The organism is Aeromicrobium sp. YIM 150415 (assembly GCF_016918125.1).
Lineage (GTDB): Bacteria > Actinomycetota > Actinomycetes > Propionibacteriales > Nocardioidaceae > Aeromicrobium > Aeromicrobium piscarium.
On record NZ_JAERWM010000020.1, the window covers coordinates 56498 to 97322 of the forward strand.

26 protein-coding genes (1 of these 26 only partly in view) are annotated in these 40825 nt (G+C 71.2%); 4 read left to right on the forward strand and 22 right to left on the reverse strand.

Features of this window, described 5'->3' with window-relative positions:
- The 16 genes in view from JL108_RS13365 to JL108_RS13440 are tightly spaced (at most 43 nt apart) and all read right to left on the reverse strand, a layout consistent with a single transcriptional unit that may run on beyond the window.
- Positions 1 to 401, reverse strand: partial view of an ABC transporter ATP-binding protein gene (locus JL108_RS13365; RefSeq protein ID WP_205198735.1) — the 5' portion only. The gene continues 1261 nt to the left of window position 1, outside the view; 401 of the gene's 1662 nt are visible here — the first part of the coding sequence; the start codon lies at positions 399 to 401; its stop codon lies beyond the left edge, outside the window.
- Positions 398 to 1918 (reverse strand): ABC transporter ATP-binding protein, encoded by a 1521-nt coding sequence (locus JL108_RS13370; protein WP_205198736.1) that lies wholly within the window; start codon positions 1916 to 1918, stop codon positions 398 to 400. Before JL108_RS13370 ends, JL108_RS13365 begins: the two co-directional genes overlap by 4 nt.
- Positions 1915 to 8955, reverse strand: a complete 7041-nt coding sequence (locus JL108_RS13375) for a non-ribosomal peptide synthetase (protein ID WP_205198737.1) — start codon at positions 8953 to 8955, stop codon at positions 1915 to 1917. Before JL108_RS13375 ends, JL108_RS13370 begins: the two co-directional genes overlap by 4 nt.
- On the reverse strand, positions 8952 to 19454 hold the full coding sequence (locus JL108_RS13380) for a non-ribosomal peptide synthetase (protein WP_205198738.1): 10503 nt from the start codon (positions 19452 to 19454) through the stop codon (positions 8952 to 8954). Before JL108_RS13380 ends, JL108_RS13375 begins: the two co-directional genes overlap by 4 nt.
- Before the next feature lie 5 nt (positions 19455 to 19459).
- Positions 19460 to 20269, reverse strand: coding sequence for a siderophore-interacting protein (locus tag JL108_RS13385; protein ID WP_205198739.1), 810 nt, complete (start codon positions 20267 to 20269; stop codon positions 19460 to 19462).
- The gene (locus tag JL108_RS13390) at positions 20269 to 20487 is read right to left on the reverse strand and encodes an MbtH family protein (protein ID WP_205198740.1); all 219 of its coding nucleotides are present in this window, start codon (positions 20485 to 20487) and stop codon (positions 20269 to 20271) included. Before JL108_RS13390 ends, JL108_RS13385 begins: the two co-directional genes overlap by 1 nt.
- Positions 20484 to 21263: an alpha/beta fold hydrolase gene (locus JL108_RS13395; protein WP_205198741.1), complete on the reverse strand. Its 780-nt coding sequence runs from the start codon at positions 21261 to 21263 to the stop codon at positions 20484 to 20486. Before JL108_RS13395 ends, JL108_RS13390 begins: the two co-directional genes overlap by 4 nt.
- Complete coding sequence (locus tag JL108_RS13400; protein ID WP_205198742.1) at positions 21260 to 21502, reverse strand: phosphopantetheine-binding protein; 243 nt, start codon at positions 21500 to 21502, stop codon at positions 21260 to 21262. Before JL108_RS13400 ends, JL108_RS13395 begins: the two co-directional genes overlap by 4 nt.
- Entirely contained in the window at positions 21495 to 22835 is a 1341-nt protein-coding gene (locus tag JL108_RS13405) for a lysine N(6)-hydroxylase/L-ornithine N(5)-oxygenase family protein (protein ID WP_205198743.1), read from the reverse strand. Before JL108_RS13405 ends, JL108_RS13400 begins: the two co-directional genes overlap by 8 nt.
- Positions 22832 to 24487 carry a (2,3-dihydroxybenzoyl)adenylate synthase gene (locus JL108_RS13410; protein ID WP_205198744.1) on the reverse strand — a complete coding sequence of 552 codons (1656 nt, stop codon included), beginning with the start codon at positions 24485 to 24487 and terminating at the stop codon, positions 22832 to 22834. The genes JL108_RS13405 and JL108_RS13410 overlap by 4 nt, the downstream gene beginning before the upstream one ends.
- Positions 24484 to 25644 (reverse strand): isochorismate synthase MenF, encoded by a 1161-nt coding sequence (locus JL108_RS13415; RefSeq protein WP_205198745.1) that lies wholly within the window; start codon positions 25642 to 25644, stop codon positions 24484 to 24486. Before JL108_RS13415 ends, JL108_RS13410 begins: the two co-directional genes overlap by 4 nt.
- A complete protein-coding gene (locus tag JL108_RS13420; RefSeq protein WP_205198746.1) occupies positions 25641 to 26300 on the reverse strand; it encodes an isochorismatase family protein in 660 nt (219 codons plus the stop codon). Before JL108_RS13420 ends, JL108_RS13415 begins: the two co-directional genes overlap by 4 nt.
- Positions 26301 to 26343: 43 nt before the next feature.
- Positions 26344 to 27342 carry an ABC transporter substrate-binding protein gene (locus tag JL108_RS13425; RefSeq protein ID WP_205198747.1) on the reverse strand — a complete coding sequence of 333 codons (999 nt, stop codon included), beginning with the start codon at positions 27340 to 27342 and terminating at the stop codon, positions 26344 to 26346.
- Positions 27339 to 28196, reverse strand: a complete 858-nt coding sequence (locus tag JL108_RS13430) for an ABC transporter ATP-binding protein (protein ID WP_205198748.1) — start codon at positions 28194 to 28196, stop codon at positions 27339 to 27341. Before JL108_RS13430 ends, JL108_RS13425 begins: the two co-directional genes overlap by 4 nt.
- Positions 28193 to 29251 carry an iron chelate uptake ABC transporter family permease subunit gene (locus JL108_RS13435; RefSeq protein ID WP_205198749.1) on the reverse strand — a complete coding sequence of 353 codons (1059 nt, stop codon included), beginning with the start codon at positions 29249 to 29251 and terminating at the stop codon, positions 28193 to 28195. The genes JL108_RS13430 and JL108_RS13435 overlap by 4 nt, the downstream gene beginning before the upstream one ends.
- The gene (locus tag JL108_RS13440) at positions 29248 to 30345 is read right to left on the reverse strand and encodes an iron ABC transporter permease (RefSeq protein ID WP_205198750.1); all 1098 of its coding nucleotides are present in this window, start codon (positions 30343 to 30345) and stop codon (positions 29248 to 29250) included. The genes JL108_RS13435 and JL108_RS13440 overlap by 4 nt, the downstream gene beginning before the upstream one ends.
- Before the next feature lie 77 nt (positions 30346 to 30422).
- Here JL108_RS13440 and JL108_RS13445 point away from each other — a divergent pair, with 77 nt between their 5' ends.
- Complete coding sequence (locus tag JL108_RS13445) at positions 30423 to 31181, forward strand: AraC family transcriptional regulator (RefSeq protein ID WP_205198751.1); 759 nt, start codon at positions 30423 to 30425, stop codon at positions 31179 to 31181.
- Here the strand turns inward: JL108_RS13445 and JL108_RS13450 are convergent.
- From JL108_RS13450 to JL108_RS13475, 6 genes are all read right to left on the reverse strand, one after another.
- On the reverse strand, positions 31178 to 32686 hold the full coding sequence (locus JL108_RS13450) for a long-chain fatty acid--CoA ligase (protein WP_205198752.1): 1509 nt from the start codon (positions 32684 to 32686) through the stop codon (positions 31178 to 31180). The two genes, JL108_RS13445 and JL108_RS13450, sit on opposite strands and share 4 nt — an antisense overlap.
- Before the next feature lie 4 nt (positions 32687 to 32690).
- On the reverse strand, positions 32691 to 33671 hold the full coding sequence (locus JL108_RS13455; RefSeq protein ID WP_143913484.1) for a phosphotriesterase: 981 nt from the start codon (positions 33669 to 33671) through the stop codon (positions 32691 to 32693).
- A 93-nt stretch (positions 33672 to 33764) separates the two neighbouring features.
- Positions 33765 to 34403: a response regulator transcription factor gene (locus JL108_RS13460; protein WP_205198753.1), complete on the reverse strand. Its 639-nt coding sequence runs from the start codon at positions 34401 to 34403 to the stop codon at positions 33765 to 33767.
- A complete protein-coding gene (locus JL108_RS13465) occupies positions 34400 to 35701 on the reverse strand; it encodes a sensor domain-containing protein (RefSeq protein ID WP_205198754.1) in 1302 nt (433 codons plus the stop codon). Before JL108_RS13465 ends, JL108_RS13460 begins: the two co-directional genes overlap by 4 nt.
- 171 nt (positions 35702 to 35872) lie before the next feature.
- Positions 35873 to 36502: a TetR family transcriptional regulator gene (locus JL108_RS13470; RefSeq protein ID WP_143913478.1), complete on the reverse strand. Its 630-nt coding sequence runs from the start codon at positions 36500 to 36502 to the stop codon at positions 35873 to 35875.
- 393 nt (positions 36503 to 36895) lie between these two features.
- Complete coding sequence (locus JL108_RS13475) at positions 36896 to 37666, reverse strand: IclR family transcriptional regulator (RefSeq protein WP_205198755.1); 771 nt, start codon at positions 37664 to 37666, stop codon at positions 36896 to 36898.
- A gap of 70 nt (positions 37667 to 37736) precedes the next feature.
- On the opposite strand from JL108_RS13475, the gene JL108_RS13480 reads away from it, so the two are divergent.
- From JL108_RS13480 to dmpG, 3 genes are read left to right on the forward strand one after another with little or no spacing between them, the layout of a single operon-like run.
- Positions 37737 to 38543, forward strand: a complete 807-nt coding sequence (locus JL108_RS13480) for a 2-keto-4-pentenoate hydratase (RefSeq protein ID WP_275888669.1) — start codon at positions 37737 to 37739, stop codon at positions 38541 to 38543.
- 8 nt (positions 38544 to 38551) lie between these two features.
- A complete protein-coding gene (locus JL108_RS13485) occupies positions 38552 to 39496 on the forward strand; it encodes an acetaldehyde dehydrogenase (acetylating) (protein WP_205198756.1) in 945 nt (314 codons plus the stop codon).
- Positions 39493 to 40521, forward strand: a complete 1029-nt coding sequence (gene dmpG / locus JL108_RS13490; RefSeq protein WP_205198757.1) for a 4-hydroxy-2-oxovalerate aldolase — start codon at positions 39493 to 39495, stop codon at positions 40519 to 40521. Before JL108_RS13485 ends, dmpG begins: the two co-directional genes overlap by 4 nt.
- The last annotated feature ends 304 nt before the right edge of the window (positions 40522 to 40825 follow it).

Below are 40825 nucleotides of genomic sequence, written 5' to 3' on the forward strand. Positions count from 1 at the left end.
GCGATCTCCGCCGTGCCTCGCTGCACCAGATCGCCCGCGCGGTGACGCTCGATGAACCTCAGCGGGGCGAGCAGCAGCCGCACGATCATCGTGTCACGCAGATCGCGCACGACGTACTCGCCGGCGCGCGCCAGCCACGCCTGCCCGTACCCGGTGGCGACGACCTGGACGACCGCGCAGCCGATCCCCACCGCGGCGAGGACGATCGCCGACCGTGCGTCGTCGCGCAGCGCGGCGTCGGTCACCCGGCCGACCAGCGCAGCGGTCACGATGGCCAGCGCACTGGCGATCATCGCGGCGAACAGGCCGGCGACGAGCACCCGTCCGTGCGGCCGCGCCAGCGCCCAGGTCATCCGCCCGATGGCGTGCCGGCTCGGCCGTTCGCTGAGCTCGCGCGTCATCGCGCCACCGGTGCCAGCTCGACCACCCGATCGGCCGCGCGGAGGACTCCATCGCGGTGCGTGACCACCACGATGATCCGCCCGGCCGCTTCGCGCCGCAGCATCGCGACGACGCGGGACTCCGTCAACACATCGACCGCGGATGTCACGTCATCGAGGAGGAGAACGGGTGGGTCGCCGATCACCGCCCGGGCGAGCGCGAGACGCTGGATCTGACCCCCGGAGAGACCATCGGCTCCGTCGGCGAGGTGATCATCGAGGGTGAGCTCGCCGTCGAGTCCCACATCGGCCAGCACACGCCGCAGGACCTCATCGGGCACGGGATCGCCGAGACCGAGGTTCTCCCGCACGGAACCGATCAGCGCGAGGGGTCGCTGAGGCACGAGCACAGCGCCCGGGCACGTGTCGGCGAGACGACGCAACAGGGTCGACTTGCCGCACCCGGTCGGGCCGCTGATGGCCACGATCTCGCCGCGCCGCGCATACAGGCCGGCCGGCACGTCGATGGCCAGCTCCTCGACGCGCTCGTCCGCGTCGGGCTCCGCGTCGGTCGTCGTCGACCAGACATCGGGCCCGATGACGGCGACCAGCCGATCGGCCGCGACCCGGGCCTCGAGGGTCTGGGCGATCCTCATGAGACCCACCTCGACCGCGACGCCGATCGTGCCCATCCACGTGCTGAAGGCGACGAGGCCGCCCACCGTGAGCCGGCCGTCCAGCACGGCGATCACACCCACCAGCACACCGATAGCCACGGCGATGGTCGGCACCCCGGTTCCCCAGGCCTGCCAGCGCGCGAGCCGATCGGTCGCGGCCACCGCACGCCGGCTCAGCTCCTCCGAGGCCGCTGCGTGCCGTGCCGCCAGCACCGGTCCGCCGCCGATCCCTCGGGAGGTGACCGCCGATCCGATCGCGTGCTGGACGTGGTCCGCGCGCCGGCCATGTGCCGCCGCGACTCTCTCACTCGCCGCTTCGAAACAGCGCGGATGCACGATCCCGACGATCACCAGACACGGCACCGTGGCCAGTGCGACGACCAGCAGCAACGGACTGAGCGAGAACAACCCGGGTACCAGCACCACCACGGTGGTCACGATGACCGACCAGGTCGGCAGACCGTGCACCCATACCCGCACCAGGTCGATATCGCGGCCCGAGCGCAGCATCAGATCACCGGCACCGATGTCCCCCTCGCTCGTTCCCACCACGTGATCGGCGACGACGCGCCGCAACGTCACGCCGGTGCGCCCATCGGCCAGATTGGCCCACCAGTCCCAGCAGCAGACCCCCACCACCTGCACGGCGCTCGCCGCCACGACGGCCAACGCCCACCAGGCGAGGGTGGCCCGGTCATCGGCCACGAGGCCGTCGTCGACAGCGCGTTGCAGGAAGAAGGGCAAGGCGAGGAAGCCCAGCTGACGCACCGCCCCGGCCACGATCGCCAGTGTCAGCGTGCCCGATTGCGCCCGCGCCACCTGCCGCAGGAACCGCCTGCGCTGGCGCCGCTGAGCGGTCATGTCGCCCCCGACAGCCGCCGCGCGACGATCGGGCCGAATCGCGCCCACTGGGCGGGCCGCACCAGCTCGTCGTGGCCCACGGACGCGCGATGCACCTCCACGTCGTCGCCCAGCAGATCGCCCCAGGCGACGAACGGATCTCCGTCCAGGTCCGAGGCGATGAGCAGTGTCGGCACGCTGGTACGCGGTGACACCGATGCGGACATGAGCTCGGAGGCGCTGCGGTGGGCCTCCACGATCGCCTCCACGATCGTGTCGTCGACTCGGTCGCCCAGCGCACCCTGCGAGGCACGGATAGCCGCGAGAGCCTCCACCCGATCCGTCTCCGCGTCGACCGCCGCCACGCTGGTGAGGAAGGCGCTCTGCTCATCGCGCAGTGCCGCGATATCGGCCTCGCCGAGAGCATGCCGATCACCGCCGAGGGGTCCCGGATCGATGAGCCCCAGCAGCTCGACCTCGTCGCCCTCGGAGACGAGCCGGGCGGCGATCTCATGGGCGATATTGCCGCCATAGGAGTAGCCGAGCAGCCGGTACGGGCCGTGAGGCTGCACCGACCGGATCAGGTCGAGGTAGTCGACGGCGAGCTCGCCGATGGTCGCAGCGGCACTCGTGCCACCGGACAGCTCCGGCGCCTGTAGCCCCACGGCTCCGGTGCCGGCGGGCAGGTGCGGAAGCAAGGGAGCGAACTGCCACGCGAAGCCGCCGGCCGGATGGACGCAGAACACGGTGGGATCCGAGCCCGGATCGCGCAACATCAGCAGACGCCCGAGTCCCGCCTCCGCGGCCGGCTCGCGGATCACGGCCGCGAGGGAGGCCGGGGTGGGCGAGACCATGAGCGTGCCCACCCGGACCTCGATCCCGAGCTCGTCGGAGATCGCCGCGACGACCCGCATCGCGGCGAGCGAGTGACCCCCGAGGTCGAAGAAGCCGTCGTCGCGGCTGGTCACCGCGGCACCGAGCACCTCTCCGAAGATCCGGCACAGCTCCGACTCCAGGGCGGTCCGCGGCGGCTCACGGCGCACATCGCCGCTCAGTTCGGGGAGCGCCCGGCGATCAGCCTTGCCATTGGAGGTCAACGGGATCGCGTCGACGGCACCGAGCTGACTCGGCACCGCGTAGGCGGGGAGGACCGCGGCGAGGTGCGCTCCCAGATCCTCGGGGAGCTTCCCGTCCGCCGTCACCACGTGCAGTCGCAGGACGTCGACTCCCGACTGCGTGCGATGCACCGACGCGCAGGCCCGGCGCACGGACCCGTGCTCCTCGGCCACTGCCTCGATCTCCCCGAGCTCGACGCGGAATCCACGGATCTTCAGCTGCGCGTCGTTCCGCCCGCGATACTCGATCCCGCCGTCGTGCCGCCGGGTCACCAGATCTCCCGTCCGGTACAGCCGGGACCCGTCGGCGGCGAACGGATCGGCCACGAATCGCTCCGCCGTCAGCGCCGATGCCCCGAGATAGCCCCGCGCGAGGCCATCGCCGGCCAGGTACAGCTCGCCGGTCCCGCCCGGCGGCACCTCGGCCAGCGACGTGTCGAGCACATACGCCACCGACCGGGCGATGGGCCGACCGAGCGAGGGATGTTCCGACGCGGCGAGGTCCGCGCCGAGGGCGTTGATGGTGAACTCGGTGGGCCCGTACAGGTCGTAGCCGCTGCTGCGCGGATGCTCGCGCAACCGGGTCCACAGCTCAGGCGGCACGGGTTCGCCTCCGAGCAGGACGAGTGCGGGGGCGGGATCGTCGAGCAGGCCCGCGGCCATCAGCTCGCGCCCGTAGGACGGGGTGACGTTGACGACATCGACGCCGATCGCGCGGTAATGCTCTACCAGCCGGGGCACGTCGAGACGCAGGCCCTCGTCGATGACGTGCACCTCGTGTCCGTCCATGAGCCAGAAGAACTCCTCCCACGACATGTCGAAGGAGAACGAGACCGTGTGCGCCACGACGAACCGCTCAGCACCGGCTCGCTCCAGGGCCGGTGCGAAGATCGCCGCCACATGGTTGTCGTGCATCGTCGACAACCCACGATGCGGTACGACGACCGCCTTGGGCTCACCGGTCGACCCGGACGTGTAGATGACATAGGCCGCCTGGTCCGGACGAACCGGAGCAGGCTCTGCCGCCGGTCGGGCGCCTCGCAGCGCCGCGGCGAACTCCGGGTCGGTCGAGACCAGGACCGGAGCGACATGGCCCAGGCCGGTCGTCTCGGCCAGTGACGGAGTGCTGAGCACCAGCTCGGCTCCGGCGCGACCCGCCAAGCGGCGCAGCCGCTCGGGCGGATTGGTCATGTCCAACGGCAGATAGGTGCGCCCGGCGCGGAGGGTCGCGAAGATCGCGATGACGTGGTCGACCGCGCGCGGCAAGGCGAGGGCCACGACGGACTCCGGGCCCGACGTGAGCTCGTCGATGAGCGTGGCCAGGGACGCGACGCGACGCTCCACCTCCCCCAGACTCAGCGAGACCGGTTCGCCCTCCAGGTCACGCCCGACCAGCGCGGTCACGTCCGGGGTCCGTTGCGCCGAGGCCGCGAGCCGCGCGTCCACGCTGGTCCACGGGTGCGAGTCCGGCACCGTCGTCGCCTCGCGGTTGACCCTCTCGATCACCGGGCGCTCCGCCGGGACGTCCACCCGCACCTGCGCGGCGTACTGGGCGGAGCCGAGGGTGTCGAGCGCGCGGAGATAGCGATCGAGCAGCGCCGCAGCCCGCGAGGCGTCGATCAGATCTGGCCGGAAGGCCAGGGCCACCTCGGGCTCTTCGCCGGGATTGACGGTCAGCGCGAGACTGTAGTGCGTGCCGTCGTAGGCCTCGGCCTCCTCGATGCGATGGCGGGCGAAGGTCGCGTCCTGTTCCTCCTCGTCGGCCGGGATATTGCGGAACACGTACAGCGTGTCGAACAGCGCGCTGTGCCCGGCGGCCTGGCCGATCCACCCGAGACCGAGGTGGTGCGCGCCCATCACACCGGCCTGACGACCGAGCTGCTCGCGCAGCTGGTCGGCCACCCGGGCCGCGGGGTCGATGGCGACCCGCACCGGCACGGTGTTCATCAACAGCCCGACCATCCGGTCGACGTGTTCGAGCTCGGCGGGACGGCCGGAGACCGTCGTGCCGAAGACGACATCGTCGCGTCCGGTCACGGACCGCAGCACGTGCGCCCAGGCATAGGACAGCGCGGTGCTGAGCGTGACCCCCGATCCTCGCGCGACGGATCTGAGCGCGTCCGAGGTCGCGGCGTCGAGCGTCGCCGTCACCGAGTCCGAGAGCACCGGCGGCGTCGTCAGCGAACGGGGTTCCACGAGGGTCGGCTCGTCGAGACCGCTGAGCTCGTCGCTCCAGGCGGCCATCGCCTCGTCATGGTCCTGCGCCGCGACCCAGTCCAGATAGTCGGCATAGTCGGCGGTCGGCGGCAGCCCGGCGTCGCTGACCGGCCGCGCCGGATCGGAGACGGCGATGTCGTAGAGCCTCATCAGATCCTCGAGGACGAGGGTCTGGGACCACCCGTCGGTGAGGATGTGGTGGTGCACGAGGCTGATCCGGAAGCGCGCGGGACCGAGCCGGACGAGCACCATCCGGATCAACGGCGGGTCGGACAGGTCGAAGCCCTCGGCCACCTGACGTTCCAGCAGGCCTTCGAGCCGCTCCTCCTGCGTCTGCGCGTCGAGGCCGGAGAGGTCGATCTGTTCCAGTGGCATCGGGCCGGGAGCGAGGATGACGGCGACCGGCCGGTCGAAGCCGTGGTGGGTGAATCCCGCGCGCAGGCTCTGATGGCGGCGTAACAGGGCCTCGCCGGCCGCGGCCAGTGCCTCCGGGTCGACCTCCGTGCCGAGTGTCAGCTGATGCTGGACGATGTACGGGTCGAGCTCGTCGGCCCGGCCGCCCATCTCACGGTGTACGTACAGGCCCTCCTGGAGAGGACCGAGCGGCAGCACCCGCTCCACGGAACCGAAGCTCGCGTCCAGCCGTGAACGTGTCGCGTCATCGACGTCCAGCTCGGTGGCCGGGCGATCCGCGACCGGCGCCGGGTCCGTGGCCATCACGCTGGAGAGCCGCTCGATCGTGCGATGGGCGAAGACCTCGCGCAGGCTCGCATCCCAGCCGCGCTCCCGCAGCCGTCCGATGAGGGCGATGGCCGTGATCGAGTCCAGACCGAGGGTGAACAGGTCGGCCTCGGGATCGACCTGGTCGAGACGCAGGATGTTGGCCGCCACCTCGGCGACGGCCTGCTCGGTCGGGCCGATCGGCTCGCGCCCGCTGCCCGAGGGAGTGTCGAGCAGCCCGGCGAGGGCCGCTCGATCGGCCTTGCCGTTAGCGGTAGTCGGGATCGAGTCCACGACGGTGACACGGCCGGGCTGCATCGCCGCCGGCAGCCGGTCCGCCAGATCGCGGAGGATGCTCTCTGAGGTCGTCTTCCCCGTGGCCCAGGCGACGAGCACGCCGTCGACGACATCGGCCACCGCGGACGTCACCCCCGGTGCCGCGGCGACGGCGTCGGCGATCTCTCCGGTCTCGATCCGGACACCGTGGATCTTGACCTGGTCGTCGGAGCGTCCGACGTAACGGAGCCCTCCGGCAGTCGGCGTGACGAGGTCGCCCGTGCGGTAGAGGCGCTCTCCCGTACCGAGCGGATCGGCCACGAAGCGTTCGGCCGTCAACGCCGGCCGTCCCGCATATCCCCGACCGACCTGCGTACCGCCGAGATAGAGCTCGCCGGTCGCGCCGAGGTCGACCGGACGCAACCACGGATCGAGCACCCGCAGCGTCACCCCGGGGACGGCCGTGCCGATGGGGGCACCCGGGCCATCGGCGGCCTGGACGTGGTCGGCCGCGGTGACATCGATCGCTGCTTCCGCCGGACCGTAGAGATTGTGGATCGCGGACCCGATCGTGTCATGGGCTCGGGCAGCGAGACTGGTCGACAGCGCCTCGCCGCTGCACAGCACGGCTCGCACGGTCGGCCACACCGGGCGGGGAACCAGATCGAGCAGGGCTGCCAGCATCGACGGCACGAAGTGCAGCACGGTGACGCCGTGCTCGCGCACGAGCGCGTCGATCGCCTCGGGATCGCGGTGCTCCCCCGAACGGGCGATGACGCAGGTCGAGCCGGTGACGAGAGGCAGCACGAGCTCCCAGACCGCGACATCGAAGCTCAACGGCGTCTTGTGCAGCACGACGTCGTCGGCGCCGATCCCGTAGCGCTCGGCCATCCAGGTCACCCGGTTCGCGAGCCCGTCGAGGGTGTTGACACATCCCTTGGGACGCCCGGTCGTGCCGGAGGTGAAGACGATATAGGCCGCCTCGGAAGCCGGCCGGGATACCGGCGGCGAGCCGTCGGCCTCGGCGAGGTCGTCGGTGGACAGGATCGTGGAGTGGAGGGACGACGCACGCTCCGCGTGCGCTGAGCAGGTGACGATCACGTCGATACCGGCGTCGTCGATCATGGCGGCGAGCCGGGCATCGGGCTGGTCGGGATCGAGGGGGACGAAGGTCACGCCAGCCGTGAGACAGGCGGCCACCGCCGCGACGAGATCGGCCGACCGGTCCAGCAGCAGGCCGGCGACGGGCGCCCCGAGGCCGCCCGGCACGGGGAGGGCCGCTCGCAGCGCGTCGGCGAAGGCGTGGAGCTCCGCGACCGTCCAGACCCGGCCCGCCTCCACCACCGCGGGAGCATCCGGTCGCTGCGTCCGTACCTCCCGCACCCGGGCCAGCAGATCATCTCCCGTCGCCGTCATCGGCGCGCCGACGAGCCCCTCAGGAGGTGAGGTCACCAGGTCGAGCGCGACGAGAGATGTGGCGGGATCGGCCGCGAAAGCGCGCAGCACCCGCTCCAGCTGAGCTATTGCCCATCGCCGCGGACGAGAGGCGAAGGCCGCCGGGCGGCTGGCGACCTCCAGCCGCCAGGTCTCGGTGAGCTCGGCCAGCAGCGAGAGCGGATAGTGCACCGCGTCGTCGGCACGACGATCGATGACGCGCAACGAGCCGTCGGCACTGCGCCACTCGTCGACACCGCCCGGATAGTTCTCCACCACCACCAGCGTGTCGAAGAGCGGGGCCACGCCGACCTCGGCCTGCACACCGCGCAGATCGGCGGTCGAAGCCTCCAGCAGCGCCGCACGACGCCGATGGGCCTCGCGCGCGACCTCCGCGAGCGAGGCGTCATAGGGCACCCCGAGCCGCAGCGGCAGGGTGTTCGAGACGAGCCCGAGCACGTCCTCGATGCCGGGTACGTCGAGATCACGACCCGACGTGACCGTCCCGACCACGACATCGTCGCGACCGGTCGCCGCACCCACCACGACCCCCCAGGCCGCCTGGACCACGGCGGCCGGGGTCACACCGATGCCGCGGGCCGCCTGGTCGAGCCGGGTCGTCACATCGGCATCGAGCTCGATCACCTCGGTCGTCACCTCGCCACCCGGGTCGGCGGGTGCGACCAGCGTGCCTTCGGTGACGCCACTCAGCTCGGCCAGCAGGACCGAGCGCGCGGCCCCCGGATCGGCCTCGTCGAGGTGATCCAGGTAGTCCAGATAGTCGGCGACCGGCTCCTCGATCTCATCGCCCGCCAGACGCGCCAGCAGCTCGCGCAGGAAGAGCGGGACGGACCATCCGTCGATCACCAGATGGTGGGCGGTGACGAGGAGCCACGTCGTGCCGCGCGTCGTGCGGGCCAGCAGCGCTCGCAGCAATGGCGGACGCGTCAGGTCGAAGCCCGCGTCCCACTCCTCGCGGGCGAGAGCGTCGAGATCATCGCCCACCACGGTCCGCACCGGCACCTCCGCGTGCTCCGGCACGATCTGCACCGGCTGCTCCAGCCCGGCGTGCGCGAACGCCACCGCCAGGTTCTCGTGCGCGTCCAGCAGGTCCGCCAGCGCCTCGCGGAGGGCGTCCTCGGCGACCGCGCCCTCCAGCTCGACACCGAACTGGAGCTGATAGGTGGGACGCTCGCCGGCCTCGGACTCCCACACCGAGTGGAAGAGCATCCCCTCCTGCAACGGTGTGACGGGCCAGAGATCGCGAACGGATGTCGGCGCGGTCGTGACGGTCATCGGGGTCCTCCCATGAGGCTGTCGATACGGGCGAGATCGTCGGCTCCGAGGGTGACGCGCGTGCGGCTCGATCGTGGCCGGCGCTCGCGCCGCGAGCGGTCGTCGGTCATCTCACCCGCGGCGGCGAGTACCGCGAGATCGGGGTGGGTGAAGACATCGCGTGGCGTGATCCGCAGACCCGCCTCCTTGGCCTCGGCCACCAGCCGGATCGAGGTGATGCTGTCCCCGCCGAGCTCGAAGAAGGCATCCTCGGGACTCACGGACGCCACTCCGAGCACCGCGGCGACCGCTGCACAGACGATCTCCTCGGCCCGACCCGATGGCGGCCGGCCGGCGGAGGCAACGACGGGTTCGGGCAGGCGCTGGCGGTCGACCTTGCCGTTGAGCGTCAGCGGCAGGTCGTCGAGCACCGTGATGTGCTGCGGGACCAGATGCGCGGGGATGGCTGTCCCCAGGTGCGCCTTCAGCTGTGCTGGATCCAGCCGGGCATCGGCATCCGCGACGACGTAGCCGAGGAGTCGTCCGGTGCCGGTGTCATCGGTACGCACGACGGCCGCGGCGGAATCGACCCCGGGCAGGCGCGAGAGATGGGTCTCGATCTCCCCCAGTTCGATCCGGTGACCGAGCACCTTGACCTGATCGTCGACACGGCGGATGAAGTGCAGGTGGCCCTGCGCATCGCGTCGCACGAGGTCGCCGGTGCGGTACATCCGCTCCCCCGGCCGGCCACCCGGCCGTGCCACGAAGCGCTCGGCCGTCAGGGCGAAACGCCGGTGATATCCACGGGCGAGCTGCGCCCCCGCCAGATACAGCTCACCGGGCACGTCATCGGGCACGGGCCGCAGCAGATCGTCCAGCACGAGGACGCCGACATCCAGATAGGGGCGTCCGATCGTGACCGGCTCGCCCGCGCCGAGGGCGGCGGCGACATCGCAGCTGGTGGCCCAGACGGTCGCCTCGGTGGGCCCGTACTCGTTGATCACCGCGGCACAATGGCGGGCCATCGCCTCGGCGAGGTCCGGCGGCAGCGCTTCGCCGCCCACCAGAGCGGTGACCTCCGCGAAGGCCTCGGGGTGCGCCTCCAGCACCGGCCGCCACAGGGACGGCGTCGCCTGCAGATGCGTGCCGTGGTGGCGCCGCACGAGCCCGACGAGCAGCTCGGGGTCACGGACCTCCTCGGCATCCGCGAGCACCACCGCCGCGCCGCTGACCAGCGGCACGAAGATCTCCAGCACCGCGATGTCGAAGCTGATCGTGGTGACCGCGACGAATCGATCGGCGGGCGTCAGTGCCAGATCGGTCGCCACGTGGTCCACGAAGGCGCTCATCGCGGCGTAGTCGATCACGACCCCCTTCGGTCGGCCAGTCGATCCCGAGGTGTAGATCGTGTAGGCGCCACGGGCATCCGAGGGCACGTCCAGTGTCGCGAGCGCGGACGGGAGGTCCAGCGGATCATCGAGATCGGTCACGTCCAGCTCCTCGCGACCGGCGCCGATACCGGCCGTCTCCGCCGTCACGAGCACGAGCCGAGGGGTGGCGTCGTCGAGCATGTCGGCGATCCGCTCGGCCGGATAGCGGTCGTCCACGGGCAGATAGGTGCCGCCGGCACCAAGCACCCCGAGGAGGGCGACCACGAGCTCTTTCCCGCGGGGAACCGCGACCGCGACGGTGTCGTCCGGGCCCACTCCCCGTTCCCGTAAGCGGGTGGCCAGGGCCGCGGCCCGACCCGCGAGGGTCGCATAGTCCACCTCGACCCCGCCGGACACCAGCGCGACGGCCCGGGGCGTCGCGCGGGTCTGCTCGACGATCCGGGTCATGACGCCGGCAGGCGCCGACGGACGACGGACGTGATCATCGACGACACGTCCGCGCTCCTCGTCCAGCAGCAGATCGAGCTCGGCCAGCGGCGTGTCGGGACGGGCGAGGACGCGGCGCAACCAGGCCAGCAGTCTGCGCCCGATCACCTCGGCCGTCTCCCGGTCGAACAGGTCCGCGGCGGCGGTGAGCCGCAGCGACGGAGGACCCGATGGTGGCTCGACCAGCCGCACGGCGAGGTCCAGTCTCGCCGTCTCGGTCTCGGTGCCGACCGCGACGACCTCGGCCCCCGGCAGCCGAAGCGCGGTGCCGCCGCCGTCCTCGTGCGAGACCATGACCTGGAAGACCGGGTGACGCGACCACGATCGCGGCGGTGCGACGATCTCGACGATCCGCTCGAAGGCCAGGTCAGCGTGGTCGACGGCGGCCAGGACCGCCTCCCGGGTACGGGCGGCATGCCGGCAGAAGTCGTCACTCCCGCTCACATCGAGCCGCACGGGCACGGTGTCGAGCAGATAGCCGACCGTCCGGGCCGAGGCGGGATCGTCGCGCCTGGCCACCGGCATGCCGAGACACACGTCCGGCCCGGCCCCGATGCCCCGCAGCAACGTGGCGACGGCCGTCTGCAGGACCATGAGCGGGCTGATGCCCTGGCGTGCGGTCAACGCCTCGAGATCACGCCGCACCGCATCGTCCAGTGGCAGAGTCACGGCATGCGCGGTGTAGCTCGGCTGCTCGGAGCGGGGCCGGTCGGCCGGTAGATCGATCTCGGCGGCGAGGCCGTCGAGGGTCCCGCGCCAGAACTCCTCGTGCCGGGACGCCACGGGAGCCGGGTCGGTGACCTCGAGATGTCCGGCGACGTGCTGGGCCGCGTCGGGCAGCGCGGTGAGCCGGCCCCCGGCCATGAGCGTGGTGAGCTCCTCGGCGAGCACGCCGACCGACCAGTCGTCCAGCAGCGCGTGGTGTGCGCACAGCACGAGGGCGTGCTCGGTGTCCGAGGAGCTCAGCAGGCTGAGTCGCACCGGCGTGCTGGCGAAGACGTCGAAGGACTCGCTCTCGGCCACGGCGATCGCACCGGTCAGATCGTCGACGGCACGGACCGTGAGCGCCGGCCCGTCGCCGATGGGCGCGATCACGGAGGTGAATCCGCCGTCGCGGCGCCCGAATCGCGTGCGCAGGGTCGCGTGCCGGTCGACGAGCACCGTCCACGCCGCCGCGAGCGCCTCGGTGTCCACGGGGCCGAGCACTCGGTGAACGACCGGGACATTCCAGGTGGGCGCGGGGCCCTCGACATCCGCCAAGAACAGCAGACGCCGCTGGGCATCGCTGACCCCTGTCGTGCCACCTTCGGTCACCAGCCGGTGCACCCGCTCCTCGTCGGCGGGCGCGTCCTCGGACTCGAACGGACGAGCCGACGCGGCGATGCGGTCCAGCCGTCGCTCGGCGAAGACCTCGCGCACGCCGAGCGAATACCCGGCCGAGCGCATCGACGCGAGCACCCGCAGCGCCGTGAGCGAGTGTCCCCCGAGGGCGAAGAAGTCGTCGTCCATCGACGGATCGGCGACGCCCAGCACATCGCGGACCGCGCTGGCGATCGCCTGCTCGGGGCCGGTGCGGGGTCGCACCACGGGCCGCTCGACCGAGACGGGCACCAGATCGATCGACCGCAGTCGGGCGGTATCGATCTTGTCGCTGATCGTGCGCGGGAAGCTGTCGAGCACCACGACCGCGGCGGGCACCAGCGGATGGGGCGCATGCTCGGCGACGTGTGCGCGCACCTGCTCGGGAAGGGACCCGGGGTCCGCGTCCGCGCTGGGCGTCACGAAGGCCAGCAGCCGCTCAGCCGTCGCGCCGGGAGGATCGGCGATCACCACGGCGGTGTCGACTCCCGGAACGGCATCGACCAGAGCGGTCGCCTCGGCGAGCTCGATGCGATGACCGCCGATCTTGATCTGGTCGTCGGCACGGCCGACGAACTCGATGAGCCCGTCGGCGCGGCGGCGCACGACATCGCCCGTGCGGTACATCCGGCGGCCCGCTGTCCACGGGTCGGCGACGAAGCGCTCGGCCGTCAGACCGGGTCGGTCCAAGTATCCGCGGGCCAGCTGATCGCCCCCGAGGTACAGCTCCCCCTCGACCCCGGCATCGACCGGGCGCAGGAAGGCGTCGAGGATCCGCGCGTCCACCGCCGCGACCGGTGTGCCGACGACCGGCCGCTCGGCGTCGGCCAGGTCGGCGCCGAGCGCGTCGACGGTGGATTCGGTGGGCCCGTACAGGTTGACCACCGCGGCCTGCCGCGCGCGCAGCCGCGACCACGTGCCCGGGGGCACCGCCTCGCCGCCGAGGTAGAGCAGGCTGAGTCCTGCGGGGTCGTCGAGCAGCCCCAGGTCGGCGAGCTGGTCGCCGAGGATCGGCGCCACGTCCGCGACGTCGACCTCATGCTGGCGGGCGAGTTCGGCGATCGCGACGGGATCGCGGCGTTCGTCGCTGTCGGCGAGTACGAGCGTGTGCCCGGCGAAGAGCCAGTGCAGCTGGCCGAGCGAGGTGTCGAAGGCGAGCGAGGCGGAGAACAGTGCGTGCACGCGATCGCGCCCTCGCCGTTCGGCCACCGTCGGAAGCACCTCGCGCTCGCGCTGCTCGCGGAGTCCCTGGAAGTGACGTGCCATCGAGCCCCGCTCGATGACGACCCCCTTGGGCCGCCCGGTCGAGCCGGACGTGTAGATGACATAGGCCGTCGAGGACGAGGGCACCGGAACGACGTTGAGGGCTGCGTCCCGAGCCTCCTCGGGTACCGGGATCACCGCCACGTCGTCCTGTTCCTGGCTCCGGTCGCCGATGATCACCCTCGGTCGCGCGTCGGCGACGATCTCGCGGCGGCGCTGCTCCGGATGCTCCGGGTCCAACGGCAGGTAGGCGTGTCCCCCGGCGAGCGCGGCCAGTACGGCGACGATCAGATCGGGCGTACGTGGCAGCGCGATGCCGACCAGGTCGCCGGGGCGCGCCCCTGCCTCCGCCAGCGCCACGCGCAGCGCCTCGGCGCGTGCCGCGAGACGCCCGAAGGTCACCGACTCGGAGGCGGTGAGCACCGCCGGCTCGTCCGCGCGTCGTTGCGCGCTCTCGGCGAAGGAGCGCACCGAATCGATCTCCCGAGGCACACGAGGGCCGGCGATCCGCGCGTCCGCGAAGGGCGAGGCCGTCGCCCCGACCGGGTGATCGGGGTGGTCGGCGATCTGCGCAAGCGCCGTGACGAGGTCGTCGATCAGCCGCTCGCGCACCGGGGCCGGGACACGCGCCGGATCGATGTCGAGGGTCAGTCGGATGCCATCGCCGGGCAACGCGGTCAGGGTAACCGGGTAATGCGTCCCGCCCGCATTGTCGATCCCCAGCACACGGACCCCCGGGGTCGAGGAGGCGATCTCGGGGTAGTTCTCCACCACCACCAGCGTGTCGAAGAGTGCCGGCACCCCGATCGCGTCGCTGATCTCCGCGAGACTCGTGCGCTCGACCTCGCCGAGCTCGGCACGCTCCAGACCGAGCGAGGCGATGGTGTCGCGCCAGCATCGGTCTCCGCGCAGCGCGACCCGCACGGGCAAGGTCTGGCTGAGCAGGCCAACGGCCTCGTCGATACCGGGGAGATCGGCCGAACGACCGGCCACCGTGGTACCGAACACGACGTCGGTGCTCCCCAGCGCCCGTCCGAGGGCATAGCCCCACGCGGCGTTCAACGCGCTGCTGAGGGTCAGGCCTTCTACCCGCAATGAGGCGGCGAGCCGGTCCGCGAGATCATGCGGAAGCTCGACATCGACCGTCGCGGGATCACCCGGCGTCGTATCGGGAGCGATGAGCGAACCGGTGGTGATCCCCTCCAGGTGGGCCGCCCAGGCCGAACGGGCGAGGTCGAGGTCGTCGCGACCGAGGACCTCGAGGTACCGGCGCATCCCGGACCAGCCGGATCCTGGCGTGGCGGGTTCCTCCCCGGCGTAGGCCGAGAGGAGATCGCGGATCAGCAGCGGCGTCGACCATCCGTCGGCGACGAGGTGGTGTGCGCCGATCAGCACGTCGACGCCCGCATCGGTGGGTTCCAGCGTCCACCGCGTCAGGGGCCCGGTGCCGACCTCGAACGGTGCCGCCAGCCCGGCGCGATCGACGATGGCGACCCGCGGCCGGCGCGGCACCAGCTGCGCGGGCCGGGCGAATCGATCGGCGACGATCCGGGCATCGAGCTGGGGGTGCCGGGCGACCACGGCGGCGACGGCCGCCCGCAGTCGCTCGAGGTCGATATCGCCGCCGAGGTGGACCGTGGTGAGCGTCGCGTACCGGTCATCGTGTCCCGCGTCGAGGGCGTGGAACAGCAGCCCCTCCGCCAACGGCGGCAAGGGCGCGATGTCCAGGAGAGCCCCGTGCTCGACCTCCACCGCGTCGATCGTCGCCTGATCGAGACCGGGCAGCGTGCAGGCGGCCGGAACGAGGCTCCTAACCGTCTCATCGCGCGCGGGCACCAGACGGGCCAGCTCGTCGATCGCGGTCGCGAAGGCCCTCTGCAGGGAGTCGCGATGCCCGGACAGGCTGCCGGCGATGGTCCACTCGATCGCCAGCCGGTCCTGGCGCGTGACGAAGACATTGAGTTCGATGCCGTGGGCGAGCGCGAAACCGTCCGGGACCGCGGCGGCGAAGGCCGTGTCACCGACGAGCAGCCCCGTGTCGTCGCCGAACCGTCCGAGGTAGTTGACCAGCACGCGTGGCTGTTGCCGGGTGCACCGTCCGCGCCCCTCGCCGGGCACCTCGAGCCGTGCCTGCTGGGTGGCCTTGAGCACTCCCCCGGCGTCGTCACGGCCCGGTGCGAGCCGCACAGCGACCGCGAACTCCTCGGTCAGCCAGCCGACGGTCGAGGACACGTCATGGCTGGGAACGACCGGCTCACGCCCGACGCTCTCCCAGGTGAGCAGCAGCTCCCGAGGATCGGACCGGTCCAAGCCGAGATGACGATCGACCGCGAGCGACGCCGCCGCCGCGAGCACCACGTCCGGACGGGTCTCGTAGCTGTCCGGCAGCCCGCGCAGCACCGCCGCGCTGGTCTCCGCATCGAACAGCACCGTCTCACGGAGCGCTCCGCCGGCAGTGTCCTTCGACGAGGGTGCGAGCGCCGCGCCGAGATCCTCCACCGGCGGCAGCTCGGGGACCGGCGGGCGAGCGTCGAGGGCCTCGAGATGCGCGCGCCACGAGGTCGCCGTCAGCGGCGGGAGCACGCGCTCCTCGAGCAGTGCAGCCAAGTCGGCGAGCAGGACCCGCCAGGAGACGGCATCGATCGCGAGATGGTGGACGGCCAGGACGAGCCGATCGGCCGCGGGCCGTCCGGCGGCGAGCACGCGCCCGGCCCGCGGGTCAAGGGTGCCCAGCAGCCGCTCCAGCAGGAGATCGCGATCGTCTCCGGAGTGGATCGGCACGGTGACCCGCTCGGCCGGAGGGAACTCCAGGGCATCGCCGTCGAGGCGCACTCGCAGCGCGGCATGTCGTTCGACGAGCACACCGAGCATCGCGGACAGCCCGGCGTCCTCGATCCCGGCCGGCACCCGCACGACGGTGTGCTGGGCGTAGCGTTCCAGGTGATCGCCCGCGAGCGCGAGCGTCGCGGCGGCGACGTCGCTGAGCGGCGCTCGCCCCACCGGGTCGTCGAGGACAGCTTCCGCAACCTCGACGGGCACCAGTTCCGGCGCGAGATCGCGGGCCGTGCGAGCACGGAACAGATCGCGCGGCCGGGTCTGCCAGCCCACCGCGCGGAGCCGTGCGGCGACCGCGATGGCGCTGATGCTGTCGCCGCCGATGGTGAAGAAGTCGTCCAGCACCGACACTTCGGCGACCTCCAGGGCCTCCGCCATCGCGGTCACGACGGCGGCTTCGCGCGCGTCGGCGGCGTGGACGTGCTCGGTCGAGCCCACCGTCGGTTCGGGAAGCGCCCGTGTGTCGATCTTGCCTTGGACCGTCCGGGCGAATCGGTCGACCACCATGACCACCGCGGGCACCAGGTGAGCGGGCACCTGCGCCGCCAGGGCGCTGCGCAGCCGAGTGGCGTCGGCCCCGGGAGCGACCGCCCAGGCGACCAGCCGGGCGGGGTCGCCATGGGCTGCCGCATGGGCCTGGTGCACACCGGGCAGTGACTCCAGAGCGCCGATGACCTCCCCCAGCTCGATGCGGTGGCCGCGGATCTTCACCTGATCGTCGAGGCGGCCGAGGTAGCTGATGGAGCCGTCGCACTCGGCACGGACGAGGTCGCCGGTGCGGTACATCCGCTCCCCGGCTCGGCCCTCGGGATCGGCCACGAAGCGCTCGGCCGTGAGCCCAGGACGATCCGCGTACCCCCGGGCGAGATGCGGCCCGGCGAGATAGAGCTCGCCCACGGAGCCCTGGGGCACGGGTCGCAGGGCGGTGTCGAGGATGCGTGCCGACGTGCCGTCCAGCGGATGCCCGATCATCGGACGATCGCCCGTGACCGCCGCGCCGAGGGCATCGACCGTGGCCTCCGTCGGGCCGTAGAAGTTGTGGGAGCGCATCGGGGATCCCGCCAGCCGGCGCCAGAGCCCCTCGGTCGCGGCCTCTCCGCCGATCAGGAACAAGCGGGGCATGTGCGCGACGTCGAGCAGCCCCTCGGCCAGCAGCGCGACCGCCATCGACGGCGTCACGTCGAGCGTGTCGATGCGGTCGCGATCGATCGCCCGGACCAGTTCGTGTGCGTCGCGGCGGTCGTCCTCGTCGTACACGACGAGCTCGTGCCCGTGCAGCAGCCACACCAGCTGCTCCCAGGAGGAGTCGAAGGAGAACGACGCCGTATGGGCGGCGCGCAGCCGGCGGCCTGCCTGGGCCGCCACCTCGGCGAAGAGGCCCTCACCGTGATGGGTCGAGAAGAAGGCGAGGGCCGCGCGGGAGACCATGACGCCCTTCGGGCGACCGGTCGAGCCGGAGGTGTGCACGATATAGGCCAGCGATCCCGGGTGTCGCTCACCGGAGACGGTGACCGGGACGGCTCCTTCCAGCCGGTGGTCGTCGACCGTCAGCGCCCGCGGATCGGCGGCGCGTCGATGGCCCCCGTGCACCACCAGCGCGACCGGATCGGTGTCGGCGATGAGCGCGTCGATGCGCTCGTCGGGGTACTCCAGGTCGAGCGGCACGAACGCGGCCCCTGTCTCGAGGGTCGCGAGGATCGCTGTGACGACGTCGACACCGCGCCTCAGGGCGATCGCCACTCGTCGCTCGGGGCCTGCCCCGGCACCGCGCAGCACCTCGGCCCAGGACCGCACCCGCTCCCCCAGCTCGGCGAAGGTGACGGTCTCGTCGCCGCTTCTCACTGCGATGGCTGTGCCGTGCTCGACCACCGTGCGCGAGAAACGCTCTGACACGTCGACAGGAACGACCTGCCGTGCGGGAACCTCCTCCCCCAGGGCCGATGCCAGCGAGACCTGGCCCGTGGGGCGCTCCGGGTCCGCCAGGGCGCCCGTCAGGAAGGTGGCGAATGCCTCGACATGGCGGTCCAGGTCGTGCTCGTCGTGGAGATCCGGATTCGCCTCGAAGGTCAGCTGCACGCCGCCGCCAGGCGCCGGCACCACGACGAGATCGAGGTCATCGACGGGTCCGGTCTCCAGGGCGTGCAGCCGGCCCGTCGCGGTGCCCAGATCGAGTTCCTCGACGAAGGGCTTGATGTTGACGGCGGGTCCGCGCAGCAGCTCGCCGTCGCCCAGCGCCGGTCCCCGCAAGCGCTGGTGGCGACGGACGTGCGACAGCGCCCGGGCGGTCTGGAGCGCGAGCTCGTGCAGGCTCTTCGTGGGCGGCACGACGAGGCGCAACGGCACCACATTGACCGACATCGACGGCGTCCGGAGCGCCTCACCCTCGGTGCGGGCGGACACCGGAAGCGCCAGGACGACGTCATCGCTGCCGATGCTCCGGCCCGCCCACGCGGCATAGGCGGCGACCAGCACATCGGCCCAGGTGACGCGCCGGTCCTCCGCGGTGAGGGCGACGAGGCGGTCGCGGACATCGTCGGGGAGGCTCAGTCCCCGTCGCAGCGGCCTCCGTGCAGCCGGTGATGTTCGTCCCGTCAACGGAGTGGGCGAGGCACCCTCGAGGGTCTCGGCGAACCAGGCTGCCGCCTCCTCAGCCTTCGGCGACCGCGCCCAGGCGGCCTCCTCGGCCCACAGCGTCTCGACGGAACCGAAGGAGTCGCCGGTCCCGGCTCCGCGATAGCGGCGTGCGACCCGCCGGGTGATCGCCGCGACCGACCATCCGTCCACTCGGGCGTGGTGGTAACGCTGATACCACCAGATCAGGTCGTCGGCGATCCGCCACAGCACCTGCGCATCGCCGAAGGACCCGTCGTCGACCGCGAGATCCGCGTCGACCCAGGCTCGCGCGGTCGCCTGGGGATCGGTCTCGGAGCGGACATCGCGGACCTCGACCCGATGCTGTGGCTCCTCCTCCTGCTGGCACCAGCCGTCGGCGTCCTCGCCGATCCGCCAGCTGAGCGCCCGTACCTCGGCGAGGGTCTGCTCGACGGCCTCGGCGAAGGCGGCGATGTCGACCTCCCCGGTGATCTCCACCAGGTCGGCCACGCGGAAGGTCGGGGCCGTGGGGTCGAGCAGCCACGCATCGACGATGCTGCGCTGGGCGTCACTGAGCGGGGCTCGGCGGGTCATACAGGTCAGTCCTCGTCTTCGTCGTCGTCCAGATGCTCGTGGGTGTCGGCCAGGCCGCGCTTCCAGTAACCGGTGATCGAGCTGTGCTCCTTGCCGAGCCCGAGATCATCGCGCACCCAGCGGCGCAGCGGCTTGATCGATCCGGCCTCTCCGGCGAGCCAGACGAAGGGATCGGCATCCGCCGGGATGGGCAGAGCCCGGACGGCGTCGGCGAGCTCGGTGCCACCACCGTCTCCGGTGTGCAGCCAGATCACGTCGACCTGCGGAGGGCTGTCGAGCGGCACCTGGGAGCCCGGCTCCGGGACCTCGATGACGGCCCATCCCCGAACATCGCGCGGCGCCTCCTCGAGCCAGCGCGCGATCGCCGGGAGCGCGGTCTCGTCACCGGCGAGCACATAGTGCGAATAGTCCGCCGGCACGTGGTATCCCCCCGGCGGTCCGGCGATGTGCACCGGATCCCCGGGCTTCACCTCGCGTACCCAGTCGGCCGCCAGTCCGCCGGGATGGGCGACGAAGTCGATATCGACCTCGCCGTCCCCGGGCCGGTGAGCGCGGATCGTGTACTCCCGGCTCGTCGGGAAGGGGCGCGGCCACTCCAGCTCGTCGCCGTCCGGACGGGGCAGCCGCAGCTCGCCGGTGTCGGGATCGGGGAAGATGAGCTTGACGTGCTCGTCGAAGACCGCGCTCTCGAAGCCCTCGGCTCCCGGACCGCCCACGGTGAGGCGGATCGAGGTCGAGGAGATCCAGGCCGTGCGCAGCACCTCGGCGGTGCGGATGCGCACCGGGAAGTCGACATAGCTGACCGGTGACCCCATCAGGCCTCCGCCGCCAATGCCTCGCGCAGACTCCGCGGCCGCAGGTCGGTCCACTCGCGCTCGATGTACTCCAGGCAGCTCGCGCGGTCGGTCTCGGCCAGCACGACCGTCCATCCGGCGGGGACCGCCGCGAACACCGGCCACAGCGAGTGCTGGCCCTCGTCGTTCACCAGCACGCTGAAGGTGCCGTTCTCGTCATCGAAGGGGTTCGTGGTCATGCGCTCCTCCTGGAGGGGTCGGGGATGGTGGCGAGCCGGGCCACGAGGGCCACCAGCTCGTGGGGGTTCTGGGCGAGCACGTCGTGTCCGCCCGGCCAGATGTGGACCTGCCGTACCGTGCTGCCCTCAACGGCCGCCCACGGAGCGGTCGGCACGAGCTGGTCCTCCTCGCCGAGCACCACGTGGACCTCGGCCTCGAGACCGGCCAGGTCTCCGGCCAGGTCGGTCTGCTCGGCGAGCTGGAGATGGACGCCGGTCGAGCCCGGAACGAGCTCGGCTGCGAGTCGCACCAGGTCGGCGGCGTCGTCGCGGTGAAGCGTCGCGAGCCAGCTCGGCGAGGTCGTGCTGAGCACGAGATGCTCCGCGAGTGCGGTGCGGTCGATCGTGTAGAGGCGCCTCCACAGCCGCGTCGTCAGCCACAGACGGGAGTCGGTCGACCAGGGCGCGGCGACCACTACGACCCGATGCGCGAGCTGCGGATGGCGCAGAGCCGTCCGCGCGATGACGGAGGCCCCGAGCGAGTGGCCGAGCAGCAGGACCGGACCGTCCACGCGCGAGACCACCGTCGCCGCGAGCGCGTCGGCCACGGCATCGAGGGTCCACCCGTCCGCAGGCCCGTCCTCCTCGCCGGGCAGATCGACCGCGAGCACCCGGTGTCCGCGAGCGAGCGCGGGGAGGGACGCGGCGAACGTGGTCGCCGCGGTCGCGCCGGCACCGTGGACGAGTACGACGGCGGGCCCCTCGCCGCGGTCGATCACCTCGAGGGACGCGGTCATGCGTCCGCCCGCGCCCGCTCGAGTGCGGTGGCGAACCCTCGCAGCGTGGGATCGGCCGACACCTCCTCGAGCTCGACGACCGTGCCGGCGGCACGCAGATCGGTGAGCAGGCTCATCAGCCGGATGGAGTCCAGACCGACATCGCGCAGGTCCTCGTCCGCTCCGAGGTCGGCGACATCGTCGATGACGACGGCCGCCACGAGGTCGCGCGCCTCGGCGATGGTGAGGGAGTCAGGCATGGGAACGCTCCTGGGCCAGTGAGGTGCGGGTCCGGGGATGACGGCTCAGATGCGCCGTGAGGATCGAGTCGGCGATCTCCCCGGCGCGTACGGCGACGACCGAGAGCAGCGACGTGCCGAATCCGTGGAGATGCTCGGTCTGGCCGGCGAGGTAGAGACCTCCCGGGCCGCCCACACGCAACCGCGCGCGGCTGTCGCGGTCGACCTCGAGCCGTCCCTGTTCGTCGCGGACCAGCAACCGGTCCGCGTTCCCGAGCAGCTGGCCGGCGTCGAAGGTCCGGTAGCCCGTGGCCAGCACCACGGCATCGGCGTCGAGCCTCGTCGCGCCTCCCGTCAGCTCATGGGCGATCTCGACCTGGACCCGATCGCCGTGCTCGACGGCGGAGGACATGCGGCTCATGCGGTGGAAGTGGAGCCGTTCTCGCCCCAGCCAGCGGTCGCGGTACATCGTGTCGAAGAGATCGTCGATCAGCTCGGGATTGGCGCTCCCGTTGTTCGCATTGCGGTGCAGGCTGTCCATGCGGTCGCGCACGGCGGGAGGGGCGTCGAAGAAGTCGTCGACCGCGGAGGGATCGAAGATCCGGTTGACCAGCGGTCCTTGCTCCGACGGGGCGATGCCGTAGCGCGAGCTCACCAGGTGCACGCGGGCGCCGGCGAATCTCCGATAGAGGTCGACCGCCACCTCGGCCGCACTCTGGCCCGAGCCGACGACGACGATGTCCACCGCATCGGTGACGGTGCCGACCCGAGCGAGATGGTGGTGCGAGTGCCATACCCGCGTGCCCGTCGTCATCCCCTCGGGCAGCCGCGGTACGAGACCCGCCGCGACGACGACCTGCCGTGCGAGCACCGTGCTGTGCCCTTCCGGTCCCGCGAAATCGACCTCGAAATGGTCCAACTCCTCCCCGGAGAGAACGGGGCGCACGGCGCGCACCTCGGTGCCGGTGCGCACGTAGCCGGAGAGCTGTGCCGCCACCCAGCGCAGGTATGCGGCGAACTCGATCCGCAACGGCACCATCGACCCGCGGTTGGTGAAGTCGACGAGCCGATCGGCGCTCTTGAGGAAATTGACAAAGGTGTACGGCGACTGGGGGTTGCGGAAGGTCGCGAGGTCCTTGAGGAAGGAGATCTGCATGCTCGCGTCGTCGAAGAGCATGTCGGGATGCCATTCGGGGACGTCGCGCCGCTCGGCGAAGGCCATCGACACCCGGCAGTGCTCCGCGGCGGAGGCGTTGTACTCGTCGAGGGCGATCGCGAGGGCCATGTTGGCGGGGCCGAAACCGATGCCGAACACGTCGAGCGGCTCGTCGGCCGCGGTGGTGGAGGAGGTCATGCGGGGTCCTGTCGGGTCAGAGTGCGACGGTCGACCTTGCCGACTCCCGTCGCGGGGAGCCGGTCGGTCAGGACGATCTCGTCGGGCAGTTTGAAGGCGGCGAGCCCGCTGGAGCGCAGGTGCCGTCGCAGGTCGGCCGGGCGGACGGGGCCAGCATGGTCACGGAGGACGACGTGCGCTCGGATGCGCTCTCCGACGAGGTCGTCCGGTGCCCCCGTCACGGCGACATCGTGCACGGACGGGTGCCGCAGCAGGTGCTCCTCGACCTCGGCGGGGGCGATCTTCTCCCCGGCCCGGTTGATCTGGTCCTTGGAGCGTCCGACGACCACGAGGTAGCCGTCGGCCCGCTCGACCACGACATCGCCCGTGCGGTAGAAGCCGTCGGCGGTGAAGGCCCGGGCGTTGTGCTCCGGAGCCCGGTAGTAGCCGCGGATCGTGTAGGGACCGCGGGTGAGGAGGTGCCCTGGCGTGCCCGGCGGCAGCGAGACATCGTCATCGTCGACGACCCGCACCTCGTCATAGGGGCTGATGCGCAGTCCCTGGGTGGTGGTGATCGTCTCGAGGTCGTCGTCGAGCCGGGTGTAGTTCACGAGTCCCTCGGCCATGCCGAAGACCTGTTGCAGCGTGCATCCCCACTCGGGGGCGACCCGGCGGGCGACGGCATCGGCGAGGCGTGCTCCTCCCACCTGCAGCACGCGCAGCGAGCTGAGATCCGCGGTACGCGCCTCGGCGCTGTTGAGCCAGGCGACCGCGAGGGCCGGCACGGCGGGCAGGATCGTGGCACGTTCGATCTCGACCAGGCGCAGCACGGTGGCCGCCGAGGGGTCGGCCGCCAGAACGATCGTTCCCCGCGCGGCGATCGCCCCGAGGATGCCCGGGGAGCTCATCGCGAAGTTGTGCGCGACGGGCAACGCGATGAGCAGCACCGAGGTCTCGTCGAGATCGCAGATCCGTGCGCTCTCGCGGACGGAGAACAGGTAGTCGTCGTGCGTGCGAGGGATGAGCTTGGGAGTGCCGGTCGTGCCTCCCGAGAGCTGCAGGAAGGCCACATCGCCGGGGTGCGCCGCCCGCCTCGGTGCGGTGGCGCCGACACCGGCGGCCTCGATCTCGGCCAGGTCGACGAGGCCGGGCGGCAAAGGTCCGACCGGTGCGTGGATCGCGGTCAGCCGGAGTTCCAGGTCATCGGCCAGGGCTGCCGCCGCCCGCAGGCGATCGTCTCCGGCATGTGTGCCGCCGGTGACATAACCCACCGCCTCGGCGTGCCGGCAGAAGTGCTCGATCTCCACCCGGCCGTGCGCCGGAAGCGCGAAGACCGGGAGCGCCCCGAGCCGCCAGAGTGCGAACACGGTCACGACGAAGGCCGCGACATTGGGCAGCTGTATCACCACGCGGTCGCCGCGCTCGATGCCCCGTCCGGCGAGTCCGACGGCGAGGGCGTCGACGCGCGCGTCGAGTCCGGCGTAGTCGAGTCGAGCGTCCTCGGCGACGACCGCGAGACCCTCAGGACGCGCGGCCACGGCATCGCGCAGCAGCTCGTCCAGGGTGGCCCCGGTCCACAGGCCGAGCTCGCGGTAGCGTTCGGCGGCGTCCTCGGGGTAGGCAACCCAGCCCGGCAGCGGCCACGGCGCGGGCGTGTCGGCGACCGCGCTCATGCACCGCTCACCGCCAGGGTGTCCGCGGCCGGGACGGTCTCCACGTCACCGCTGACGGCCCGGAGCGAGCGTAGGAAGGTCTGCAGCTTGGTGGCCGTCTCGGCGTGCTCGCCGGCGGCCGTCGAGTCCGCCACGACGCCGGCGCCCGCGTGCACGCGGACCTCGTCGTCTCGCACCAGGCCGCAGCGCAGCGACAGCACCCATTCGCCATTGCCCTCGGCGTCCATCCAGCCGACCAGTCCGGCGAAGAAACCACGGTCGGTCGCTTCGAGCTCACGGATGAGCCGGCTCGCGGCGATACCGGGGAATCCGCAGACCGCCGGGGTCGGATGGAGCGCATAGGCCGCGTCGAGCGCGGTGACACCCGGCCGCAGGCGGCCGGACAGTGTCGTACTGAGATGCCACAGCTGCTCGGTCGCCGAGAGCGACGGGCGGGCGGGGACCTCGAGGGCGCTGGTCAAAGGACCGAGCGCGGCGTCGACTCGTTCGACCACGATGCCGTGCTCGTGCAGATCCTTGGCGGAGCGCGCGAGGCCGTCACGGGCACGCAGGTCATCGTCCCGGTCCATGCCGCGGGGCGCGGAGCCGGCGAGCGGAGTGCTGACCACCGACCGACCGTCGACGCGCACCAGCAGCTCGGGTGAGGCGCCGAGCATCGTGCCGTGCTCCCCGAGGTCCACACCGAAGGCATAGGCCGCCGGATTCGCGGCGGCGAGCACCTCGTACAGGGCGGTCTGGTCGACGGCGGTCCGCGTGCGCACGTCGACCGCGCGGGCCAGGACGACCTTGGACAGCTCCCCGGCCTCGATCCTCTCGAGCGCCGCGCCCACCGCGTCTCGGTACCGCGGATCGTCCGGCACCTCGGCCGCACCTGAGAGCGCGCGTCGAGGGCGACGTGCCGGGGTGTCGTGCGCGAACTCCTCCGGGATCCAGAGCCGAGCCGGGCGGTAGGGATCGAAGCCGATCGCGCCGACGACGATCGACCGGCGGCCGGTCTCGGCCTCGACGCGCCGCAGCATCGCGAGCGCCGCCCCCGCGGCGCCCGGCCCGTGCGCCAGCCCGGGGTCCAGGTGCTCGCGCACGCCGGTCCCCGTCACGGTGCAGTCCGGGCCGGCGAGTCGGAACGCTCCTGCCGATCCGAATGCCGGCGCGGTCACCGTCCGGTCACCGCCTCGGCCGCTGCCACCGCGTTCACCGCCGCCTCGGTCGACAGCACCGTGGCACACCGTTCGGCGGCATAGTCGAGCGCCTGCACGTGGTGTTCTCGGGAGAAGTCGGCGACGGCATCGGAGACGACGAAGGGGGCGATGTCGTGCATGAAGGCGTCCGCGGCGGTGAGCAGCACCCCGATGTGCGCGTACACGCCCACCACCACGATCTGGTCACGTCCCCAGTCCTGCAACAGCTCGAGCAACGGCGTGCGGATGAAGGCGTTGTACCGCCACTTGGTCAGCAGGACATCGTGGTCGCGCGGGGCCACGGCCGACACGATCCGCGCGCTGTCGTCGGTCTGCAGACCCGGCCCCCAGAAGTCGGACAGCAGACCGCGATCCTCCGGCTGCTGTTGGGGCGGTTGAGCCGTGTACACCACCGGCATCCCGGCCACATCGGCCGCCTCCCGGAGCCGGCGGACATTGGCGATCGCCACCTCCGCCGGCCCCCCTCCGGTGGGCTCGAAGGCACCGATGAAGTGCTCCTGGAGATCGTGCACGAGCAGGACCGCCCGCCGCGGGTCGAGCGACCAGTCGACACGGTTGGCGATGTGGTCGGTCGCGGTGGGCATCTCGTACGCGGCGATGGACGGCAGTGCCATGGGTTCCTCCCGATGTGATGTGTGACGTGGGGCGGGTGCCGGCTCAGGAGCCGGCGACCGCCTGCTGCAGGAGCGGGGTGAGCTCCTCGAGGACCCACGGGACGCTCAGCGGGGTCTTGTAGGTCAGCGGCGAGGCGACCTCGTCGGGGATGACGGCATAGTGACCGCCGCTGACCGATGTCAGCGAGGTGAAGAGCCGGTCGCTCTCCAGCTCGTCCTGCGTCAGCACGCCCTCGTCCCCGAAGGGATAACCGACGAACAGGACGTCGGCATCGATCTGGTCCAGGTTCTCCTTGCTGACCGCGTTGTTGCTCGCGTCGAAGTCCCCGGCGTTCGGGGCCTGGACGAAGCCGAGATCGGTGAAGAAGCTGGCATCCGAGCCCTCCCAGGACTCATAGGTGATCTGCTCGGGATGGATGTTGATCTGCGTGTAGGTGGTCCCTTCGAAGTCCGGGTTGGTCTCGCGGACCTCGGCGAAGGCGGCGTCGATATCGGCCTCGATCCGCTCGGCCTCGTCCGTCAGGTCGAGGGCCTCGGCGACCTCGTTCGTGCGGTCCTGCCACGACATCGCCGACAGCCCGTCGTCGCCCTGGTACGACACGACGGGGGCGATCTTGGCCAGCTTCTCGTAGTCGTCCTCGAGCGTGTAGCCGCTCGTGGCGAGGATGACATCGGGCTCGGTCTCGGCGATCGCGGCGAAGTCGACGCCATCGCTGGGGTCGAAGGTCTCGATCTCGAAGCCCTGCTCTTCCGCGGCATCGGCGGTCCACGGCGAGATCTCGCCGTAGAGCGGCGCGATGACTGGGTCGACGCCGAGGGCGACGGCGATATCGAGATCGACATCGGACACGACGGCCACGGTCTCCGGCTTCTCCTCCAGGGTCGTCTCGCCGAACGGGCTCGACAGCGTCATGGGGTAGGAGCCGTCGCCCGAACCGGAGGAACCGGACGTCTCCGAGGCATCCGATCCACAGGCGGACAGACCGAGACCGGTGACGAGGACGACGGCGCCGATGGCGGCGTGGCGGGCGGATCGATTCATGGATGGGCTCCTTCGGGGCTCATGGGGGTGGGTTCGCAAGGGGGTGCCAGGTCGTGGCGACCTCGGACGAGCACGAGGGGCGCCCCGGTGTCGGGATCCTCGATGACACGGGCCGTGACACCGAAGACATCGCGCAGCAGCTCGGCCGTGACGACCTCGCGCACCGGACCCGAGGTGACGACCCGGCCCTCGCGCATGGCGACCACGGTGTCGGCATAGCGGGCGGCCTGTCCGAGATCGTGCAGCACCATCAGCACGGTGGTTCCGGCATCGCGCAGATCGGTCAGCAGGTCGAGCACCTCGAGCTGGTGGGCGACGTCGAGATAGCTGGTCGGCTCGTCGAGCAGCAGGATGCCGGTCTGCTGGGCCAGGGCCATCGCGATCCAGACGCGCTGTCGCTGGCCTCCGGACAGGGACTCCACGGGACGCTCGGCGAGTGCTGCCGTGCCCGTGCGCACCAGCGCCTCGGCGATCGCGATCTCATCGGCGCGCGTGGGCCGTTGGCCGATCCGCCGGTGCGGGTGGCGGCCGCGCCAGACGAGTTCGGCGACCGTGATCCCCGAAGGAGCCACCGGCTCCTGAGGAAGGATGCCCAGTCGTCGCGCGACCTCGCGCGACGACATCGAGGCGATATCGGCGCCGTCGAGCAGGATCGTGCCCCGGGCCGCCGGCAGCAGTCTCGCCAGCGCGCGCAGGACCGTCGACTTGCCGCAGCCGTTGGGACCGACGAGGGCGGTGATCCGCCCGGCCTCGACGACCAGGTCGAGGTCGCGCACGATGGGCTCGCCGCCGTAGCCGATGTCGGCACCCCTGGCCTCCAGCGGATGGCGTCCGGTGTCGATCGATGACGTCATACCGACGACCTCCGTCGCAGCAGGAGGACGATCAGCACCGGCGCGCCGACCATCGCGGTGATCGCGCCGGTCGGCACGGGACTGATGCCCGGCCCGTTCTGGGCGAGCAGATCGGAGGCGAGCAGCACCACGGCTCCCACGAGGGCTGCGCCGACGATGCCGCCGCCGGGGAGACGGGCGGCGATCGGGCCCGCCACCAGCGCGACGAACGCCACGGGTCCGACGACAGAGGTCGCGAGTGCCGCCATAACGGCGCCGGCGAGCAGGACCAGGAAGCGCGTACGTGCGACGCGGGTGCCGAGGCCCTCCGCGACATCGTCGCCCAGGCGCAGTGCGTGCAGATCGGCTCCCACCACCAGCAGCAGCGCGGCGGCCACGAGCAGCGTCACCGCCAGCAGCCGGACGTCTGCCCAGGACGAGCCGTGGAGCGAGCCGACGAGCCAGCGCATCGCCCGCTGCGTGCCGACCTCGTCGGCCCCGGACAGGGTGTAGTTGGTGATGGAGGCGAAGCAGGCGCTGATCCCGATGCCGACCAGCACAAGCCGGTGGATGGCGCCGGCTCGACCGCTCGCGAGCACCATGATGGCCACGACCGCGATCGATGCCCCCGCCAAGGCACCGATCTGGGTAGCGGCACCGGATCGTCCCAGTCCGACGAGGACGATCACGCCTCCCGCCGCGGCTCCGGCGGAGACGCCGATGATGTCCGGTGTAGCGAGCACATTGCCGACGAGGCGCTGGTAGACGACTCCGGAGAGTCCCAGCAGCGCGCCGGCGAGTATCGCCGTGCCGGCGCGTGGCAGCAGGTCCTCCCAGACGATGAACCGTGCGAGCCCCTCGCCCTGGCCGATCGCCGCCCGCAGTGCGTCGTCGAACGGGAGGGACACGGAGCTTCCCCGCGTCACGGTCGCGACGAGCAGGATCGACAGCAGCGCCGTCATCGCGATGAGGGTGCCGGCGTGACGGCGACGCTGACGACGGGCCGTCAGACGGAGCTGGTCGAGGGTCCGCTCCACGGCGGGTTCGAGGATCCCTGTGGTGGTCGTGTGGCTCATACGGCGGCCACCTTCCGGCGCCGGGCGAGAGCGATGAAGAAGGGCGTGCCGACGACGGCGGTCATGACACCGACCTGGATCTCGCCGCTGCCCGGGGCGAGCCGGCCGAGCACGTCTGCCACGAGCAGGATGACGGCTCCGGTGAGCATCGCGTACGGCACGGTCCAGCGGTAGTCCGCGCCGACCAGCAGGCGCGCGACGTGGGCCCCGACCAACCCGACGAAGCCGATCGGCCCCGTCGCGCACGTGGCAGCGGCGCATAGGAGCACCGCGATGCCCATCGTCACGAGCCGTGTCCGCGCCACGTCGACGCCCAGGGCCGCGGCGATGTCGTCGCCGAGTCCCAGGATGTTGAGGGCGCCGCCGATCAGCAGGGCCGCGATGAGTCCGACGGTGATGAAGATCCACAGGTCGCCGAGCACCGGAGCGCGACCGACGAGCTGTCCCACGGACCAGTACCGGTAGTGGTGATAGACCCCGGGGTCGCGGATGGTCATCACGGTGATGAGCGCGGCCATCAGCGCCGAGGCCGCCGCGCCGCTGATGACGAGGCTGACGGTCTGCGAGGTGCCGGTGGCCAGGCGCGCGAGCAGCAGGACCAGGGCGGTGGCGATCGCGGCGCCGGCCAGGCCGACCCAGAAGTAGCCCGCGGCGCCGGTGATCCCCAGGAAGAGGATCGCGATCACGACGGCGACGGCCGCGCCCAGCTCGGTGCCGAGGATGCCGCCGTCCACGAGTGGATTGCGCGTGACGGCCTGCATGATGGCGCCGGCCGCGCCCAGGGCTGCGCCGACCAGCACGGCGAGCAGCGTGCGCGGCAGCCGCTCGTCGATGACGATCGCTGCCTCATAGGAGGTCTCGGCGAGCGAGGGATGCGCGAGCGCCTCGAGCACGGTCGCCGGGCTGATGTCCCGGGCGCCGACGGCGAGCGAGGCGATGACGGCACCGGCCCCGAGGACCACCAGCGCGACGAGACCGACCACTCGCCGGCCCGATGAGGCACGCAAGCCGGCGATGAGCTCGTCGACCTCGCTGGGACCTTCCGAGACGAGCGGCGACATCTCCCGTGTGTCGCCAGCCGGACGTCCCGCCACCTGATGCTCCCTCGGTCTGCTCTCGCTGCGGGCGACCTGCCGCAGCACCGAGATAACCTTAGGCTAGCCTAATTTGCATGTCCGCTACTCAGCGCTCAAGGGACGCGACTCAGCGCTCGCATCAGCCCGAGTCCACCCTGGGCTTCGATCTCACGGTCAACTCCTGGGGGCACTCGGCCCACGCCCACACCTTCGGCCAGTTGGTGCACGCGATCAGCGGTCGGGCGACCTTCTCCATCCACGATCTCGACGGCTCCGTGACGGCGACGCACACCATCGACACGACCTCGGCGATCTGGATTCCGCCGATGGTCTGGCACAGCGCGCGCTTCGCCGCGGAGTTCGCACCGTCCGCACATGCTCTCGAGCTGAACCGGGATGAGGCACGCGTCCGGCTGCTCGTCGTCGACACCACCGTGCGGGCGGAGCTCCTGGCGACCCAGTGGCGCCCGGACCGCGAGCTCGTCGCGACCCGCGCCGCCCTCGCGGCCCAAGACCCGGCCGCAGAGGGCCCTCCCCCACGGCCTTCGGGCGACGTGACCCGCTCGATCGCCGAGGCCCTCGACCGCGACCCCGCCGACGGCCGCGACCTCGACGACTGGGCACATGAGCTGCACACCAGCACAGCGACGATCCGCCGGGCGTTCAAGTCCGAGACCGGGCTCACCTACTCGCAGTGGCGTACCCGGCACCGCCTCCATGCCGCGTTGACGCTGCTCCGCGAGGGACACCGGCCGTCCTGGACCGCAGCGGCGGTCGGCTACAGCGAGGCGGGGCTCGCCGCGGCGATCCGCCGGCAGTTCGCCTGCGCCCCGTCCGCACTGATGCCGCGCTAGCGGTCCAGCTCGCGCTTGAGGATCTTGCCGGTCGCCCCCTTGGGCAGACTGTCGATGATCCGCACCTCGCGCGGGTACTTGTACGCGGCCAGTCGTTCGCGGCAGAACTCGACGATCTCCTCGGGCGTCGCCTCCGCACCCGGCGAGAGCGCCACGAAGGCCAGGATCTCCTCGCCGAGCCGCTCGTCGGGCCGGCCGACCACCGCGGCCTCGGCGATCGCGGGATGCTCGTAGAGCACCTCCTCGACCTCACGCGGGTACACGTTGTACCCGCCGCGGATGACGAGGTCCTTGAGCCGGTCGACGACGAAGAAGTACCCCTCGTCGTCGCGATAGCCGAGATCGCCGGTGCGGAACCAACCGTCCCGCAGCGCGGCCGCGGTCGCCTCCGGGCGGTTGAAGTAGGCCTTCATCACGTTGTGCCCGCGAATGACGATCTCACCGACATGCTCGGTTCCCGGCGGCAGCTCGGTGCCCTCGGGATCGAGGATCCTGACCTCCACACCCCAGATCGGCTTGCCGATCGAGAGCACCTTGCGCTCGGCGGCGCTCACATTGAAGGTCGTCGTGCTCGCGGTCTCCGACAGGCCGTAGCCCTCCAGGACGACCACGCCGGAGAACTTCTCCTCGAAGGCGCGGATCACCTCGCCGGGGATCGAGGCCCCGCCCGAGACCGCCGAGCGCAGGCTCGACAGATCCCGACCGGCCACCTCCTCCTGCAGCAAGGCGAAGTACATCGTGGGCACACCGGAGAAGATCGTGACCCGATGCCGTTCGATCGCGTCGAGCACCGCGGCCGCCTCGAAACGCGGCACCAGCACCATCGAGGCGCCGAACCGCACCGAGATGTTCAGGACGCTCGACAGCCCGAAGACGTGGAACAGCGGCAGCACCGCCATCGACACGTCATCGGGACGCAGCTCGAACAGCTCCCCGGCCACCGTGCAGTTCATATAGAGCTGGAAGTGCGTGAGCTCGGCGCCCTTGGGCTGTCCCGTGGTGCCGCTCGTGTAGAGGATCACCGCGGTGTCATCGGGCGACATCGCCCGGATATCGCCGGTGTCCTCCTCGGCGAGGAGTCGCTCGAAGGGCTCGGCCCCTTGGACCTCACCACCGACCACGAAGACGCCGACCTCGTGATCGACACCGGCCGCCCCGCCGAGCGCCGCCTGCGCGAAGGACTCGTAGGTCACCAGCGCCCGCGCCCCACTGTCGGACAGGAAGTAGGCGATCTCGCGGGCCGTGAGCAGCGGGTTCAGCGGCACCATCCGCAGGCCGGACTTGAGGATGCCGAAGTAGGCGATCAGGAACTGCGGCACATTCGGCAGCTGCACGGCCACCGCCTCGCCGGGAGCGAAGCCACGGGCCAGCAAGGTCGCCGCGAACCGGCCCGAGGCCTCGTCGATCTGGGCGAAGGTCAGCGACTGGTTACCGATATGGACGAGGGGCTTGTCCGGGGTCGCGACAGCGGACTCGCGCAGCATCGTCGCCAGATTGAAGGACACCGGGTCACCGCCCCTCGAGGAACCGACGGGGCACGTCGTTGAGCATCGTGTCGATCTGTTCCTGCGTGACCCCGCGCTCCAGCACATACGGGAAGACGTCCTCGAACAGGTGCGTGTAGTGCCACTGCGGCAGGAAGGCCATCACCTCCGGATCGACCCAGTCGATATAGCAGGAGGCGTCCTGGGAGAGCACCATCTGGTCGGTGTACCCCCGCTCGACCATCGCGATGAGGGTGTCGGCACGGGCCTCGAAGGTGGTGTCGAGGTTGATGCCGAAGCGGTCCATGCCCAGCACGAAGCCCAGGTCGGCCAGCTCGGCGAGGTGGTCCACGTCCGTGGTGTCGCCGCTGTGTCCGAGCACGATGCGCCGCGGATCGACACCCTCCTCGTCGCACAGGATCCGCTTGACCTCCAGGCCTGCCTTGGTGTCGGGGTGCGTGTGCACGGTGATCGGCGTGCCCGTCTGGTGGTGGGCCGCGGCGATCGCGCGCATGATCCGCTCGACACCGGGCGTCGCGCCCGGGGCGTCGATGGCGCACTTGAGCATGCCGGCCTTGACCCCGGTACCGGCGATGCCCTCGCGGATGTCGCTGAGGAACATGTCCACCATCGGCTCGGGCACCTCGGCACCGACGGCGTCGTTCAGCGCCGGTCCGCGGTAGTGGAAGTAGTGCGGCACGTCCTCATAGGTGTAGACCCCCGTCGCGACGATGAGCTGGATCGGCACCCGCGCCGCGATCTCCTGGATCCGCGGGATGTAGCGCCCGAGCCCGATCACGGTCGGATCGACGATCGTCCGCACCCCGGCGTCGTACGCGCGTTGGAGCTTGGCGACGGCGTCCTCGACCCGCTCGGATTCCGACCCCCATTCCTCGGGGAAATTGGCCTGGATCTCCGGGCTCAGCACGAACACATGCTCGTGCATCAGGGTGACACCGAGTTCGGCGGTGTCGACGGGCCCTCGGACGGTCTGGATCTCGGACATGAGCACTCCTTCGCAGGCAGGACGATGCGATGACTATCGCACGCCGGTGACCCCGGTCACAGGACGGAGGTGCCTCGTGTGTCGCGCACGCCGTCAGCGCAGGAACCGCAGGACGGCGCTGACCCGACGATGCGCCGCGTCGTCATCGGGATAGAGGTCGAGCTTGGCGAAGATCCGCTGGGTGTGCTTCTCGACCGCGGCGACCGAGACGAACAACGCCGCGGCGATCGCCGCATTCGACTTGCCCTCCGCCATGCCCGAGAGCACCTCGCGCTCGCGCGGGGTGAGACCGGCCAGCGGGTCGTGGTTGCGGCCCATCAGCTGACGCACCACGAGCGGATCGAGCACGGTCCCCCCGTCCGCCACATTGGCGAGTGCCTCGAAGAACATGTCGAGGTCGCTGACCCGGTCCTTGAGCAGGTAGCCGACGCCCGCATCGCCCGTGGCCAGCAGCTCGTCGGCATAGGACACCTCGACGTACTGCGAGAGCACCAGCAGTCGGGCCTCGGGACGCGACTGGCGCACCTCCACGGCCGCGCGCAGGCCCTCGTCGCTGTGGCTCGGGGGCATCCGGACGTCGACGATCCCGAGGTCCGGGCGCTCGTCGAGCATCGCGGTCACGAAGGCGGGTCCGTCGCCGACGGCGGCGACGACCTCGTGGCCGGCGTCGGCGAGGACCAGCTGAAGCCCCTCGCGCAGCAGGACCGAGTCGTCCGCGATCGCGATCCTCATCGGCGGTCCACGGGGATCCGCGCGACGACCGCCGTCGGCCCGCCCTCGGGAGAGGACACCTCCAGGGCGCCGTCGACGGCCGCGAGCCGCTGCCGGAGCCCCGCCAGGCCGAGCCCCTTGGCCGGGTGCGCTCCCCCGATGCCGTCGTCCTCGACCAGAACGAGGAGGTCGTCGCCGTCTGCGGCCACTGTCACGCTCGCGGACGACGCGCCACTGTGCTTGCCGACATTGGCGAGCGCCTCGGCCACGACGAAATAGGCGGCGGTCTCGACGTGCGGCGCCAGCCCGTCCACCGCCCGGGTCGTCACGGTCACCGGCACGATGCTCTGAACCGCCAACTCCCGTACCGCCGCCGACAGGCCCCGGTCGACCAGAAGCGGCGGCGCGATGCCACGCGAGAGCGACCGCAGCTCGGCCACGGTCTCCCGCGCCTGCATGAGCGCGTCGTCGATCCGCTTGGCCGCCAGCTCCGGGTCCTCCGACACCTGCCGCTTGGCGCGCCCGAGGTCCATCGTCAGCCGGACCAGGCGCTGCTGCGGCCCGTCGTGGATGTCCCGTTCGAGCCGGCGCAGGGACTCGGCCTCGGCGTCACGGGCGGCCGCACGCCCGTCCTCCGCGCGCGCGACCTCGCCTTGCAGCTCGGCGCGACTGCACAGCAGCACCCCGGCCAGGCTCGCGTGCAGCAGCGCACCGGCCCGGACCGCCAGCGGCAGCGTCGCCAGGAACAGGACGCCGAGCACCAGGTTCAGCCAGCTCTCGGCCGCGCGGCCCTCACCGAGGCCGAGCAGCTCGGCCAGACCGGTTCCCTCATCGTCGACCGGGATCCAGCGTTGCCAGAACCAGTAGGTGAGTCCGCCGAGCGCGCCGACCCACCAGACGACGGTCAGAGCGAAGGCGAAGGTCCCGGTGATCCAGCCGATCACGCCCCAGACGATGTCGAGCCAGGTCTGCGGGTCCCGCAGCGGTGTGAGGCAGCGGCGCCAGAGACCGTCGTCCGGGCGGGACCGCAGGTAGCGGGGCGTGGGCGCCTCACGGCCCAGCATGGACCGCAGCCGCTGCCGCTCTGCCGCGGCGAAGCCCCGCGCCACGATGGCGGCCAGCGCCAGGACGAGGACCCCGCCGACGACCACGATCAGCGCCAGTCCGAGTGCGGTCAGGGAGAGCACCAGCACCAGCGCCACGATGCCGAGCACGATCGCGCTCAGGCCGTAGGCGGTCTCGAGCAGCACCCGACGGGCGCCCCGTGGGGGCGCGAGAGTGGTCGGCGCTGTCGTCGGCGGTGTCACGGTCTCGGCCATGTCTCAACCCTAGGAACGGGAAGGCCCGATGACGATCGGGTTGCCCCGACACTTCGGAGCGGTCCCCGCGGCGAACGCCGGACGAACGATGATGCTTTCCGGCTGCCATGACGACCGCACTGCATCATCATCGGTCCCGCAGCGCGTTGGGGCCGGCCGGTGGGCGACGTATCAGCTGTGCCACTTCTCGAAGCCGAGGACGATGAGGCGCATCTGCCGGCGCGCGCCTTCCTTGATCTGCGCCTCCAGGTCAGGCCGTCCGTCGGGCATCTCGACGACCTCCTCGGCATTCGCGACCATATTGCGCACGAACAGCCGGGCCACCATGTGGACGTCGTCGCTGCTCCAGTTCTCGATATTGGGCAGCCGCGCGAGCACCACCGAGAGCTCGGACACGAAGAGGTCGAGCTCGTGCGCGATCGCCTCGCGCACCGCCGCCGACCCGCCGACCCGCTCACGAGCCACGAAGGCGAAGTGCGCCTTGTGCTCCTTGACCGCCTCGACCAGCACGTCCGCGGCGGCATCGATGATCCGGTTGAAGACATCCGGGTCGCGCTGCGCATCGCGGATCATCCGCCGCAGCGTGGCGAAGGATCGCTCGACCAGAGCGAGCCCGAGATCGTCCATCGACGCGAAGTGCCGGTAGAAGGCCGCCGGCACGACCCCGGCCTCCTTAGCGACCTGCCGCAGGCTGATCTGCGCGAAGCCGCTGCGCTGGCTCAGCTCGAGCGCCGCATCGAGCAGGGCCGCACGGGTGCGCTCCTTCTGCTCCTGGCGCGACAGCGCGGCCGAATCGGACATGCCCCCACAGTAGATGGTTGGTACGCGGGGCCCCGCCCCTGCATAGCCCTGCGACCGCGTCGGCGAGAGTGTCGGGCTTGGCGCTGCTCGCCCGCACGAAGGATGTGCTTTCGTGGTTGCCATAGCGACCACCCAGGCACATCCTTCGTGAGCGGCCGACGCAGGATGCGCGTCTGCGGTTGCCCCAGCAGCCACGGAAGCACATCCTCCGTCAGCAGCGGCCCGGCCGATGCCTCCCGGTGAGTGACGCACCCCTGCACGAACGGGGGCGGTGAGTGACGCACCTCTGCACGACCGGGGCGGTGGGCTACGCACGTCTCAACTCGATCGAGAGGTGCGCAGGTCACCGCCCCACCGATCGAGACGTGCGCAGGTCACCGCCCACCCACGTCACTAGGCGGGAGGTCTCGTCTCCCCGCTCCGGCGAGCGAGCACGCTGCCGAGCCCGGAGGCGGCCGCCTTCACCGAGGAGACATGGGCCTCGGGCCTGAACCGGCCCACAGGGCCCGTGACGCTGATCGCCGCGACCGCGCTGCGCCCATCGACATCGAGCACCGCGGAGGCCACGCACAGCAGGCCCGTCGTCGACTCCTCCCGTTCAAAGGCCACGCCGGTCTCGACCACGGCCACGAGCTGGCTCGCCAGCAGCCCGGGCGCCACCACGGTCCGGGGTGTGCGGCGCGGCAACGGGGACTCCAGCACGCTCCGCCGCAACTCGGCATCGCCGTAGGCCAGCAGGGCCTTGCCGATCGCGGTGCAGTGCAGCGGCATGCGGCCGCCGGTCCGCGACGGCGAGCGCGCCTGCCGGTGGCCGCCGATCTTGGCCACATAGACCACCTCGTGCCCGTCGAGCACACCGAGGTGCACCATCTCGTGCGTGCGCTCGTAGAGGTCCTGCAGGAAGGGCATGGCGACCTCCAACAGCCCGCGCTCCACCGCCGCTCGCATCCCGAGCTCGAAGAGCGTCCCCGAGAGCCGGTAGCCCGCGGAGGTCCGCTCGAGCAATCGGTGCCGCGTCATGTCGCCGGCGACCCGGTGGACGGTGGTCTTCGGCAGGTCGGTGCGCCGGGCGAGCTCGGCGAGGCTGACCTGGGTCTCGGTGGCCGAGAACGCCTCCAGGATCGCCATGACCTTGCCCAGGACCGTGTCCAGCTCGTGCGCCATGCGCTCAGCGTACCGCTGAGTGGAACGCTGAGATGGACCCGCCGAGGCGCCGCCCAGCAGGCTGAGCTCCATGGACAGCACACCCTCGACCGGGATCGCCGAGGCGGCGGATCGACTGCGCGGAGCGCTGCGCACCGGCCGGCCCACCACCCCGGTGCGCGATCTCATCGGCAGCGACGACATCTCGGCCGCGTACGCGACGCAGCGGCTGGTGAACGCCGACCGGCTCGCGGCCGGTGTGACGGTCGTCGGGCGCAAGATCGGCCTGACCTCCCCGGCGGTCCAGCGCCAGCTCGGTGTGGACCGTCCCGACTTCGGTGTGCTGTTCGAGGACATGGCCTACGACGACGGCGCCACGATCGACTTCGCGCAGGTCATGCAGCCCAAGGTCGAGGCCGAGGTGGCCTTCGTTCTGGATGCCGATCTGGCCGAGGGGCCCCTGGACGCCGCGCAGGTCCGCGCCGCCATCGGCCGGGTCCATCCCGCGCTCGAGATCTGTGGGAGTCGGATCGCGAACTGGGACATCACCTTCGGCGACACCGTCGCCGACAATGCCTCGGCGGGCGCCTACGTCCTCGGCACCGGACACCGCTCCTTGGACGAGGTCGAGCCGCGCGAGGTGACGATGCGGATGACGGTCGACGGCACCGAGGTCTCCTCCGGCGACGGCACCGCCTGTCTCGGCGATCCGATCGAGGCCGTCGTCTGGCTGGCCCGCCAGGTGCGCGGCCTCGGAGCGCCTCTCCGCGCCGGGGAGGTCGTCCTGTCCGGCGCCCTCGGCCCCATGCATGCCGTCGGACCCGGCGACACCGTGACCGCGACGCTCTCGGGCCTCGGCGAGGTCACCATCGGCTTCAGTCCCTCCTCCGCCCAGTAAGGACCACCATGCAGAGAACCAAGGTCGCCGTCATCGGATCGGGCAATATCGGCACCGACCTGATGATCAAAGTGCTGCGTTCGCACCACCTCGAGATGAGCGCGATGGTCGGCATCGACCCCGACTCCGATGGACTCGCCCGCGCCCGGCGCCACGGCGTGGCCACCACGCACGAGGGCGTGGCCGGGCTCCTCGCGCTGCCCGATGCCGACCAGATCGACATCGTCTTCGACGCGACCAGCGCCAAGGCCCACGTCGCCAACGCCGAGGCGCTGCCGGGCAAGCGCATGATCGACCTCACCCCTGCCGCGATCGGCCCGTATGTCGTGCCGGCGGTCAACCTCGAGCAGCACCTCGACGCCCCCGATGTCAACATGGTGACCTGCGGCGGCCAGGCGACGATCCCCATCGTCGCGGCCATCAGCCAGGTCGCCGATGTCGGCTACGCCGAGATCGTCGCCTCGATCGCCTCCCGCAGCGCCGGACCCGGCACCCGCGCCAATATCGACGAGTTCACCGAGACCACCTCGTCGGCCATCGTCTCCGTCGGCGGCGCGACCCGCGGCAAGGCGATCATCATCCTCAACCCCGCCGAACCGCCGCTCATCATGCGCGACACGGTCTTCGCGCTCATCGGGACCGAGGACGGCGATCCGACCGAGAGCATCCGCTCGTCCGTCGAGGCGATGGTGGCTGCGGTCGCCGCCTATGTGCCGGGATACCGGCTCAAACAGCAGGTGCAGGTCAGCCCCGTCCCTGCCGACCAGCCTGTCGAGACCCTCCTCGAGCCGGGCGCCCCACGCCCGACACATCAGGTGTCGGTCTTCCTCGAGGTCGAGGGGGCCGCCGACTATCTCCCGGCCTACGCCGGCAATCTCGACATCATGACCTCCGCCGGTGTCCAGGTCGCGGAGCAGATCGCCCTCCGTTCACAGCAGGAAGTCGCCCGATGAGCTCGCCGATCTTCGTCCAGGACGTCACCCTGCGCGACGGGATGCACGCCGTCCGCCACCGCATCGATCCCGCCGACGTCCGGCGGATCGTCGCGGCCCTCGACGCCGCCGGAGTCGACGCGATCGAAGTCGCCCACGGCGACGGTCTCGCCGGATCGTCCCTGAACTATGGGCCGGGATCGCACAGCGACTGGGCATGGATCGAGGCCGCCGCCGAGGTGATCGACAACGCCCGGCTCACCACGCTGCTGCTGCCCGGGGTCGGCACGATCCACGAGTTGAAGACCGCCTGGGACCTGGGCGTGCGTTCCGTGCGGATCGCCACGCACTGCACCGAGGCCGATATCTCCGCCCAGCACATCGCCGCGGCCCGCGAGATCGGCATGGACGTCTCGGGCTTCCTCATGCTCTCGCACATGGCCCCGCCCGAGAAGCTGGCTGAGCAGGCCAAGCTGATGGAGTCCTACGGCGCCCACTGCGTCTACATCACCGACTCCGGCGGACGGCTGACCATGGCCGATGTCGAGGCCCGCGTCCGCGCCTATCGCGACGTGCTCGACCCGGCCACCGAGATCGGCATCCACGCCCACGAGAATCTCTCACTCTCGGTGGCGAACTCCGTCGTCGCCGTCCAGAACGGCGTCTTCCGTGTCGACGCCTCCCTCGCCGGACACGGCGCCGGGGCCGGGAACTGCCCGATCGAGGCCTTCATCGCGGTCGCGAACCTCTCGAACTTCGACCACCGCTGCGACCTCTTCGGGCTGCAGGACGCCGCCGACGACCTCGTCCGCCCCTTGCAGGACCGCCCGGTCCGAGTCGACCGCGAGACGCTGACCCTCGGCTACGCCGGCGTCTACTCCTCCTTCCTGCGCCACGCCGAGAACGCCTCGGCACACTACGGGGTCGACGTTCGCGACATCCTCACCGAATGCGGCCGGCGAGGACTCGTCGGCGGCCAGGAGGACATGATCATCGATGTCGCCCTCACCTTGGCGGGCAGCAGCCCCGACGCGGCGAGCACCTGAACGGTGAGTTATCCCGCACTTTCCACCGGCGGTCTCAATCGGTCGAAGCAACATCTTTGATGAGGAGTTGTTGTGAGGCATTCGGTGCGGACGCGTCGGCGGTTCTATGAGTTGGTGTGTTTAGAGGGTTACGGTCTGTCGTCTGCGGCGTTTGCGGTTGGGGCGGGGATGGGGTCCTCGACGAGGTGGTGGCGGCAGGCTTTCGGTATGGATATCGAGGTCAGCAAGGGTGTTCATGGGGGACCACGGATCGGTGTTGCGCGTGATGTCGATGTCAGTGATGGGCGGGTCCGGTCGCGGCGGG

What these genes read in the sequence shown, in the direction of transcription:
- JL108_RS13385 (WP_205198739.1), bottom strand. Translation starts at nt 20,269, where the DNA reads ATGGGGTCACCGGTCAGCTATGTCGACTTCCCGGTGCGCATCCGCACC.
- dmpG (WP_205198757.1), top strand. Translation starts at nt 39,493, where the DNA reads ATGAGCTCGCCGATCTTCGTCCAGGACGTCACCCTGCGCGACGGGATG.
- JL108_RS13470 (WP_143913478.1), bottom strand. Translation starts at nt 36,502, where the DNA reads ATGTCCGATTCGGCCGCGCTGTCGCGCCAGGAGCAGAAGGAGCGCACC.
- JL108_RS13425 (WP_205198747.1), bottom strand. Translation starts at nt 27,342, where the DNA reads ATGAATCGATCCGCCCGCCACGCCGCCATCGGCGCCGTCGTCCTCGTC.
- JL108_RS13390 (WP_205198740.1), bottom strand. Translation starts at nt 20,487, where the DNA reads ATGACCACGAACCCCTTCGATGACGAGAACGGCACCTTCAGCGTGCTG.
- JL108_RS13400 (WP_205198742.1), bottom strand. Translation starts at nt 21,502, where the DNA reads ATGCCTGACTCCCTCACCATCGCCGAGGCGCGCGACCTCGTGGCGGCC.
- JL108_RS13455 (WP_143913484.1), bottom strand. Translation starts at nt 33,671, where the DNA reads ATGTCCGAGATCCAGACCGTCCGAGGGCCCGTCGACACCGCCGAACTC.
- JL108_RS13420 (WP_205198746.1), bottom strand. Translation starts at nt 26,300, where the DNA reads ATGGCACTGCCGTCCATCGCCGCGTACGAGATGCCCACCGCGACCGAC.
- JL108_RS13460 (WP_205198753.1), bottom strand. Translation starts at nt 34,403, where the DNA reads ATGAGGATCGCGATCGCGGACGACTCGGTCCTGCTGCGCGAGGGGCTT.
- JL108_RS13435 (WP_205198749.1), bottom strand. Translation starts at nt 29,251, where the DNA reads ATGAGCCACACGACCACCACAGGGATCCTCGAACCCGCCGTGGAGCGG.
- JL108_RS13465 (WP_205198754.1), bottom strand. Translation starts at nt 35,701, where the DNA reads ATGGCCGAGACCGTGACACCGCCGACGACAGCGCCGACCACTCTCGCG.
- JL108_RS13405 (WP_205198743.1), bottom strand. Translation starts at nt 22,835, where the DNA reads ATGACCTCCTCCACCACCGCGGCCGACGAGCCGCTCGACGTGTTCGGC.
- JL108_RS13375 (WP_205198737.1), bottom strand. Translation starts at nt 8,955, where the DNA reads ATGACCGTCACGACCGCGCCGACATCCGTTCGCGATCTCTGGCCCGTC.
- JL108_RS13445 (WP_205198751.1), top strand. Translation starts at nt 30,423, where the DNA reads ATGTCCGCTACTCAGCGCTCAAGGGACGCGACTCAGCGCTCGCATCAG.
- JL108_RS13380 (WP_205198738.1), bottom strand. Translation starts at nt 19,454, where the DNA reads ATGACCCGCCGAGCCCCGCTCAGTGACGCCCAGCGCAGCATCGTCGAT.
- JL108_RS13370 (WP_205198736.1), bottom strand. Translation starts at nt 1,918, where the DNA reads ATGACCGCTCAGCGGCGCCAGCGCAGGCGGTTCCTGCGGCAGGTGGCG.
- JL108_RS13485 (WP_205198756.1), top strand. Translation starts at nt 38,552, where the DNA reads ATGCAGAGAACCAAGGTCGCCGTCATCGGATCGGGCAATATCGGCACC.
- JL108_RS13430 (WP_205198748.1), bottom strand. Translation starts at nt 28,196, where the DNA reads ATGACGTCATCGATCGACACCGGACGCCATCCGCTGGAGGCCAGGGGT.
- JL108_RS13410 (WP_205198744.1), bottom strand. Translation starts at nt 24,487, where the DNA reads ATGAGCGCGGTCGCCGACACGCCCGCGCCGTGGCCGCTGCCGGGCTGG.
- JL108_RS13395 (WP_205198741.1), bottom strand. Translation starts at nt 21,263, where the DNA reads ATGACCGCGTCCCTCGAGGTGATCGACCGCGGCGAGGGGCCCGCCGTC.
- JL108_RS13475 (WP_205198755.1), bottom strand. Translation starts at nt 37,666, where the DNA reads ATGGCGCACGAGCTGGACACGGTCCTGGGCAAGGTCATGGCGATCCTG.
- JL108_RS13480 (WP_275888669.1), top strand. Translation starts at nt 37,737, where the DNA reads ATGGACAGCACACCCTCGACCGGGATCGCCGAGGCGGCGGATCGACTG.